Raw genomic sequence first — 57,671 nt, 5'->3', positions numbered from 1 at the left:
ACAAATTTTAGACCTGATAAAAGAATTAAAGGATGGAAGCCAAGCTGGAATTATATTAATTACGCATGATTTAGGTGTTGTAGCTGAGATGGCCGATCGAGTAGCGGTTATGTATGCTGGGCAAATTGTAGAAATTGCGGATGTGCATACATTATTTGATCACCCATTACACCCATATACAAGATCATTGCTTAACTCCATTCCCAATGCGGAACGAGAAGGAGAAAAGCTTCATGTTATTCAAGGCATTGTTCCTGCCTTGCAAAAGCTACCTCGCAAAGGCTGTCGCTTTAGTGCAAGAATTCCATGGATTGATGCATCGGAGCATGAGGAAAACCCTGAGCTGCATGAAGTAGCTCCAGGACATTTTGTACGTTGTACATGCTATAAAAATTTTCATTTTCCTGATGAGAGCAAGGAGGCAGCGCATCATGGCATTTCTTGAAGTGGAGGATTTAAAGGTTCACTTTCCAATTAAGGGGGGAATCTTTGGTAGAACAGTTGGACATGTAAAAGCAGTTGATGGGGTTACATTCTCCTTGGAAAAAGGGAAAACGTACGGATTGGTTGGTGAATCAGGCTCTGGAAAAACGACCACAGGAAGAGCCATTATTGGATTAAACAATATAACAGCAGGGAAAATAAAATTTCAAGATAAAGAAATTACGAATCTTCATAAGTCAAAGTCGGAATTTCGTAAAGATGTCCAAATGATTTTTCAAGATCCATATTCGTCTTTAAATCCAAAGAAACGGGTGCGAGATATTGTAGCCGAGCCACTACGAAATTTCGAATCTCTATCAAAAAGCGAAGAAAAAAAGCGCGTACAGGAGCTATTGGAATTAGTCGGCTTAAGTCCAGAAAGTATTTTAAAATATCCACATGAGTTTTCAGGTGGACAACGGCAACGAATCGGAATTGCAAGAGCAATTGCATTAAAGCCGAAGCTGATTATTGCCGATGAACCGGTCTCTGCCCTTGATGTATCGGTACAAGCACAGGTGTTAAATTTTATGCAAGACATTCAAAAAGAGTTAGATCTAACCTATATGTTTATCGGACACGACCTTGGTGTAATCCGTCATATGTGTGATCAAATTGGAATTATGTATAAAGGGCGTTTTGTAGAAGAAGGCACAACAGATGAGATTTTTACGAATCCACAGCATATCTATACAAAGCGACTTGTAGCAGCAATTCCTGATATCGATCCAAAGAAGCGGGACGAGCTTGTGAAATTCCGTGAAGAAGTAAGAATGGAATACGAGCAATCATATAATGATTACTTTGATAAGGATGGCTTAGCCTATCAATTACAGCCAGTGTCTGATACGCATTTGGTAGCTTTGCCTGAGAAAGGTTGATATAACATGTGGAAGTTTTCAGTTCGGAGAATACTAATTATGATTCCGCAAATTATTTTATTGAGTGTCTTAATTTTTATCATGGCGAAGATGATGCCTGGTGATGCATTATCTGGATTGATTGATCCAAACATTGATCCAGCCACCATCGAGGCAAAACGAGAACAAATGGGATTAAATGATCCGTGGTATCAGCAATATGGAAGATGGGTAGATGATTTGCTTCATGGAGATCTTGGACAATCGTTTCGATATAAAATGCCTGTTACAGAATTAATTTCGCAGCGTCTTATGAATACGCTCTGGTTATCATTAGCAACTTTAATTTTTACATATATTATCGCAATTCCACTTGGGATTATAAGTGGAAGATATAATGATTCATTAGCTGACCAAGCTATTACTGGTTATACGTATTTAGGATTTGCAACGCCACTATTTATTTTTGCGCTTGTTATGCTTTGGTTGTTTGGATTTCATTTCGGTTGGTTTCCGACAGGAGGAAGTGTCGCTCCAGGGATGGAACCGGGAAGCTTTGCTTATGTGCTGAGTAAAATTAACCACTTGTTATTACCGGCAATTTCCATGTCTTTAATCGCAACAGTGGGAACGGTTCAATATTTAAGAAATGAAATTATTGATACAAAGCAAAAGGACTTTATTCATACTGCACGTGCAAAGGGTGCGCCAGAAACAAGAGTTTATAACAAACACATTTTTAGAAACTCCTTATTACCGATTGCGGCATTTTTTGGCTATGAAATTACGATGTTAATTGGTGGTACAGTCTTTGTTGAAACCATTTTCAGCTTTCCGGGAATGGGACAGCTATTTTTGGAATCAATCACGATGCGTGACTACAGTGTGGTAACATCACTAGTCTTACTGTTTGGAATTGCCTCCATTTTAGGCGCATTGCTATCAGATATTATTTTAAGCTTGGTTGATCCGCGCATTCGAATTAAATAAGTGAGGTGATAATAATGGGAAAAGACGTTGGTGTTATGACAGACAAAGAGGAACTACAGCATGTAACGAAAAGTCCCTCAGGGTTCTCTATCGTTTGGCGTGAAATTGTTCGTGATAAGCTCGCGTTAGTATCGTTAATTTTTCTAATATCCATTACAGCTTTTGTATTCGGTACATCCTATGTATTAGATCAGGATGAGATTGTATCGGTTGATTTATTCTCTATCCATCAACCGCCATCAGAAGAATTTTGGCTCGGAACGGATTATGGTGGCAGAGATGTATTCGGGCAGCTTATTATAGGCACGCGAAACTCATTATCGATTGGTATACTCGTTACATTAATGACAGGACTTATTGGAATTATTTTCGGTCTCGTTTCTGGCTATTTTGGTGGACATATCGATAACGTATTAATGCGGATACTCGATTTCTTTATGATCTTGCCATTTCTAATGATTATTATCGTTTTTGTAGCAATGGTACCGAAATATAGTATCGTCTCGTTTTCATTGATTATGACCGCCTTTCTATGGATGGGTATTGCCAGGCTAATTCGTTCAAAGGCATTGCAGGAAAGAGAACTTGATTATGTACAGGCCTCTAAAACACTAGGTTCTTCCAATTTGAAAATAATGTTTACACAAGTACTGCCTAATCTGACGTCCATTATTATTGTAAATATGACGTTAAATCTAGCGGCTAATATTGGATTAGAATCAGGACTTTCCTTTTTAGGCTTTGGGTTTCCGGAAAGTACTCCTAGTCTTGGGACATTATTAAGCTATGCAACAAATCCGCAAACACTTGAATTTCGTTGGTGGATTTGGATGCCAGCAGCTGCACTTATTTTATTACTCATGTTAAGTGTGCGCAACGTTGGAGAAGCATTAAAACGAGCTACAGATGCACGTCAGCGAAGAGGATAGATGTAAAAGATATGATGTACGCGCATCATATCTCTTTCACCATAAATATTCAAAATATTAGATTAAACATAAAATTTGTGAAATTTAGTTAAGGGGATCAATTAATATAAGAAGTTCTAGTTTTATAGTAAATTTAGATCCGTTTTAAAAAGATAGTAGTGAACAAAATGATGAAATAGACTCAAAAAATAAAAAAGCTTCTTTATTTTAATAATGCTTATATAAATGTAAGAAGACAAAAAAACAAGTTAAGGGGGTGAGGCGGGAGGAGCGAATCATTACAAGTAACAGGACTACTAATTGATTTGTTTTCTCACCACCTCAATCGAGCGAGAGGTGAGGTACAAATAAAAGTGTAAGGAATAAAAAGGGAGGGTACATGAATGAAAAAGACAAGGGTAGGAAAGCTGCTATTTGCAATAATGCTCGTTTTAATGCTGGCGCTTGTTGCTTGTAGCAATGACTCTGGAGGCGATGCTAAAGGAGACGGGAAGGAAGGAAAGCAGGAAGAGAAAAAAGGCGAAAAAGAAGATAACCTATATTCTATCGATGATTTCAAAACAGCTACTTCAAATACTGGAGAAGCGATTGAAGGTGGAGAGGCTACTTTTGGGCTTGTTACCTCTGATCCATTTAAAGGAACTTTAAACTGGAACTTTTATGATGGAGCGCCAGATGCAGAAGTTATTGCTTGGTTTGATGAGTCATTATTAGATGTTGATGAAAATTATAATTATACCAAGGATGGAGCAGCGACCTATGAGGTAGAAGATGGACGTATTTTTACATTTAAGATTAAAGATAATGTGAATTGGCATGATGGTGAGCCAGTGAAAGCAGAAGACTGGGCTTTTGCACATGAAGTAATTGCTAACCCAGATTATCCAGGTGTGCGTTATGATTCCTCATTTAGAAACATTGAAGGAATGGAAGAATTCCATAATGGGGAAGCAGATAGCATCTCTGGTATTGAAGTAATTGACGAGAAGACGTTAAAGATTACGTACATCAAGTCAACGCCATCCTTACTTACAGGTGGAATTTGGCCATATGCTTTACCAAAGCATATTTTCAAGGATATTCCAGTGGAAAAAATGCCGGAATCAGATGCAGTTCGTAAAAACCCAATCGGATTTGGTCCATACAAGGTGGAAACAATTGTGCCAGGTGAATCCGTTGTTTATTCGAAGTATGAAGACTATTGGAGAGGGGAACCAAATCTTGACAAGCTCACGCTAAAGGTTGTATCTCCTTCAACAGTCGTACAGGAATTAGAAAAAGGGACAGTCGACTTTGTTGATAGCTTCCCAGTGGATCAATTCCCTGACAATGCGAATATGTCGAATGTAGAGTTCTTAGGTCAAGTTGATCTAGCATATACGTATATTGGTTTTAAGCTTGGAACATGGGATAAAAAAGAGAAAAAAGTAAAACCGAATCCAGATGCAAAAATGGGTGATGTGAATCTACGAAAAGCAATGTGGTATGCAGTAGATAATGATGCTGTTGGTAAAAAGTTTTATAATGGATTGCGCTGGGCTGCAAATACGTTAATTCCACCATCCCACCCTGCATATCATGCAGATGATGTGGAAGCACCAACCTTTGATCCTGAAAAAGCAAAGGAAATTTTAGAAGAAGCAGGATACAAGGATACAAATGATGACGGCTTCCGTGAAACACCAGATGGGGAAGAACTAGTTATCAATTTTGCCTCTATGTCTGGTGGTGACACTGCAGAGCCGTTAGCAAAATATTACATTCAAGCTTGGGAAAATGTAGGTTTAAAGGTAGAGTTATTAGATGGACGTTTACAGGAATTTGAAACCTTCTATGACCGCGTAGGAAATGGTGGAAATGACGACCCTAAGGTTGATGTTTATCAAGGTGCATGGGGCGTTGGATACGATGTTGATCCATCTGGATTGTATGGACAGGAAGCAATGTTTAACTTCTCACGCTTTGCTAGTGAAGAAAATGATCGCCTGTTAGAAGAAGGCTTATCTGAAAAAGCATTTGATGTAGAGTATCGTCAAAATGTTTATAAAGAATGGCAGGAGTTAATGGTAGAAGAAATTCCTGTATTCCCAACACTTTATCGCTCTGTGTTAGTTCCAGTAAATAACAGAATTACAAACTGGGATATCGCTGTTGAAAAAGTAAAAGAAGCAAGATATCAGGTTGGGGTAACAGAAGAAAAGCCAGCTGTAGCAGAGTAATAGATTTGATAATTGATAAAATGCTCGCATATTATGCGGGCATTTTATTTTGGTCATGGTATTTATTGTAAAACACGTTTGCCTACGAGCGTGTTACTAGGAATAGTATGACGAAATGGTGTAATAGATCCTAATATCTGTCATCATCTAGTAATATTGTCACAAATCTATTATTTTTGTAATAAATATTCGTTTTTTAGGTAATCCTTGTAATGGACTTTTAAAAGTCTTGTAAATTCGTTGTCTATCTTTCTATGGTACGATAGGCAATGTCAGAATTTAAGGAGGGACTACCTATGAAGAAAATGGTAGCGACAATAGCTACAGGTGTCATTATTGCTGGCGCAGCTGTAACGAATGTTTCAGCGGAAGAATATAATGTACAAAAAGGAGATACGCTCTGGGCAATAGCAGAGGCGTATAATACTACCGTAGATGAGTTAGTTAAAATAAATGAGTTAGATACTACAGTTATACAACCAAATCAAAAACTATTTATTAATGAGACTTATGTGGTAGTAAGAGGAGATACATTGACTGCAATTGGTAAGCAATTTGATGTATCTGTTAAGGATTTAAAAAAGTGGAACAACTTAAAATCCGATTTGATCGTTATTGGTCAGGAACTTGAAATTAAAGGAGTAAATGTTCCAGAGCAGGACAAGTCAGCAACAGAAATTGAAAAAGCAAGTAAGTCAACCGCTGCTAAAGAGGTTAACGAACAAGCTAAACAAAAAACAAGTAATGCAAGCGAGGCACCAGAAGGAAAAACAATTTCTGTTACCGCAACTGCATACACCGCAAAATGTGATGGATGTTCAGGGATTACGTCTACTGGAATTGATTTAAATGCAAATCCAAATGCGAAGGTAATCGCTGTTGATCCAAATGTCATTCCGTTAGGATCAGAAGTGTATGTAGAAGGTTATGGTTATGCAACTGCAGCAGATATCGGTGGCGCTATTAAAGGGCATAAAATCGATATTCACGTTCCAACAAAAAAAGAAGCATATAATTGGGGCGTTAAAAAAGTAAATGTAACGATTGTTAAGTAAATAATTCGCGTCAGCAATAAAGGGAAAGGGTCATTGATGATCCTTTCCCTTTTCTATAGCATGTAATGATTTTAAGATTGAACGGAAATGGTTGGCGTGTTTGGTGATTTAATTTGTAACTTTGTTGACGTTTGTGTAAATCCGATAATACTAAAGCCAATAATGAACAGAATGAAAAATGCCAATAACCATCTTTTCATTGATTTATCCTCCTCATAAGCACTAAGAAAATTATAATAAAGGTTGCATGCATTCTCCATTATTTTTTGAGTGAATTAAAGTGGTAAATATTCCAAATCATAACGAAACCAACCACTTCTACCAGCTGTCGGGAATTTTTGTAGCTCTGGGCTTTAAATGGGCTTTTTTACGTATGAACTGCTTCTCGGCATCCATACTAACATCGAATACTTGTCTTATGAAACGTGTTCTTTTGCAATAAACATTATTCATGTAATATGATAGAATATAAATAAAATAAACGCTTGCTATTCTACATTGTACACATGAGAAGGACAAGTGTATATGAAGCGCTTACATTATAAGAGGAGGTAGTAGGAAATGACAAGTAAGACATTAGATTCTTTTTTAAATGAAAATATTGCCGATCTAAAACAACGTGGGTTATATAATGAAATTGATCCGGTCCAAGGAGCAAATGGGCCACAAATTACAATTGCCGGAAAAAAACTTATTAATTTATCGTCAAACAATTATTTAGGTTTAGCAACAGATGCTCGGTTAAAGGAAGTAGCAAAGGCAGCGGTAGACTCTCATGGTGTAGGAGCAGGAGCTGTGCGTACCATTAATGGTACATTAGACCTTCATATCGCACTCGAGAAGAAAATTGCTCAGTTTAAAGGAACAGAAGCAGCAATCGCTTATCAATCCGGATTTAATTGTAATATGGCAGCAATATCTGCAGTTATGGATAAGCATGACGCGATATTGTCAGATGAATTAAATCATGCATCGATTATTGATGGCTGCCGATTATCGAAGGCGAAGATTATTCGTTTTAATCATTCGGACATGGCTGATCTGCGTGAAAAAGCAAAAGCAGCTGTAGAGTCTGGACAATATAACAAAATAATGGTCATTACGGATGGTGTCTTTTCGATGGATGGAGACATTGCAAAACTACCGGAAATTGTGGAAATTGCCGAAGAGTTTGACCTCATAACATATGTGGATGATGCACATGGGTCTGGTGTTACTGGAAAAGGTGCTGGGACAGTGAAGCATTTTGGTCTTCAAGATAAAGTAGATTTTCAAATGGGTACATTATCTAAAGCGATTGGCGTTATTGGAGGATATGTAGCTGGAAAGTCTAACTTAATTGATTGGCTAAAGGTTCGTTCTCGTCCGTTCCTTTTTTCTACTGCTGTTTCGCCTGCAGATGCAGCTGCAAGTAGAAAAGCAATTGAATTATTGATGGAAAGCACAGAATTACATGATAAGCTTTGGGAAAATGGCCGCTATTTAAAAGAAGGACTCAAAAAGCTTGGGTTTGATATTGGTGAAAGCGAAACACCGATTACCCCATGTATTATTGGCGAAGAAAAAGCTGCACAGGAATTTAGTAAACGGTTGTTTGAGGAAGGGGTCTATGCAAAATCTATTGTTTTCCCAACCGTTCCACAAGGGACTGGAAGAGTTCGAAATATGCCGACTGCTGCTCATACGAAGGAAATGCTTGATGAAGCAATTGCTATTTATGAAAAAGTAGGGAAAGAAATGGGCATAATTTAACAACCTGCTTTCCATTTGGATTGATTTGTAGCTTCTTTTTTCTAAAGTAAGCTTGCTTTTTAATAAGCTTCCGATTTTATATAGAGCGGAATAGATAGAAAACATTTTATATATCGAGAGAGGTTTTTACATGAAAAAAATACTAATTACTGGTGCACTAGGTCAAATCGGTTCAGAGCTTATGACACACCTACGTAGTATATATGGTACAGATAATGTAATTGGTACAGATATCCGCAAAGGAGAGCAGGACGGCCCGTTTGAAATTGTTGATGTAACCGATGCGAAGCGTCTGCATGAGGTTGCAAAAGCATATAACGTAGACACTATCATGCATTTAGCGGCCCTTTTGTCTGCGAAAGCAGAGGAAATGCCTCAAAAAGCATGGGATATTAATATGGGCGGTTTAATGAATGCCTTGGAAGTAGCTAGAGAGTTAGAATTACAATTTTTTACGCCTAGCTCAATCGGTGCTTTTGGCCCATCAACGCCAAAAAACAACACACCACAGGATACATTACAGCGCCCAACGACCATGTATGGTGTTAACAAAGTAGCTGGTGAATTGCTTTGTGATTATTATTATGACCGTTTTGGAGTAGACACGCGTGGTGTCCGCTTCCCAGGGCTTATATCGTATGTTGCACCACCAGGCGGAGGAACAACAGATTATGCGGTGGAAATTTACTATGAAGCGATAAAAAATAAGGCGTATACATCCTTTATCGGAGAAGGCACTTACATGGATATGATGTATATGCCAGACGCGTTACATGCAATCGTACAGCTTATGGAGGCAGATGCATCCAAGCTTCAGCATCGAAATGCATTTAATATAGCTGCGATTTCAGCTGCGCCAGAAGATTTTGCTGCTGCGATTAAAAAGTATATTCCTGAATTTCAAATGGATTACCAAGTAGATCCAGTAAGACAAAAAATTGCCGAAAGCTGGCCGAACAGTATTGATGCCTCAGCTGCACAAAAGGAGTGGGGCTTTAAGGCGGAATATAATCTAGATGCAATGACAAAGGATATGCTAGATAAATTAGCGGTAAAACTAGGTTAAAGAGTTCATTCTACAATTGTTTAATGAGCAATTGCAAGAGAGGATGGAGCAGTGTCCGCGGAAAGGAAGCTCCTGCAGTAGAAGTGAATATCAGTGATTGGCAAGAAAAGAAACGATTATCCTATTCATAACAAAAAGTCAGATCATCCATCACTAGATGAACGATCTGACTTTTTTTATTTTAGGGATTTGGCCTGGCTTCTTTTTATTATTGGTACATGCTTGTTATTTTTTTCTGTAGCTCACGATCGCTAACATACTCATCATAGCTCATCTCTTTATCGATTAATCCATTTGGTGTAATTTCAATCAAGCGATTTGCAATACTATTGATAAACTGATGATCATGAGAGGTAAATAAAATAGAGCCTTTGAATTTCATTAACCCATTATTTAATGCTGTAATTGATTCTAAATCAAGGTGGTTCGTAGGCTCGTCTAATAGAAGCACATTTGCATTAGAAAGCATCATCTTAGAAAGCATGCAACGTACCTTTTCTCCACCGGAAAGTACATTTGCTTTTTTGAGTGCTTCCTCTCCGGAAAATAACATACGACCGAGAAAGCCTCGTAGAAACGATTCGGTTTCATCTTGTGGAGAAAATTGGCGTAGCCAGTCAACAAGAGATAAATCGCTTCTTTCGAAAAACGCACTATTATCCTTCGGGAAATAGGATTGTGAGGTTGTTACTCCCCATTTAAACGTTCCAGCATCAGGCTCCATCTCACCCATTAAAATTTTGAATAAGGTTGTTTTAGCGATATCATCTTTTCCAACGAACGCAACCTTGTCATCTTTATTTAACGTAAAGCTAACATTATGGAGAACTTGTTTGCCGCCAATTGTTTTGCTTAATCCGTCAACTAAGAGTAAATCATTTCCGATTTCTCGTTCTGGTGTAAAGGCGATATATGGATAGCGTCGTGAGGATGGCTTAATATCATCCAATGTAATATTCTCAAGTAGCTTTTTACGAGATGTTGCTTGCTTTGACTTCGATGCATTTGCACTAAAACGCGCAATAAATGCTTGAAGCTCTTTTATTTTATCTTCTTTTTTCTTGTTTTGCTCCTGAGCCATTCTTGCTGCTAATTGACTTGATTCATACCAGAAGTCATAGTTTCCTATATAAATTTCGATCTTCCCAAAATCAACATCTGCAATATGTGTACATACCTTATTTAAAAAGTGTCGGTCGTGCGAAACGACAATAACGGTATTTTCAAAGTTAATAAGGAATTCCTCAAGCCATTGAATCGCTTGAATATCAAGCCCGTTTGTAGGCTCATCCAATAGCAAAATATCAGGATTTCCAAAAAGCGTTTGTGCAAGAAGCACCTTTACCTTTTGATCTCCACTTAAATCAGCCATTACTTTGGTATGGAGTTCTTCCCCAATGCCAAGCCCTTTCAAGAGAATAGCTGCATCCGATTCAGCTTCCCATCCATTCATTTCGGCAAATTCGCCTTCTAGCTCGGCTGCACGCATACCGTCTTCTTCAGAGAAATCAGCTTTCATATAAATAGCATCCTTCTCTTGTTTAACGGCATATAATTTTTCATGTCCCATTAATACAGTATCTAGCACCTGATGTTCCTCAAAAGCAAAGTGATCCTGCTTTAAAACGGCAAGTCGTTGTCCCGGAGAAATGGAAACATGACCAGATTGAGCATCTATTTCACCAGATAAAATCTTTAAGAATGTAGATTTCCCTGCCCCGTTTGCTCCAATAACACCATAGCAATTACCTGGGGTAAATTTTAAATTCACATCTTCAAATAGTTTTTTATCACCATATCGTAAACTCACATTAGAAACAGTTATCATTATGTTCGACTTTCCTCCATCAAAATAAATGTAATCAAAGCAAGCTTACGGGATAAACAACGTTTCGTCAATGCTAAAACAAACATATAATTGAAGAAACCCTATATTTTTATTGCTAATAGAAGTATAATGATGGAAAGAAGAGGTAGAAATATATGAATATTGCAATGAAGGAAAAAGAAAAATCGTCTATTCGTTGTAATATAGAAGTCTTTTAAATTGGGGAATGCTGGAGGAGTGTTATGGGAGAGAGGACGATTTATTTTCTTTTTACAGATACAGGTACCTACTTATCACGGACAATTAACTACTTCACGAATAAATCTTTAAATCATGTTTCAATCGGGTTTGATCCGGAATTAAAGGATGTATATAGTTTCGGACGGAAGCAACCAAGCAATCCATTTAGTGGTGGTTTTGTTAGAGAAGATATTCGGGGAGATTTTTTGAAGAAAGCTTCTTGCGCCATTTTTAAGTATCGGTTATCCGACAAAGATTATGAAAAAGTTATATCCAATATTAAGGCGATTGAAGCAGAGCAAAACAAATACAAATATAATTTTATAGGATTAATCGGGTTTTTATTAAATATTGAAATTAATCGGGAATATGCGCTTTTTTGCTCGCAATTTGTGGCTAGGGTTATGAAGGATAGTGAGACATTTCAAGTATCAAAGCCAAGCTGCTTTGTAACACCAGCAGATATTCGCGAGCAAGCTGGCATGGAATTGATTTATCAGGGCAAGCTAGAATTTTATTCTTATGGAACTGAAGTGAGCAGTCCATCTATTTTACGAAAGCAATCATTTATTTTTTTCTTATCAAACAAAGTAAAACAATTTGTAATGAAATAATCTGGAACCATTTTCCTAGCTAAATGGTTCTTTTTTTACAATGAATAATAAAGCGCTTACAAATGGTGGGGTGTGAATAGAATGGAACGCATGAATAGTTATCGGATGTTGAAGCTGCGAGAGCTCTTGTTTCATGAAACAGATGATGATAATGAACTTGGAATGCAGCAAATAAAGGACAAGCTTCAATATTATGCGCCAGAGGTACTTTGTGATAATCGTACGATAAAAAAGGATCTTGAAGTTTTGGATACGCTTAATTTTGAAATTGTTGAAAACAAGGGGAAGTATGGAAAGAAGCTATATAGTCATCAAGCAAGGCTGTTTGAAACCTACCAGCTACGCTTAATTATTGATGCCATTTTATCTGCTCGTTTTATTACACCGAAGGAGAAAAAGCATTTGATTGAAAAGGTGAAAAAGCTAACGAGTAAGCATATTGCAAAAACGTTGCCAGAGCCATTTTTGTTTCATTTATCTAGTAACCAGGATTATGAAATGGTCAAGCTGAACATCGATCATATTCATCGAGCGATTGCTAGTTCACATGTATTAGCATATCAATATGGTAGATTTAATGTGAATAAGGAATTTGTATTTGGACGAGATGGGGCGCTTTATTTTGTAGAACCATATGCACTCATCTGGCAAAATGACTATTATTATTTAATTGGAAGGTTCCAAGAAAATGATGAATTGCGTCATTATCGTCTTGACCGTATTCGAAATATCCAAATAACAGACGAAACGTTCACCAAGAAGGAATTTCACCTGCAGGAATATGTGGACCAAAGCTTTCATATGTTCGCTGGTGAGGAAATCCGAATTAAAATCCAATTTCATATCGATCTAGTTCATGTTGTATTAGATCGTTTTGGTTTAGATGCTTCAATTAAGCAAGTAGATGAAGCACATTTTGTTTTATCCACAAAGGCAAAGCTATCCGAAGGTTTGATCAATTGGATCCTAACGTGGGGAAGTCAAGCAAAAGTGTTGGCTCCAGATCATTTGGTGCAAACAGTAAAGGGAAAAATAATCGAGATGGGGAAGGTATACGAATAATCAAATCATGTGCAATGAATTAAAAGCGCTCATGGCTTTTCATTAAGTCATGAGCGCTAGTGTCGTTATTCCTCCAAAGTAGGGCTATCAATTCCGAGTGTTTGATAAGGCACCTTTATTTTAAGCGCAAGATTGTTTGCTTCTAAATCAATATGTTCTACACTCACATGGAAATTACTTTTAATGTCCATTTTTGTAACAGCTACATAAATTTCTTCTTTCTTTGGATTGACAGTTACCCATTCCGGCATTGGTAAGTATTTTTTCATATATTCCATAATTTTTTTGTTCGGTAGCTGTAACAATCCGATTGAGATGGAGCGTTGCTTTAAAATAACATCACCATTTTTTTGTACAAATGGTTCTAGATGAACAGAAAGTGGCACAGTACTTGAGAATACAGGTAATTCACCTTGCAAATGGACATCGTCCTCTAATGTAATTCGATAACGATGCTTTGTGCCTTGGAGTAATTCATCCAAATAAGCGTTAACAAGCTCATTTAAATTTTCTTTTGTCGTTCGAATAAAAAATTCTGAGTTTGGTTGTTTATTCTCATCGATATCCTGTGGGATTGTCACTTCTTCGACTGGCCACAATATCAAAGTGGTTAATAAAACGACAATCGAACTATTTACAGTGAGCAAAATGTAAAAGCGTTTCTTCCAATTGGCTCTTTTTTTCTCCTTTGGCATTCGGCTCACCTTTCTTCACGATTTGTTATATATTCAAGAACACGTTGCGCCATTCGTTGATAGCCCTGTTGGTTCGGGTGGAAATGATCCGCAGCGAAAAGTGTTTTCTCTTTGCTGTTAAATAAATCCTTTGTCGGAATATAGGTTGTATGATTGTATTGCTCAGTTACTTTTTTACTCGTTTTATTCCACTCATTAACGATCATGCTGAGTTCTTTAATTTCTTGAAAATATCGTTCGAATGGATTATAAAATCCGAGTAAATATACTTCTGCATGGTTATTGTTTGCTTGAATTAGACTAAAAATAGCGTGGAGNTTTCTTGAAAATATCGTTCGAATGGATTATAAAATCCGAGTAAATATACTTCTGCATGGTTATTGTTTGCTTGAATTAGACTAAAAATAGCGTGGAGTCGCTTTTCATAGTTTGTGCGTTCTTTTTCAAAGGCTTCATAAGTTATATTTGTTATATTTTCTTTTAACACTTGCATAATGTCATTGGCGCCAATGGTAATTAATACAATATCTGCTTCCTTTAAAGAAGTAGCAATCTTTGGGTCTTCCATTCGTTTTAACAACTGATCCGTTCGATCGCCCCGTTTACCAAAGTTCGTGACATGTGCCTTTTTATTTGTTTCATTAATCGATTGCTCGATTAAACCGACATAGCCGCCTTGTTCAGATGAATCACCTATTCCTTGAGTAAGGGAATCTCCAAGTGCAACAATGTTAACCTCTTGATTGGTGAAGAAATCGACCGTTTTTTTTACAGCTTCTGTTATTGTATTTGTAAGTTTGTTTTCATTTTCTTCGGCTGTTTCATTTTCTGCCTGTTTATTCGTTTCGTTTGTTTGCTCTTTTTTTGTTGTCTCATTGTTTTCGTTTGCATGTAATTGCTCACTAAGCTCTGATAATTTTTTTTCAGTCGCTTGTTCATGTTGAATGTACATGAATAATACAACCCCGATCAACACAACGCCAACCGAAAGGGATATAATAAGCAAATTCTTTTTCATCATAACCACACCAATACTTAAAGTATTCTTTCTTTATCTTATGTTTATAGGATTGAATTATCTACCTATCCCATTATATAATTCCCCAAATATCCTGTCTTTTAACATCAAGTTATAGTTACCCGTTATGAAGATAAATCGACGATTAAAAACGGGCAGTATTTAAAAAGAAAAACATGCCGGTGAGCTCTAGACTCTCCCTCTGATACGACGCTTTGTTGGCCGCCGATATACGGAGCCAAGATAGAGAATGAGTGCTAACCATATGAGAGCGAAAGAAATTAAATGTGCTTGTGAGAAGGTTTCATCGTACACAAATACACCTAAAATTAGCATCAGCGTTGGTGCAATGTATTGCAGAAAACCTGCTAAGGCCAATGGGATGCGTTTGGCACCACTTGCAAAAAGTAAAAGCGGAATGGCAGTAACAATTCCGGCTCCCATTAACAGGACCGTTGGCATGGATGGGAATGTCTCACTAAACGTATTGCTCGGTAAACGGAAGAGATAGATGATGGCTATTGGGGTTACAAGCATCGTCTCTAAAGTTAGTCCGTACATTGCTGATATGTCTACCGTTTTTTTCAATAAGCCATAAAGCCCAAAGGTAAGTGCAAGTAATAAGGAAATCCAAGGAAAGACGCCATAGCTAAAGGTTAAATAGATTACTCCGACGGTAGCTAAAAGAACCGACAGCAATTGCCTTCTTGTTAATCGCTCTTTTAAGAAAAGGATGCCTAATAAAACGCTCACTAAAGGATTAATATAATAGCCAAGACTTGCTTGAATCACGTGATTATTATTTACTGCCCATATGTACGCGAGCCAATTTAAGCTAATAAAGATAGAGGCGAACAGGATACCGACTAATTTTTTTCTATCTTGCATAATGAGGAGACATTCTTTTATAAATGCACGTCCTTTTTTCAAGCTAACTAAAATGATGAGCATAAATAGAAAAGACCAAATAATCCGATGTGCGAGAATTTCTCCAGCAGGAACCTCGTCAAGTAACTTCCAGTAAATCGGTAAGAACCCCCAAATCAAATAAGCAAGCGCTGCATAAATGATTCCTGCTTTTTCTTTATGATGGTCCATCTTTAATCCCCCTCATATATTATGTTTTGGCACTATTTTTTCGCCTATTGTTTTAAACCCGTTACTTTGCACGATAGGTAGACGCTTTTAGCGAACATGGCTTGAGCCTCCTCGGAAGTCTCAAGTCTTATGCTTTTCCCACAGGAGCCACTGCCTTTCGTTTTAAGTAACTAAATATGTGTTCAAATCCTGTGGACGCTCCGTGATATTCCTAGATAATGGTCCAGTTTTGTGTTGTCTTATTAAGTTCATTGTATCTTGGAAAATAATTATCTTCTAATTTTTTTCATTTTAGTTCATGTAAATAAATCTCATTTTAGAGGGAATCGCAAAAAAAATCAAAAAGAGAATCTTTTCTTAAAAAAGAAAACGCTTTCAAAATAGAGATAATTCGAATAAGATGAGAGTAGAGATTTATTTTTGACAAGGGGGAATTTTCGATGAATCGGAAATATAAGCACTTGGAGACAGCGGTTATTCATGAAGGCTATACTGCAAAGGAGATGCTTGGCAGTCTCACTACACCAATTTTTCAAACATCGACTTATACGTTTGATTCAGCAGAGCAAGGAGAACGCCGCTTTGCAGGGGAGGAATCAGGCTATATATACTCTAGGTTAGGAAATCCGACAGTTACGGTGCTTGAAGAAAGGATAGCCGCATTAGAAGGCGGGGAACGCGGGTTAGCATTTTCTTCCGGAATGGCAGCAGTTTCGGCAGTGCTCATTGCGTTGACGAAAGCAAATGACCATGTACTATGCTCGGCAGGCTTATATGGCTGTACATTTGGCTTGCTCACCATGCTCCAAGAAAAGTATGGTATCGAACATGATTTTTCTTCTATGCAAACAAAAGAAGAAATCCGAAAAAGCATTCGACCTGAAACCGTATGTATTTATGTAGAAACACCAATTAATCCGACAATGCAACTAATCGATCTGCAATTGGTGGTAGAGGTTGCAAGGGAATATGGTATTCCGGTAGTGGTGGATAATACCTTTGCATCACCATATTTACAGCGCCCAATTGAATTAGGCTGTGATGTTGTTATTCATAGTGCAACGAAATATATTAGTGGGCACGGAGATGTAATTGCTGGCTTAGTTGTTGGGAAAAAGGAATTTTTAGATTCAGTAGCGATGACCACACAGAAGGATATAGGAGGCGTTCTTTCCCCATTTGATGCATGGCTACTGCTTCGAGGATTAAAGACGTTACCAATTCGAATGGATCGTCATTGTGATAATGCTATGCAAATTTTTAACCAGCTGCAACAGCATCCGACCATTGCTGCTGTTTATTATCCAGACGATAAAAATCATGCTCAATATGCGATTCGAGAAAAACAAATGACACGTGGAGGTGGCGTGCTATCCTTTGAAATAAAAGGAACGAAAAAAGCGGCACAACAATTGCTTAATGCACTTTCTTTCGTGAAAATTGCCGTTAGTCTTGGTGATGCCGAAACGCTAATCGAACATCCAGCAACAATGACACATGCGGTTGTTCCAGAAGCATCACGTCTTGATATGGGAATAACGGATCAGCTCATTCGACTTTCTGTTGGATTGGAAGCGTGGGAAGATATTTGGGCGGATTTAGAACAAGCGTTACGTCTGATTTCCACACAAGAGCCAGTATCTGCTGGATTCAACGAAAAATAAATAATTTTTAAAAACACAGCCCATGACGAGCACCAGTTGTTCGCTTCATGGGCGTTTATTCCAAGGCTGAAGTGTTCCTACAATCGTTTCTGAGGCATCCGTCCGAATCGCTTTCATAACTCCTTCTGATATCTCATCATGCGTTAACCAGCGTGATTGCTCATTTTCAACAATGAATCCCAAATATACCCGTCTATACGTGCAATTTTCAGGCACTGTGAGACGCTCTTTTACAAAATAAGAAGAACTACCTTGGACATGAAATAATTTCCAAGGTAGTGAATCATTCGCACGTTCACGAATAATAGTGGGCAATGCATAAGGGGCAGAAGAATGTATCCAGCTAATGATTAGCTCTGGAGCACCATGTATGGAAAATGCTTTCTTGACACCCGCTTCAAGTGCTCGATAATTATGATAATCCACACGAATGCTATACAACTGATCAGGAGCTGGACTAGATGCTTTCATCGCTTCAAAATTACGTGTGTTGCGATTGATTACAGATAAGAAGTAGTTTTGCGCTACAAGCCAATGTGACACATTTTGTAACATGCCTGTTCCGCCAATAATTAAAGCATGTTTCCGATGCATTCGCTTCACCCGCTCTCCATTCATTCATACCAGTTATTATACCTTATATCCATCGTAGTAACGAAGAAATTCATTTTGTGCTATATTAAGAATATGAGTTTTGTTGAAAGGAGACGGAAGTATGGATATCATGCCCTATCTATTAGGTTCTATTATTGTATTCAACATTGCTTTAGGAATGTCGATTATCTTTTTAGAAAGAAAAGATGCGAGTTCCACATGGGCATGGTTGATGGTATTGCTTTTTATTCCCATTGCGGGTTTTTTTCTTTACTTAATTTTTGGGAAACCAATTAGTAGAAGACGTATTTTTACATGGGATACGAAAAGCAGACTAGGTGTTAAAAAAGCGGTTCAATCACAGCTTCGGGCAATTGAAGAAGATACGTTTGCGTTTAAACATAAGGAATTAGTTGCTTATAAAGATTTGTATTATTTACATTTAAGAAATGACGATGCGATTTTCACTCAAGATAATCAGGTTGATATTTTTACAGATGGTAAAGAGAAGTTTGAATCACTGCTACAGGATTTACAAAAAGCAAAGGATCACATTCATCTGCTTTACTATATTATCCGCCATGATCAGCTAGGACAACGAATTGCAGAAGTTTTGATTAAAAAAGCGAATGAAGGGGTAGAGGTACGTGTGCTTTACGATGATATGGGGTCACGTATGCTTAGACCGAAGTATATTCGTCGACTACGAAAAGCGGGCATTCTTGTCGAAGCATTTTTCCCACCTAAAATTCCGAAAATCAATTTTAAAATAAACTATCGAAACCATCGTAAGCTGGCCATTATTGATGGGAAAATAGGTTATATTGGTGGATTTAATATTGGAGACGAATATTTAGGGAAGAATAAAAAATTTGGCTACTGGCGTGATACCCATTTGAGAATTCGTGGTGATGCGGTTCATAATATGCAAACACGTTTTATTCTTGACTGGAATCAAGCGTCGCGTAACGATATCCTATATGAGGATCGATACTATGCTGCTGAGCCTCGAGGAGATGTTGGTATTCAAATTGTTTCCTCCGGTCCAGATTCAGATTGGGAACAAATTAAAAACGGATACATTAAAATGATTTTATCTGCAAAAGAATATGTCTACATCCAAACTCCATATTTTATTCCAGATGAAAGTCTCCGAGATGCACTTCGAATCGCTGCACTGTCAGGGGTAGACGTTAAAATTATGATTCCTAACAAACCAGATCATCCGTTTGTTTATTGGGCAACACTTTCCTATATTGGTGACTTATTATCCGCTGGAGCAGACGTTTATGTGTATCAAAAGGGATTTCTGCACGCAAAAACAATTGTGGTAGACGGAAAGATTGCCTCAGTTGGTACTGCAAACATTGATGTCCGAAGCTTTCGATTAAACTTTGAAGTAAATGCTTTCTTGTATGATGTTGGACTAGCGCAACGCCTAGTTGCTGCATTTGAAGCTGACATCGAAGATTCTACACAAATGACGAAAAAGCTATATGATAAACGATCGCTTGGAATTCGCCTCAAGGAGTCTATTTCACGGCTGTTATCTCCAGTATTATAGTAGAAATTTCAACATGATATCTTGCAGAAGGAGGAGTTTTTATGGAGGGTAAGCCCATTTCTAATTCTTTAGCGGTAAAAACATCCCATGTACTACCGCCGGATACAAATTCTCATGGAACTTTATTTGGTGGAAAGCTAATGGCACATATTGATGATGTTGCAGCAATAGCAGCAGTTCGCCATGCCCGACAGCTTGTTGTAACGGCATCAACAGATTCTGTTGATTTCCTTCAGCCTGTCAAAGAAGGTGACTCAATTTGTATTGAAGCTTTCGTAACATGGACACACAATACTTCGATGGAAGTGTTCGTCAAAGCAGTAAATGAAGACCTATTAAGTGGAAAGCGGAAGGTATGTGCGACAGCATTTATGACGTTTGTTGCTGTAGATGAACATGGGAAACCAATTCCCGTTCCTCCGATTTACCCAGAAACAGAGCTAGAAAAACATCTACACGATGGCGCGCCATTAAGAGCGGAGCGACGTCGAGAGCGAAGAAGCCAGTCAAAAGAATATGCGACCATGTTTGGCACAGATTTCCCATGGAAAAGTAATAAATAAATTTGGTATGTAATGATAAAAGTATACTGCGGTGCTTCCTAGAAGTATTTATTGTTCTGGGAAGCTTTTGTTTTTGAATGAATGAGGTAACACTACATATAATGTAGTACATGTACCATATCTTGGTTGATTAATCATCCTGCAAATAGGGTAAATAGGATGTTAAGTCTTAGCATGGATTATATAAAGGATGAAAGGGGATTACGCATTTGGATTTTTTAGAGAATTTGATTAGCGATGTAAATACGATCTTGTGGACATATGTGTTAATCGCAGTATTAATTGGGCTTGGACTTTGGTTTACCGTACAAACAAAGTTTGTGCAATTCCGGTACTTTCCGGAAATGTTTCGTGTGTTATTCGATAAACGAACAATCGATGCTTCCGGTAAAAAAGGCACCTCATCATTTCAAGCATTTGCCATAAGTGCTGCATCGAGAGTAGGAACAGGGAATCTGGCTGGTGTCGCCTCAGCAATTTCCATTGGTGGGCCTGGTGCGTTATTTTGGATGTGGGTGCTTGCTCTAGTCGGAGCAGCATCAGGATTCGTAGAAAGCACACTCGCACAGATTTATAAAGTACCTGAAAAAGATCAATATCGTGGTGGACCTGCATATTATATAGAAAAGGGCTTAAATAAGCGCTGGCTTGGTATTGTTTTCGCCATTATTATTACATTAACATATGGTCTTGTTTTCAATTCTGTTCAATCCAATACAATTAGTCTTGCGTTTGCAGGTGAATTTGCTGTAGATAAGCGTGTTATTGCAGGAATACTCGTTGTATTAACAGCAGTTGTTATTTTTGGTGGTTTAAAAAGCATAGCGAATGTAACGCAATTTATTGTACCTATTTTAGCGATTATTTATATTTTCATTGCACTTTATGTGCTTGTTGTAAATATAACGGCGATTCCAGACATGGTTTCCTTTATTTTTGCGAATGCTTTTGGGATTCGTGAAGTTGCTGGAGGCGGATTTGGAGCGGCAATTATGTATGGAATAAAACGCGGGCTATTCTCCAATGAAGCAGGGATGGGGAGTGCTCCAAACGCAGCAGCGACTGCTGAAGTGACACATCCCGTAAAACAGGGACTTATCCAAGCATTAGGTGTGTTTTTTGATACGATCCTTATTTGTAGTGCAACAGGATTAATCATCATGACAGCAGGTGGATTTGAAGGAAGTAAGCTGGATGGTATTCAGCTAACGCAGAATGCTTTTTCCCATCATATTGGTGATTGGGCGGGAATATTTATTGCAGTCGCCATTTTCTTGTTTGCATATAGCTCGATCTTAGGTAACTATTATTATGGGGAAAACAATATTGGCTATATAAAAGATACAAAAATAGGCTTATTTATATACCGTATAGCGGTTCTACTCATGGTTGTGTTCGGTTCCGTGGCAACCTTTGATCTTGTATGGGCACTTGCGGATGTAACGATGGGCATTATGGCACTCATTAATTTATATGCCATTACGAAATTGTTTAAAGTTGCTAAACGAGCTTTGCAGGATTATCAAGAACAACGGAAAGCTGGGAAAGATCCTGTATTTTATCGAGATACATTAGAGGATCAAACTGGAATCGAATTTTGGGGAAGAGATCAAACTGGAGATAAATAATAGCGGTATGTAAGAAAAGGCTTTGATCATTGATTTTTGGTGATCGAGCCTTTTTTGTTCCAGTTATTTGATTTGCTTCCATTAGATACAGCTTACCCTTAGCTTTCCATTCTTTTTCACTGAACAAGAGTTTAGTAAATAAATGAAACTTTCTAAAAATTACTTGCAATTCAAAAAGGAAACGCTTACAATGAAGGGAGAGTTGGAGAGGGGTCTAATGATGAAGATCCAAACGGAGAATCGATATTTTTTAAAAATAGGAGGCATGGTTCTGATACCATCGCCTCCTTTATTTATGGACTTTAACATGGTAAAGCGTTACAACGGAGGTGCGCCATGATTTATCTTACTGGAAATAATCTAACGATGGATACTGTCGAGCGCGTTGTATTTCAAAAAGAGAAAGTCGCGCTTGAAGGAGCAGCAAGATTAGCGATTCAAAAAAACCGCAGCACAGTGGAAGCGCTAATAGCTAGCAGAGATACAATGTATGGCATTAACACTGGTTTTGGAAAGTTTAGTGATGTGATCATTGATGAGGCTGATTTAGATACATTACAGCTTAACCTACTATATTCGCATGCTTGTGGTGTTGGTTCTCCTTTCTCCGAATCCATTTCGAGAGTAATGCTGCTTTTACGGGCGAATACACTGGCAAAAGGACATTCAGGAGTTCGCATAGAACTAGTAGAGCAATTAATCGCTTTCCTCAATGCTGAAATCCATCCAGTTATTCCACAGCAAGGCTCGCTTGGAGCGAGTGGTGATTTAGCACCTTTGTCTCACCTTGCGCTAACACTGTTAGGAGAAGGAAGCGTTTATTACGCTGGAAAACAACAGGATGCTAACGTAGCTATCCGAAAAGCAGGACTATCTCCAATTCGATTAAAAGCGAAGGAGGGGCTAGCGTTAATAAATGGTACGCAGGCAATGACAGCGGTTGGTGTAATTGCATATATAGAATTTCACCGCCTTCTAATACAAAGTGAACACATTTCCGCTATGACATTTGAGGCGCTTCGTGGAATTATTGATGCATTTGATTCAGCACTTCACGCTGCTCGTGGGCATAAGGAGCAAGAGATGGTAGCTGCACGAATGCGTACAATTTTAGCAGATAGTAAGCTGATTACCAAGCAAGGGGAGCTCCGTGTGCAGGATGCATATTCATTACGCTGTATCCCTCAAGTATTAGGCGCATCATGGCAGACGTTGTTGTATGCGAAGGAAAAACTAGAAGTAGAAATGAATGCGGTAACCGATAATCCGCTCATTTTTTCTGAAATAGAAAAAGTAATCTCTGGTGGGAATTTTCATGGACAGCCGATTGCATTCGCAATGGATTTCTTAAAGCTTGGCATCGCCGAAACAGCCAATATAGCGGAACGAAGAATTGAACGACTTGTAAATCCGCAACTAAACGATTTGCCTCCATTTCTTAGTCCTAATCCAGGATTAGAATCAGGCGCAATGATTATGCAATATACAGCTGCCTCGCTTGTTTCTGAAAATAAAACACTTGCCCATCCAGCAAGCGTGGATTCCATCCCATCCTCTGCTAATCAAGAGGATCATGTAAGTATGGGGACAATCGGTGCCAGACATGCATTCCAAATGCTACAAAATACAAGAAGAGTCATTGCGATTGAATTAATTTGTGCGATGCAGGCCGTCGAATATCGTGGAATTGATCGTATGTCGCTTTCTACAAGGAAGTTATATAAGGCTGCACGTTTACAAGTTCCGAGCATTACGCAGGATCGCATTTTTTCTAAGGATATAGAAACACTTGCTAATTGGCTAAAGCACAGCTGGCACAAAATTGATGAACAACAGCCTGTACAACAGAAATGGTAGCTTCGTGTTGCATATTTTGTATGGAGATAAAAGAGGATAAAAATTGCGGAAAGGTGGTTTTATCAAGTGAAACATACGATGGTAAGGGCGAAGAAAGGACTTACACTTGAATGTAAAGGGTGGGAGCAGGAAGCGGCACTACGTATGCTTTACAACAATTTAGATCCAGAGGTTGCTGAAAAACCAGATGAACTCGTAGTGTACGGTGGAATTGGAAAGGCGGCTCGAAGCTGGGAAGCTTTTGATGCGATTGTATCGACATTACGGACGCTGGAAAATGACGAAACCATGCTCATTCAATCGGGAAAACCAGTTGGAGTGTTTAAAACACATCCTCGGGCGCCCCGGGTATTGTTATCCAATTCAGTACTCGTTCCGCAATGGGCGAACTGGGAGCATTTTCATGAACTCGATCAAAAAGGATTGATGATGTATGGACAAATGACAGCAGGAAGCTGGATATATATTGGGACACAAGGCATTTTGCAAGGAACATATGAAACATTCGCAGCAATTGCAAGAAAGCATTTTGATGGATCACTTCAGGGGACGATTACACTTACCGCTGGCTTAGGTGGCATGGGAGGCGCGCAGCCGCTTGCTGTAACGATGAATGGTGGCGTAGTCATCGCTGTAGAAGTAGATGAGACAAGAATTAACAAGCGTATCCAAACAAAGTATTGTGATGTAGAAACGAACAGTGTGCAAAAAGCAATCCAGCTTGCAAAGGAAGCAAAGAAAGCAGGAAAGGCACTTTCGATTGCATTACTTGGAAACGCAGCTGAGGTACACCAGCAAATGTTACAGGAAAATATAAAAATCGATATTGTTACCGATCAAACCTCTGCTCATGATCCGTTAAATGGATACGTTCCGATTGGGTACACGGTGGAAGAAGCCGCAAGCTTACGAATAAAGGATCCGCAAACCTATATTGAGCTTGCTAAGAAAAGCATGGCACGGCATGTAGAAACAATGCTTGCCTTTCAAAATCGCGATTCGATTGTCTTTGATTATGGAAATAACATTCGACAAGTTGCAAAGGATCAAGGGGTGGAGGATGCATTTCAATTTCCTGGCTTTGTACCAGCTTATATTCGTCCATTGTTTTGTGAAGGGAAAGGACCTTTTCGGTGGGCTGCGTTATCCGGCGATCCAACAGATATTTATCGGACCGATGCACTGATTCGGGAATTATTTCCAAAAAATAAAGCATTACTTCGTTGGATTGACATGGCACAGGAAAAGGTGGAATTTCAAGGGTTACCTTCACGTATTTGCTGGCTCGGTTACGGAGAGCGTGTGAAAATGGGGCTAGCGATTAATGAACTTGTTCGGAATGGGGAGTTAAAAGCACCAATTGTCATTGGAAGAGATCATTTAGATTGTGGTTCGGTTGCCTCTCCGAATCGAGAAACAGAAGGAATGAAAGATGGAAGTGATGCAGTGGCAGACTGGGCAGTGCTGAATGCGTTAATAAATACGGCTGCAGGTGGTTCCTGGATTTCCTTTCATCATGGTGGAGGAGTAGGGATGGGTTATTCGTTGCATGCCGGGATGGTTGTTGTAGCAGATGGCACGGATTTGGCACGAGAACGATTAGAAAGGGTGCTAACAACCGATCCAGGAATGGGAATTATCCGTCATGCGGATGCAGGATATGAATCTGCGATGGAGTTTGCGAAGCAACACCATGTTCAAGTTCCGATGGCGAGAAATGAAGAATAACCGATTTGTTAAGAGGGAGGTATGAGTGGATTGGAACACTATGATATTTTAATCACAAATATACGGGAACTACTCCCAATGGATCAGGGAGGACCTGTTAAAGGGGCTGCGATGAACAAGCTTACGATATTACAGGATGCTGCCCTTGCTATTCGAGATCGACGTGTCGCGTGGATAGGTACAACAAAAGAAGCGAAGACACTTTCGGCTGCAACAACGATTGATGCAACGGGAAAACTAGTTACTCCTGGTCTAGTTGATCCACATACACATCTTGTATTTGGTGGATCGCGTGAAGAAGAAATGGCGTTAAAACAGCAAGGGGTACCATATCTAGAAATCCTGAAGCAAGGAGGAGGCATTTTAGCTACAGTCGAAGCGACACGTGCAGCAAGCTATGAGGAACTTTTACAAAAAGCGTGCTTTCATTTGGACCGGATGGCGATGCACGGGATAACGACAGTAGAAGCAAAAAGTGGCTATGGCTTAGATAAGGAAACAGAGTTAAAACAACTTCGTGTTGCCAAGCAAGCAAATATCGAGCATCCAATCGATGTGGTGTCTACCTTTTTAGGCGCACATGCGATTCCAACCAACTTTAAAGATGACCCCGATGCGTTTCTTCAAGAGATGGCCAGCTTGTTTAATCTGATTCGTACAGAAGGTCTTGCGGAATTCATAGACATTTTCACAGAAACGGGAGTGTTTACCGTTGACCAATCACGTCGTTACCTTCAGCTTGCAAAGGATCATGGCTTTCAGCTTAAACTACATGCAGATGAAATTGATCCATTAGGAGGAACGGAGCTTGCTGTCGAATTAGGGGCAATAAGTGGTGACCACTTAGCGGTTGCAACAGATCTTGGCATTGAGAAATTAGCCAACTCGGATACAATTGGAGTTATTTTACCTGGAACAAGCTTTTATTTAGGGAAAGATAGCTTTGCACCAGCTAGAAAAATGATTGATAAAGGGGCGGCAATTGCGCTTTCCACCGATTTTAATCCGGGAAGCTGTGTGACAGAAAATCTACAGCTCATCATGGCAATGGCAGCATTAAAACTAAAGCTGACGCCAGCAGAAATTTGGCATGCTGTCACGATAAATGCGGCACATGCTATTGGGAAAGGAAAGGAAGCGGGAACAATTGCCATTGATAGAAAGGCAGATGTAGTCATTTGGGATGTTCCTAACTACATGTATATTCCATATCATTATGGAGTGAATCATGCGAACACCGTCATAAAAAATGGGGAAGTGATTTTTGAAAGGCAGGAGATAAGATGCAGCAAATACGCCACTTGAAGCCTGCAGGGAAAGCGATTTTTAAGGATCGTTATACAAAAAAGGCAAACGAACTACTTATCCCTTGGCCAGAATCTAGAAAAGCTCCTTATGCGCTTGTAGGATTACCGCTTTCAAAGTCCTCCATTAGTCATTCTGGTGCATCGTTTGCTCCTGGAGTTATTCGGGCAGCATTAGCAAGCTATACGACGTATTCTGGTGAGTTTGATAAGGACCTTGTGGAAAATATAATTGATTTTGGGGACTTATATATGGATCCGACAGCTATTTCTCGAAACCAGGAATGGCTTTATGAAGGAATGCTAGATATTTATCATACGGAAGCGGCGCAAAATTGGTTTTTACTAGGAGGTGATCATTCAATCAGTTATGCGTCCATTCGTGCATTTGCAGAACAAAGAGGAAAAGTTGGTATCATTCAATTTGATGCACATCATGATTTACGTAATGTAGATGATGGTGGACCAACGAATGGAACACCTTTTCGTAGATTGCTAGAAGAGCAAGTTATCGATGGAAGTAACCTTGTCCAAATCGGCATTCGTGATTTTATGAACGCAAAAGCATATCATACCTATGCTGATGAACATGGCGTTCAGTTGTATTCGATGGCGGATATTGAGACTAGGACGATTCATGCTATTCTGCAAGAAGAAATAGAGCGACTTTCTAAGCGGGTAGATAGTATTTATTTATCTGTAGATATGGATGTGCTCGATCAAGCCTTTGCGCCAGGCTGTCCAGCCATTGGACCTGGTGGAATGGATAGTAGAACTTTAGTAGATGCGATATTTATAGCAGCCCAAACTGACAAAGTGCAGGCGATGGATATTGTGGAGATTGATCCGACGATTGATTTTCGGAATATGACGAGCAAGGTTGCAGCGTATTTATTATTAACCTATATGAAGGGAATGAAATGTAGAAATGGATAGAAAGGGAATGCGACCCTTTAAAGGGAGTTCTAAACAGCAAGTGGGGTTGAAATAAAAAAAAGAAGCAAAGCTGCTTCTCTTTCATGTTTTATTTCGAATTAGTATGTTCGCTCGCTGTTAACGTTTCCCATTTATCCGCCCAGCATTGAATTTCTTGAATAACAGGTTTTAATGCTTTTCCTTTTTCAGTTAACGAATATTCTATTCTAACAGGAAACTCGGAATAAACCTTACGCTCAACAATGTTTTCTTTTTCAAGCATTTTTAAGCGATCAGAGAGTAGTCTACCACTAATAGGCAAGTCTGCTTCCATTTTTGAAAAACGCTTGCTTCCTTTTAGCAATTCTGAAAGTATTAGGCCAACCCAGCGTTTGCTAAGCAGTTGCATGGCCTTTTCAAAACGTGGACACAATTCTCCCAACAGGATCACCCCAGTCTAGTTTCTGCATTCAATGATTTTAAAAAACTACTTACCAAAAGTAATTAAAATAATCATAGCATAACATAGACGTACTGTAAAACAATCAGGGAAAAGGAATAGCGTGGAGGAAGGAGAAAAGATAGTTGGTAATTTAGCCGATTTGTGGAATAATAACGTTATACAAAAAACGAAATAATATTATTGGAGGTTTCATAATGGTTGATGTAAGAACGCAAGAGAAATATGCTGAATTGGCGCTCCGAACCGGAGTGAATTTGCAAAAAGGGCAGGCATTAATGATTAATGCACCTATAGAAGGAGCCGATTTCACGAAAATTGTTGTTAGAAAAGCATGGGAGCTTGGTGCAAAGGATGTACATATTAACTGGGTAGACGATGAACTCACGTTATTAAAGTATGAAAATGCGCCAGACGAAGTAATTGCGGATTATCCAGAGTGGAAGGTGTTACTACACGATACGTTTGCAGAGGATGGAGCGGCAGTGTTAAACATTCGTTCTACAAACCCAGATTTGTTAAAGGATATTGATCCAACAAAAGTAGCGATGGCTAATAAAGCAGCAGCTTTAGCAATGGTTAACTTTCGAAAGTATACGATGAATGATCGTATTACATGGTCTATTATTTCGATTCCAACCGGCGACTGGGCACAAAAGATTTTTCCAGATAAGTCTCGTGAGGATGCAATTGAAAGTTTATGGGACGCAATTGTTAAGATCGTTCGTGTCGATCAAGAAGATCCGATTGCGGCATGGGATAAGCATAATCAAACCCTCGCAACAGCACGCGAAATTTTAAACGAAAAGAATTACAAGAAATTAGTCTTTCGAGCACCTGGTACCGACCTTGAAATGGAGCTTCCAGAAGGTCATATATGGAAAGGTGGATCAGCAGAATCAGAGAAAGGAATTATTTTCAATCCGAACATTCCGACGGAAGAAGTATTCTCCTTACCACATAAATATGGCGTAAATGGAACTGTAGCAAGCACGAAGCCATTAAATTATGGAGGCAGCTTAATCGACAACTTTAGTTTAACATTCAAGGATGGGAAAGTAGTCGACTTTAAAGCAGAGCAAGGGGAAGGTACATTAAAGCACTTATTAGAAACAGATGAAGGTGCTACCCGATTGGGTGAAATTGCACTTGTGCCACATGAGTCACCGGTATCACAGTCTGGTTTGATTTTCTATAATACATTGTTTGATGAAAATGCATCCTGTCATATTGCATTAGGAAAGGCATATCCTACGAATTTAGAAGGAGGCTCTTCCATGAATGAAGAAGAGCTTGATAAGCATGGTGTCAATGACAGTCTGACACATGTTGATTTTATGATCGGTTCTGAAAAGCTCGATATTGACGGTGTAAAAGCAGATGGTACAACAGAAGCTGTATTTCGAAATGGTACATGGGCATTAAATATAAAAGAAAAAAATTAAGCTGAAAAGGGCTTCCTAAAATTAGGAAGCCCTTTTGTAATAGACGCTTAACAACAATTTATGTTAGCTATTCTATCCAGCCATTTTTAACCAATACTGCTTTTATTTTCGTATAGTCATATTGATCGGGAAGTTTTTCGCGTAACGATTTTAAACTCGGTTCATCCAACTCTTTGCGCGCTTTTAATATCGTTTGCTCTTCTTCAGAGGTGAAAAAAATGTCCCAAGCAATTGGAAACCCCTCACGGAAGGCTTTAAATAGATGTCCTTCAATTGTCTGTTCGTTCATCTCTCGAATCATAGCAATTTCCTTAATAGATTTTCCGGATTGAAATAATTGATAGGAAACGAGGTGACTTGGTCGGTCATCAGCTGTGATAGTACGTTTTCGGACAGGTGCATTAATTTGAATGCTTGGCTTAACCGCTGGATTGTCACGACGCCAGTTTTGGATGACAGATAGGAAAGCAGCACCGTATTGCTCAAGTTTTTTCTCGCCGACTCCTTTAATATAAAGCATGTTCTCTGTTGTCTCAGGAATATAGCGGCTTAGTTCTTTTAAAGTTGCATCAGAAAAGAGTACATAGGGTGGTATCCCTTTTTGATCAGCAACTTCTTTGCGCAGCTTTCGAAGCGCCTCAAACAGGTCTGGGTAATAATCCTTTGCTTCTGTAGATGGAATAGGAGAAGTGAACATTGTTACAGATCGTTTTCCTTTTAGAACATCAACAGAATGCTTGTTTAATTTTAATGTAGGATATTTCCCATCCTCTGTAGCTAGGATATTTTCTGCAATAAGAAATTGAATCCGTTCGGTGAGCTCCTTTTCCGTATAAGCAGATAAAATACCATATGTAGTTAAGGAGTCTAACCGAAACTCTTTTAGTTTTTTATCTTTAGACCCCTTTAATACTTTTGCAGTCATCCCTACACCAAACCGTTCTCCCATCCGTTTTACACAGGAAAGAATCATTTGCGCTTCTTCTGTAATATCTGCTTTTTCCTGCCGTCCAACACAATTACTACATTTCCCACACGTTGTTTGTTCGGCATTCGTATCCTGAAAATAGTCGAGCACATAGTTTGTTAAGCATCCATGTGTATGACAATAATTAACCATTGCCTGTAACTTACGGTATTCATTTTGTTTTGCATGATCGTCCATCATTGATTGGTCAATTAAGAACTTTTGTAGCTGCACATCCTGGGAGGAGAAAAGAAGCAAACAATCACTTGCTTCCCCATCTCTTCCAGCCCGTCCCGCCTCTTGGTAATACGATTCAATATTCATTGGCATTGCATAATGAATGACATAACGTACATTCGACTTGTCGATTCCCATGCCAAAAGCATTCGTGGCAATCATTATTGTTTTTTCATCATGGAGAAAAGCACCTTGTGCTTGTTTTTTATCAGGATCCGTCATCCCGGCATGATATTTTACAACAGCATGCTTTCGTTTACTTAATTGATCATGTAGATGATCTGCCTGTTTCCGAGTTGCGGTATAAATAATTCCAGATTCATTTGGATGTTCTTCGATAAAGGAACGAATGTAAGATAGCTTATCCTTTCCTTTAATAATATGAAATGCCAGGTTTTCACGTTTGAACCCAGTATTAATAACGTGCTTATCCTCAATTGTTAGTAAAGCTTGAATATCAGAAATAACCTCTTTTGTTGCTGTAGCGGTTAATGCCATATATACAGGTATATTTCGCAGCTTCTGTAATATCGGTACAATAGAACGATAGCTCGGGCGAAAGTCATGTCCCCATTGTGAAATACAGTGTGCCTCATCAAATGCAACTAATGAAATTTGAATCTTTTTTAGGATGGAAAGAAATCGAGAAGATTCAAATCGTTCTGGTGCTGCATAGACGAATTTATATTTTCCAGCAGCGATGTCTTGCATCCGAGCTTGCTGCTCTTCATTAGTTAACGAGCTATTAATATATGTAGCTGCAATTCCGAGTGCGTGTAAGCTGTCTACTTGATCCTTCATGAGTGATATTAAAGGAGAAATTATGATTGCAGTACCTTGTAAAATGAGTCCTGGTACTTGGTAACAGATAGACTTTCCGCCACCCGTTGGCATGACAGCCATTGTATTACGCTGCCCCATTACAAAGGAGATTACATCCTGCTGTCCTGGACGGAAGGATTCATAGCCAAAATAAGTTTGTAATATTTGTTCTTGTTGGCGTTTCATTTAGACGCTCCCTTTCTTCTTCCAATATCCTATCATATTTTGACAGGAACAACAGCAGGAGGGCAAAAGGAATTATAAAAATTTGCTAGCAAAGATATAATTACTTATTTTTAATAGAAAAGGATATAATGTGTAAAGGAAAGAAGTGTTTAAAATAACCGAAATATATGAGAAGGGAATGGGTATGGGTTGCCTAGCATCCTATTTTTTATCTTTGTTATTTTATATGGAATCGGTATCCACTTTTATATACGCAAAGATTACGACGAAAAGAAACAACTTACAAATAAGGGGTATGCTAAACTATTTAAAGCATTCGGACTTTTGCTTGTTCTTATTGCCATCTTTGTTTTTGTAATGGAATCTTTATAAAAACGAATCTATAATGCACGATAATGTAATATTGGATTTTTATTTTTCTCCTATTCTAGCCTAAACGAAGCTAGAGGGAGTCCTTTTTTGGGAAAAAATAGGCTGTTGGAAGATAAATGTAGCCGATTATGAAAAAAATATTTTTGTAAGAGAAACTAATGACGGATATAGGTTTCTAGCAAAATCGTTTCAACGGAAAAAACAATTTCAGTTAATAACTGTTTACAATCTTATTTTTCCCATTTAAAATGTCTTTATATTTAAATGGAGGAGCTATTAACAAAATATGGATATGAAGGGAGCATGAGATGGTTCCATCACTTTTATTTGAAATTATGCTTATCGGCCTCTTAGGGATAGGGTCTCAATGGTTAGCCTGGCGTTACCGGTTACCAGCAATTGTAGTCATGTCAATTACCGGTTTATTAATCGGGCCAATATTAGGCTTTATTAATCCTGAAGAGGACTTCGGTAGTTTATATAGTCCAATTATTTCAGTAGCAGTAGCGATTATTCTTTTTGAAGGAAGCTTGAATCTGAATTTTAAAGAGCTTCGTGGACTAGGACGTCCAGTTTTCCGTATTTCAACGGTAGGAGCTTTTATTGCTTGGATTCTAGGATCATTGACTGCGCATTATATTGCTGGCCTATCGTGGGCTGTAGCGTTTATTATCGGGGGATTGTTCATTGTAACCGGTCCAACTGTAATTATGCCACTTTTACGACAATCAAAGCTTAAGCCTCGACCAGCAAAGATTTTAAAATGGGAAGGTATTATTGTTGATCCAATTGGAGCGCTTTTAGCTGTCTTTGCATTTGAGATTATTGCCTTTTTAACGGCAAATGATCCAGATGGTACGAAGTTAATAATGTTCTTTATTGCTTCAATCTTTGCGGCGATCTTTGGTTGGCTTTGTGGTCGTGGGATTGGTTGGATGTTCGAAACAGGACATATTCCAGAATTCTTAAAGTCACCAAGTGTATTTATCGTTGTGATTTTATGTTTTACGATTCCAGATACGATTGTCCATGAGACAGGACTTTTATCAGTAACCGCAATGGGAATGACACTTGCAAACATGGGGATTAGCTCTGTTGCCGACATGCGGCACTTTAAGGAGAATATCACCGTTCTTTTAATCTCCGCTATTTTTATTATGCTTACCGCTTCTTTACAAGTGGAAACCTTGTTGCAAATTTTTAGTCCGAGAATTATCGGGTATGTATTATTAATGATGCTAGCCGTACGTCCTTTATCGATATTCCTATCAACAATTGGTACGAATTTGACAACAAATGAAAAACTTCTTGTTGGCTGGATTGCTCCACGAGGAATCGTAGCTTTAACTGTGTCCAGTTATTTTGCTGGAATTCTATTAGATGCGGGTTATGAGGATGCCTCCATTTTAACAACCTTAACCTTTGGACTCGTATTCTTTACTGTATTGGCACATGGTTTCTCTATTCGATGGATGGCGAAAAAACTACATCTATCAATGGAAGGTAGACCAGGTACATTAATTGTTGGTAGTAATCGTTTTACAGTGGAATTAGCCAAATCACTTACAAAGTCAAATGCGCCAGTTATTATAGTCGACTCTTCATGGGAGCGACTACGTTGTGCGCGTGAAGGCGGTGTTCCTTTCTATCATGGAGAAATGCTTTCAGAGCAAACGGAATATCATTTAGATACAATTCCATATGAATATATGATTGCTGCAACAGATGACCATGCATATAATGCATTAATTTGTACCACGTTCATGCCAGAGTATGGTCGAACAAATGTCTTTAAAATTAGCCCTTACGATCAGATGAACGGGGGCGATGAAATGGTTTCAAAGGTGGCTGGCCGCTTGCTCTTTAGGCAAGATGTGACGATTGAAGATTTAAATGCCATGCTTGAAGCAGGATTTGTGTTTCGCCGTACGACATTAACAAGTCAATTTACGTATGCGCAATACAAAAAAGAAAAAGACGAGGCAACGGTTTTCCTTTATTTGATTAAACCTTCAGGTCAAATTAAGTTTTATTCTGAAGCTATGCGAACGGTTCCAGATTCGGGAGATGTCATCGTAAGTATTACACCACCAAGTAAGGAAATAGCCAAAATAAAAGCGAAGCTGGAAAATCAGCGCAATGGGAATGGAAACGAGTAAGGCAATTCGCCTTACTCGTTTTATAATGACTTAATCAAATGCCTCTAATTGTTTATATATATGAGCGATTTCCTTTTCTAGTCGAATAAGCTGATCTTCGGCAGATGAAACTCTCCCACGCACATATTCTAACTTATCCATATCACTTTGAATGCGCACATAATCTGCTTTTAAATTATCTAGTTCATCCTGCAGCGCTGCTTTTGATTTTCCCATCTTTACTCACTCCCTTTAAATAAAGTGTAGCAACATGTTAGATCTTGTTCAACTTCTCATCCAAAAAGTATTTACAATGATTAAAAGATTGGTATAATCATGGAAACGTAAGGGGAGAAAATAATGGAAATTTCATGGGAGCAGTCTGTTCTTACTTTTGCAGAGCAAGTGGAGGGATTATTGTTACAAAAAGAGTCGTGTAATAATCTCATGCTTGGAATAATTGAAAGGCTGAAAGCGGAAAAAGAGTCTATTTGTGCCTGTTTTGGGGTTGTCGAGGAAAAAGGGCGAGTTATCTATGCGTTTATGCGAACTCCACCGAACCAATGGATAATAGCCGATGTAGCAGATGCTTCAGATGATATGATAGATAAAATTGTGCACTTTTTTTGGTCTCAAAAGCAGGATGTACCAGGAGTCATCGGTCCTGTCTCTTTAGCAACCCGTTTTGCCCAAACATGGGGGCGCCTTACCCGGCAAAAGGCAATCATACAGATGGAACAATTCATTTATCAGCTTGATAAGCTAGAAACTCCAGCTTTAGTGGAGGGAAGACTCGTGCTTGCTAAGGAGTGTGACCTGCCTTTAATCGCTAATTGGCTCTTTCAATTTGGAAAGGAAACCGGTATTCACACTACAAGAGAACAAGCACATACAACCGCACGGTATTTCATCGCAAAACAGTCTGCTTTCTTGTGGAAGGTAAATAATGACCCTGTTTGTATGGTAAACAATGCACGTACTACCCGAAATGGTGCGACGATTAATGCGGTATTTACACCAGACAAATTTAAGCGAAATGGCTATGCATCGAGTGCAGTTGCAGCCTTATCTGAACCCCTGTTGAAGTGCGGAAAACAGTTTTGTAATTTATACACGGATTTAGCAAATCCCACATCAAATGGAATCTATCAAAAAATCGGCTACAAACAAGTTGGTGCATCGATTGTATTTCAGTTTCAAAGATCATCGTAGCTTATATAATAATGTCTACCTACAGCTTCCCATGAAAAAGCACGGATGGGAGCAACTTATTTTGCTTCTTCATCCGTGCTTTATTGTTAAATGAGACCATCCTTCTCGTTTTCCCTCGAGTTTAGATACGTATTATAAAAGTGAACAATAATCACCTTAACAACAGCGTAAAATGGTACCGCAAATAAAATACCTAGGAATCCTGCAATGCTTCCAGCAGCAAGGATGACCGTAATAATGGTTAAAGGATGGACACTTAACGCACGTCCCATCACATTTGGCGAAATGAAATTACTCTCAATTTGCTGTGCAATGAGCATAATTAAGGATACCCATACAATCATAAGCGGGTCTTGAAAAGCACCAACAATGAGCGCTGGGGCAACGGCAATAAATGGTCCTAAAAAAGGAATTACATTCATGACCATAGCAAACAAGGTGAGTGTTAAAGAATATTGCAAATTAATTATTTGATACCCAACGAACAAAAGAAGGCCGATACAAAAGCTAACAATCAGCTGACCTTGGATATAAGCTGTTAACGTATCATCAATCTTTCCAAGTAATTGACGAATATTCTCTGCTTTCTTTTTACTGAAAATTTGCGTAACAAAAGGAACGAGTTTTTCGCCATCTTTTAGCATGAAGAAAAGGAAAAACGGAATAAGCACTAATGCTGCGACAATGCTAATTAACTGCCCGATAAATCCAAAAATATAGTTTAGCACTGCTTCAATATGGGATTGTAAATTATTCATAAAATCATTTATTGCTTGGTTTACTTCATCCGGAATAATCGTTTGATTTGTTTGCCAGTAAAAAATCAACTCCTGTGCCCAATCGACCATTTTCGGGATATTATCAACGAGATTTGCAAATTGGACTTGTGTAATTGGCACAATATACATAGAAACAAGTGTACCGAGTAAAATCAAAACGACAAATACAAGTAAAATGGAAAACGGACGCTTTATTTTAAATCGTTCAAAAAAATACATTAAAGGCTTTGTTAAGTAATATAAAATTCCTGCACCAACGAAAGGAATCGCTACTGCACCAATGTATTTAAAAATAGGATCAAATATAAAATTCGTTGCTGAAATAAGCAAGATTAGTAGAAAGACAAGTATAAAGAATACCAGCGTTTGAAACCAGCGTTTATGAACCAAAGTTTTCCCTACTTTCCTAGTGTAATCTAATATTTATAGTTTAACGGTTGTAAGTCTAAAGTGGAAGGACGTTTTGAATATTTATTTTATCATTGTTTCCGGCAATCGTTCATTTAAAACCCTTTTAGAATCCCCTGTTAGAATAATTTAGCGAATTATGCTAGAATTTGAGCATATATAAACATTTTGGAGGACACATAGGATGAGGAATTGGGAATTAGCGTTGGAGAAGTGGGAAGCATTCAAACAGCTTGATCCAGCCTTACGAACACAATTAGATAATCTAGCTGGTAATCGGGAAGCTTTAGAAGAGGCTTTTTATAAAGAACTTACGTTTGGAACAGGTGGAATGCGCGGTGTGCTTGGTCCGGGAACGAATCGTATGAATATTTATACGGTGAGAAAAGCAGTAGATGGGCTTGCTCGATTTTTACTTTTTGAATGTGTAAATGTCAAGGATCGAGGTGTAGTCGTTGCCTACGATTCTCGCTATATGTCTCAGGAGTTTGCTGTTGAAACAGCAAAAGTACTTGGAGCTTATGGGATTAAAGCATATGTTTTTGAGTCGTTACGTCCGACACCATTATTGTCATATGCTGTCCGTTATTTCGGAGCAGTAGCTGGGGTTATGATTACTGCTAGTCACAACCCACCTGAATATAATGGTTTTAAGGTCTATAATGAAACTGGTGGACAAATGGTGCCACAGGAAGCAGATAAGGTTATCGTAAAAATCCAGGAAGTAGAAAATGAATTATTGATTCCGGTAGTAGAAGCGGAAACGTTGGAAGCCGAAGGGCTGCTATATTGGATTGGTGATGAGGTAGATAATGCTTATTTAGATCAGCTAGCACTAATCTCAAAAATGAAGCGGACTGAGATGGAGGAGTCGAAGGATCTTGGCATTGTTTTTACGCCACTTCATGGAACAGGACATCACCTCGTTATGCGTGGTTTGGAGCAATTGCATTTTGAAAATGTTAACGTTGTAGCGGAACAAGCGGTACCTGATCCTGAGTTTTCAACGGTCGATTCCCCTAATCCTGAGGAACATCAAGCGTTTGCAATGGCTATGAAACAAGGGATAGAGCTTCAGGCAGATATTCTTCTTGGGACGGACCCCGATGCAGACCGTTTAGGGGTAGCAGTAAAAGATCAGACGGGATCCTATAAGGTGCTTACCGGAAACCAGCTCGGTTCCTTGTTAATTGATTATATTCTTTCACATACGGAACCGGTCTTATTAAAGAATGGACGCGTGCTTAAAACGATTGTAACAACGCAATTCGGTCAAGCAATCGCTAAATCCTATGGGGTAGAAACGATGGATACGTTGACAGGTTTTAAGTATATTGCCGAAAAAATCCGTCATTTCGATGAGACTGGTGAAACCTTCATGTTTGGCTTTGAGGAAAGCTATGGCTATTTAATTAGTAGCTTTGTACGTGATAAGGATGCGGTTCAAGCAGCAGTTATGGCTTGTGAAATGGCTCATTATTGGAAAAAGAAAGGAAAGACATTATTAGAAGCACTTGATTTATTAAAAGAAAAACATGGGTATTTCTTAGAAGGTATGTCTTCGCTTACGCTAAAAGGAATTGAAGGCTCGCGTCAGATCGCACATATCATGGAAGCTTTTCGCAAGGAAAAGATAACCAATATTGCTGGCCTTACAATTGAGAATGTTGAGGATTACCTTGCAGGCGAACGCAATAATTTGATAACAGGTAGCATAGAAGAAATTGAGCTTCCAAAGGAAAATGTGTTGAAATTTAATTTGGAAAACAATAGCTGGGTTTGTTTACGCCCCTCAGGAACTGAACCGAAAATAAAGTGCTATTATGGTGTTTGCTCGACGAGTAATGAAGAAAGTGAAGCATCACTAGCTAAATTAAAAAAAGAAATGGATGAGCGGATTCAAGCGCTTATTAATGCATAAAATTGATTGTTCCGGACAAATTAAAGGAAATTGGATATGGTAAAGGTTAAAAAAGATTTGACAAGTTTCCTGTGAAAATGGTTTAATAAGATTATTATATTCCTAAAGGGGAGTAGCTGGACAGTTTAAGTCGTCATTACGAGAGAAATCTCCGGCTTATTCTGGCAACGGACGTTGTTAGCGAGACCTTTACCATGGATGGTAAAGGTCTTTTTTGATGGTCTTTACCTATCGGTGGAGACCATTTTTTATTGGTTTAATATGCACTTGTTACGGGGATTTGTTGGATAGATGGCTGGTATTAGTAGGAATTGTGGGATTCATATTAATTATTAACCTCACTATCACTTTAATCAACTGTATTAGTGTCGTGCTTAAGCCATAATGACGAAGGAGAGAAAGATAACATGGATGTACAATTACTTGTAGAGTATTTATGGGTACTGGTCGTATTAATCGGTCTTGAAGGTCTCTTGGCTGCTGATAATGCATTAGTGCTAGCAATTATGGTAAAGCACCTGCCAGGTGAACAACGGAAAAAAGCGTTATTTTACGGGTTGTTAGGAGCCTTTATTCTGCGCTTTGGATCGTTATTTATCATTTCGTTCCTTGTAGACGTTTGGTGGGTACAAGCATTAGGTGCTGCCTATCTTTTATTTATGGCTATTAAGCATTTATATGACAAGCTTTGGAAAAAGGAAAAAGAAAAAAGTACAAAAGAAGCTGCTGGCAGTGGTTTTTGGATGACAGTAGCAAAGGTAGAATTTGCGGACCTTGCTTTTGCTGTTGATTCTATTTTGGCTGCAGTTGCTTTAGCTGTTGCGTTGCCAGCAACAGGGCTTGGTCAAGTTGGAAGCTTAGATACAGGACAATTTCTCGTTGTTTTAGCAGGAGGAATGATCGGGCTAATCATTATGCGTTTTGCGGCAAACGTGTTTGTAGAATTACTTAACAAGCGTCCTGGCTTGGAAATTGCTGCGTTTGTTATTGTCGGTTGGGTCGGGGTTAAGCTAGCATTAATCGTATTTGCTCACCCAGACATTGCTTTGATTCCATATGGTTTCCCACATTCGACAACATGGAAGTTGATTTTCTATACAGTACTTGTTGGAATCGCAGTTGTTGGTTGGTTTCTTTCTGGAAGAGACAGCAAGAAAAAAGTACAACAACAAGATTTATAAATTCCAAGCGAATTACTAATGTATGGACCATTTATGGTAGGACTGGACAAGTTCTAGATGAAAGCAAGAGGCTAGGATATAAAAAAATCATCCGAATAATCGAACGAAATATGGAAGAAAATAAATTAAATTATTATCGAGCAGTTGAAATGGGTGAGACTCCTTCGGGAACAGCACCAGGGGAACGCAGACTAAAACCGCTACGTCCTGTGGCAACGTCTGCGCTAGTACGTCCTGTACGTCGAAAAACCCACTCGGAAAAGCGTACTTTCTTTTCCGAGTTAGTTGAGGCCGTGCCCGAGGAAAGCGAACCCATTTTCTAATTACACTAAAAAAATTAGGGTTTTAAGCTAAATACGCTAGTTTTGATCCAGCCTTTTATTGCCCATTATTCGTAGATGATAAAACAACTGCACTCGTTATTGCCGTTGTCATAGCAATTTGCTGTGCTTGTAGTACAGACTCTAATGTTGTATAAATACTTGTTTCTGCTAAATGAATGTGGGTTAATTTATCCTTTGCAAAAAAAGCGATAGCAAGAAAAACATTCATGTCCTTTTGCCATTTGAAATCCTTTTTCTGATTAAAGGATTCATAAAGCTGAACAATTGCTTCCATATTCACTTCTTCAGGAGGAAGTAAGGCAAGTATCCCGATAGCAGGGTAATACATTGCTTTTCGCTTTAACCCATAATTACGAAACGCGTCATATAATTGGACTGTTCGGTCGACTAACCGAGCTGGATCATCCTCTGAACCTAGCGCAAGAATATGGCTTAAAGATTGCAAATCATTTCCTTTACGAAATCCGCTTTCGCTTAATGCCTGGTAATAGGTTTCCGTCTGAGCAACAATACTATCCTTCGTCTCGAACCCTAGCAAAATTGCTAATGGATAATCTTCCTTCGAGGTTAAAAAGATATGTTCGTCTTTCATTCCATCATATATCTTTTTAGCTTTTGAGATGACCTGCCGTGGTTCAACTTCTTCTGTCACTGCTTTTGTAAGTAAAACGGTTGCAGCAAGATACGTGAATATCCCTCTACTAAAGCCTTCATCAAGAAGTGCTTCATATAATTCAAATAACGCAGGCACCTGCTTCTCACCTGTCTCAAAATGAACGTCGAGCATTGCAGCAGTAGTAAACCTAGACTCGGATCGTAACGAGGAAAATATTCCTGCATGCTGCTTTATGGCGTTTTCCAGGCTCTTAAACTGTTCCAGATTAAAAGGTTTGTCATGTAATACATACATAGAAGCAATTGTCATTAAAATTTTGTTGTCAGATACCTTCCAACGGAAAGCATCTTTTAGTTCTTCATAAATCAATGTACACGCATTTAATTGTTCTTGTAGTTTCATTATTTATTCTCCTTTCAATGGTTCGTTAATACTGCTTTGTTTTTTCGAATAAAGGAAATGAGTAAAGAAGTTGCAATCAGTAACATCATTAAGTTAGGAAGCATGGTAGCATGTACTTCTTCAATGGTACGATAATCTACAAAGGCTGGAATTGGTGGATCAATCAACGCTAAGACAGTAATAAATCCGTTATTTAAAATATGTACCATAATGGGCAGTAATAAGTTCCCGGTCTTTTGATAGATAAGAGATAAGACAAAGCCAAACATAAAAGCTCCGATAATATCTGTATGTAAAATACCGAACAGAACATTTGCGACAATAATTCCAACAATTAAATTGTATTTGGCGCTTAGTCGTTTAAAAAGAATGCCCCTAAAAATAAATTCCTCTGCGATTGGACCAAGAATGCTAATATAAAGCGCAGTGAGAACAAATGGAACCGTTTCATTTGGAAATATATCTATTTCTTGTAAGAAATAATCCACAACACTAGGAAAAATAAAGGATAATCCATAATTCATTAACCAAAAAGCACCTAATGAAAAGAAAAACAGTACAATCGTTATATAGATGAGCATTGGAAAAACGTCTTTCATTGAATGAAAGGTCATGATGTCCGTGAACCGTTTTTGTTGTTTTTTTAATTGCATGCCAACCCATATAATTGGAAAAAATCCAAGAATCGAATAAGAGAAAAGGAGAAGAAAGGTCGTTTCACTAGTAAAAAGTGCGAGTATACTTAGTGCAAAGGTTAATAGCACACCCGCAATTAAAAAGGTGTGAATCTTCATTTCTTCAAACATGGGCATCCTCCTAAAAAGCTTTTCTTTTTTTACTACGAATTAATCGGGTGAATCGTTTCGTTAAATTGTAAAAAGTTCGTAAATTCGCTGAATGACAGATTGGATTATGTTATTTTAATATAGAATATGTTCTTTAGGAGGATCTAATGAAAGCAACACACTCTATTTTAGAAATATTACGTGTTTCGTTGAAGCTAGGATGCACTTCGTTCGGTGGTCCTGTTGCCCATCTTGGATTTTTTAAAAATGAATACATTGACAAACGAAAGTGGATTGATGAAAAAACATACGCTGATATTATTGCTCTATGTCAGTTTTTGCCTGGTCCAGCGAGTAGTCAGGTAGGGATAGCGATTGGTATGGTTCGAGGGGGATTAATTGGAGGTATTGTATCTTGGTTCGGATTTACGATACCATCTGTTATTGTTCTCATGCTGTTTGCAATGCTTTTTCAAGCAACGACGGTTGGGGAGCCCACCTGGATTACGAGTCTAAAAATAGTTGCCGTTGCAGTAGTTGCTCATGCTGTACTCGGTTTAGGAAAGAAGCTGACGCCAGATAAACCACGAATTGCGATTGCTATTGGAGCAGCAGCTGTCATGCTTCTATACGCATCAACAATCGTTCAAATTGGAGTCATTATAGCTGCGGGGCTTTTAGGTGCGCTATTGTTTAGAAGCGAAGTAGAGGCAAGACTTGTTCCGTTTACCGTGTCCATCTCTAAAAAGCTGAGTGTTGCTGCTTTAGGTGTTTTTGTGCTGTTGCTTGTTGTTTTACCGATTGTTGCCCAGTACGTTTCAAACAGTAATATTCAATTGTTTGATATGTTTTTTCGAGTTGGCTCACTTGTATTTGGTGGTGGGCATGTAGTCCTTCCATTATTAGAACAAGAAATTGTTCCGACAGGTTTGTTAACAGGAGATCAATTTTTAGCAGGCTATGGAATGGTGCAGGCTGTACCTGGTCCATTATTTACCTTTGCTAGCTATTTAGGAATGATGCTTGAAGGAGTTACTGGAGCGGTTATTGCCACTGTGGCCATTTTCTTACCGTCATTTTTACTCATAATTGGAACATTGCCGTTTTTAAGTACATTACGCACGAAAAAGCGTGTCCAAGGAATGCTTATGGGTGTGAATGCTAGTGTTGTTGGTATTTTACTTGCAGCTTTCTTCAATCCCGTATTCACAAGCGCAATTACAGGGGGAGCTCAATTCGCATTAGCAATCCTTTTATTTGCATTGCTTCAGTTTTGGCGAGTTCCAGCCTGGCTCGTTGTAGTCATTGGTGTTAGCATTGGACAATTTCTTCCATACCTATGAGATATATCACTTTAACCTAATGGGGGCGAAATATATGGCAGAGCACGTATTTCATTTACAAACAACCTGGCCTGGTGGAAGAAACAGTGATGGCTATATTGAAGCTCAAAATTTAAGAACAAAAATTTCTATTCCACCTGAAATGGATGGACCAGGTATTGGAACAAATCCGGATGAAATGCTTCTTGGAGCAGCTGCAACATGTTACATCATCACGTTGGCCGCGATGATTGAAAGAGCTAAGCTTCCATTGGACAAAATGCAAATGCAATCAGAAGGAATCGTTGATGTGACAGCAGGAGTTTTTACGTATAAGAAGCTGATTCATCGTCCAACCGTATCCTTACTTCAACATGCAACGAAGGCTGATTACAAGCAACTAGAAAAATTAATCTATAAGGCAGAGGAAGCCTGTATGATATCGAAGGCTTTACGAGGGAATGTGGAAATTGAGTTACAGCCTTCTATACAATAAGGTGAGCTACTGCTATTCCATCATTACATACCATGAAAAGTAGTTAGGGGGTGGGGAAGAACACCTCCGTCCTTTATACAGAAAGGTGGAGAGCTTGTTTGAAGTAATAACGTTTTTAGTAGCACTGCTCCGTTTCACTGGTTTATATACACCCAAAAGATTAAACAACCTTCATCTAAAAATACAATGCAAACTTTTCCGTTGACAATCCCTTTGATGCTTAGTAACATATAATTCATACTATTTTTATAGGAATTATATGATTTGTATTGGCACAAGCAAGTATGAATTGCATATTATGAAGAAAAATAAGTGTCACAATAGGAGGGTTCAATGATGAATAGCATGTTAATAACCGTTAATATTCTCGCTTTACTAGCTATTATCGGTATCATTATTTGGATGCAAAGAAAGCATCTTTCATTTACAAAGCGGGTTTTCACGGGCCTTGGAGCAGGTATACTATTAGGTGCTGCGCTACAAGCAATTTATGGAACTGGCTCGGACATTCTAACGCAAACAACGGATTGGTATAACATTGTTGGAAGAGGCTATGTCAGTTTATTGATGATGATTGTTGTTCCATTAGTAATGGTGTCGATTATTCAATCGATCATTAACTTAGAAAAATCATCTGAGCTAGGTAAAATTTCTGCGTGGATTATAGGAATTTTAGTCTCAACAGCAATGGTTGCAGCTTTAATTGGAATTGGTGCTGCAGCATTATTTGATTTAAATGCTGAGCAAATTGAAGCAGGTCATGCAGAAACAGATCGAGGCCTTTTGCTAGAGGAAAAGCTCGGTGAGGTTGAAAACTTATCCACTCCGCAAAAAATTGTCAGTTTTATTCCATCTAATATCTTTTTAGATATGACTGGCCAGCGCTCTACATCCGTTATCGCTGTCGTTATCTTTTCAATGATTGTTGGAATTGCAGTACTTGGCCTGCGGAGAAAAAATCCGGAGCAGGCGGAGATGTTTACGAAAATCGTCAATGCATTCTATGCGGTTGTCATGCGAATTGTAACATTAGTTCTGCGTTTAACACCATTTGGTATTTTAGCTTTAATGGCTAACACTGTTGCGAATACAGATGTTGCTGGAATCATGGAATTAGGGAAATTTGTTCTTGCATCCTATGTTGCGTTACTTGTAATTTTTGTTTTCCATCTATTATTAATTGCTGGATTTGGTTTAAATCCGTTAACTTACCTTCGTAAGGTTATACCAGTGCTCGGATTTGCCTTTACATCCCGATCTAGTGCTGGAACAATTCCACTGAATATTCAAGCCCAAAAGAATTCATTAGGTGTAGATTCTGGTATAGCGAATATGGCTGCTTCGTTTGGTGCAACTATTGGTCAAAATGGGTGTGCTGGTATGTACCCGGCGATGCTTGCAGTCATGATCGCGCCAACGGTTGGTATTGATCCATTTACCCCGGAATTTCTTATTAAACTTGTCTTGATAATCGGGATAAGCTCATTTGGGGTTGCCGGTGTAGGTGGAGGAGCTACCTTTGCTGCGTTAATCGTGCTTTCATCTATGGGACTTCCGGTTGCCCTTGCCGGCTTACTCATTTCTATTGAAGCATTGATTGATATGGGTAGAACCGCTGTTAACGTTAACGATAGCATGGTAGCAGGAACATTAACTGCGCGGATTTTAGGAAAGCTTAATATAAAGACTTTTCAAGATAAGAATGCAATTGAAGAAAATGTTTCATTATAGAAGAAGGCCGCTCCATCATGGGGCGGTTTTCTCTTTGCATAAAATTAACACTGAATGAGCTGTAAAAGCTTATCCATTTTTTGATGCCTTTGTGCCTCCTGGTAGTTTGCAAAAGGACAGCCATACTCATGAACGCGGGAAACAACCGTGTTAATGGTGAATTGCTCTGGTCGGAGATTCTTATTGATTTCTTCCCAGAACAACGGAGTTGCGACTGTTGCTTCCGCCGTCTTTCGAGGAGAGTATGGCGCGATGAGCGTTTTATCTTTTCCATGCTGTACATAATCAATATAAAGGCGTCCGTTTCGATTACGTTTCATCCGTTCCGTTGTGAACATCGCAGGGTTTGCTTGTACGATCGTTTGGGCGATTGCTTGTATGAAAACAGCCGTCTCATCGTATGTTAAGCTTGCTTCAGGAATTGGAATATGAATTTGCAAGCCTTTATTTCCAGAGGTTTTAATAAAAGAATGTAATTCAAGACCATCAATCAAACGTTTGATTAAAAGGGCAGCTTCAATTGCCCAAGCAAAATTATCGCGACTAGGCGGATCCAAATCAAAAACGATTTCACATGGATAAAGAGAATCTATTCGCTGAAATGGGGTATGAAATTCAATTGCCCCATGATTCGCAAACCAAATTAAAGCCTCTAGCGAAGGGCATAAAATAACCTTTTCTTCGGTTCCTTCTTGCCTTTCGATAAAAGAAGGGGCATAGGAAGGTAAATGCTTCTGAAAGAAATACGCTGCTTCTACACCATCTGGACAACGAATTAAGGTAAGTGCTCGATCGGCGAGAAAGGGAAGCATGTAAGGCGCAATTTCCCGCATGTAAATAAGGAGCTCTGCTTTGGAATAACCTTTTTTTGGCCAGTACATTTTATCAGTATTATTAACTTGAATGGAGTCAGGAAGCATCACCATGTCAATTGCTAATTGCTCTTTTGTACATTTTGCTGCATCGGTATGCGGTTCTAATTGCGCAAATGCTGGTTCTCGTAGCTCCTGCTTATATAAATCGAGCGTATGAATAGATGCACATATTGCAGGAGGAAGATGATAAGTGCTTTGCTGCTTTGTTCCATTTTCAAAAAATAGCTGTTTCACCAGTTCTAACGATTTTTCATCGAGTCCATGCTTGCATTTCCCGATTTCTTCGGTTTTTTTTCCATTGACGATGGAGACGGAAAAGTACCCATTTGCTGGGTTATATTGTGTTAACGTTCCCAAAATCGTTCGCCAATTTTTTATTTTAAACCAATCTGTATGTGTTTTCCCTGCCTGGTAAGAACTGTTCTTTCGTTTTGCAATCATCCCTTCACTTTTGAAAGTAAAAATCAACCTCCATAGTGTATCTGGGTCTTCATATGGCATTACGGGTTGAAGCGGAGAAGCGGGCGCTCGTTCAGAATTAGGGAGCAGCTGAAACAGCAGTTTTTTACGCATATGTAATGGTTCTTTTTTAAGGCAAACTTTTTTGTGCTCCATCACATCAAATGCCATGAAGGTGGCAGGTCTTTTTAGGGCTTTTTCTAAAATAGTTTTTTCATTTTTGAGTCTGCCTCGTTGTTGAAGTAGTGAAAAATTAGCCTGAAAGGGATGATTTAATATCACAAGTTCGCCATCTAATGTAACGGGGAGTGAGGTAGTTTTTGTTAAAGCAAATTGCTGACATGCTTTAACAATCTCCGGAAAATTATTAGATAAGTCCTTCCCGTTTTTGCTCGTAAGTCGGATCTTATTTCCCTTGTCATCTATGGAAATGATACAGCGAAAACCGTCGTACTTCACCTCGTATAACCAATCAGAGCCTTTCGGAATGTCGGTGATAGTGATTGGCTTCATTATTTGCATGACGATTCCTCCTTTTTTATTATCGTGCCGTATCTTTTTAAAAATAACCATAACGGATAAAAGAAGTAGAATTTCGCAAACTAATGCAAAAAAGGAGGATCCACGATGCACACGATGTGGAAAGGTACAATAAGCTTCGGACTAGTAAATATTCCTGTGAAGATGCACGCGGCTACAGAAAACAAAGATGTCCAATTTAGACAGCTCCATAAAGAATGCCAAACACCGATTAAATATGAAAAGACATGTCCAGTCTGTAATCGAGAAGTAAAGAATGAGGAAATAGTGAAAGGGTTTGAGTATGCTAAAAATAAGTTTGTTATTTTAGATGAAGAAGACTTAGAGGCGTTACGCAAAGAGCAAACAGATAAAGCAGTTGAAATAATTGATTTTGTTAAGTTAGAGGAAATTGATCCAATTTACTTCGAAAAAAGCTATTATCTGTCACCAAACGAGGGAGGTACAAAGGCATATGGACTGCTGCGAACAGCGTTAAAGGATTCTGGAAAAATTGGTGTAGCAAAAATGATTATCCGAGCAAAGGAGCAGCTTGCGGTGATTCGTGTATACCAAAACACATTAGTTGCTGAAACGATCCACTACCCAGATGAAGTGCGCAACGTGCTAGATGTACCAAATGTTCCCGAAGAGGTGGAGACAGGAAAAAAAGAACTCGAGACTGCAAAAATGCTCATTGATCAGCTAACAACTGAATTTAATCCAGAAAATTATAAGGATGAATATCGAACAGCAGTACTAGATTTAATTGAAAATCGCAAAGGTAATGCGCAAACAGTAGTTGCGAACGAAAAAGCCCCAACACCAAATAATGTTACCGATCTCATGGAAGCATTACAGGCATCGTTAGAAAAGGCTAAGAAAGAAAAGCCGAAGCCGAGACAACCCAAACGAAAAACGAAACGAAAAACAGCAGAAGGATAAAAAGCAGAGTTTCCAATCATCATTGGAAGCTCTTTTACTGTAGTGTGGACAGCGACAACTCCGCTTATTGAGCGAGGAGCCCCCAACTCGATCAAGAATCACCCAACTTGAGCGAGAAAAGCCCCCAACTCGATCAAGAATCACCCTCCAAAACACATTGCCACTCTTTTACAAACATGCTTCAAATTTTCAATTAATTTACAAGAAAATAACATCCATATGAAGAATTGACGACAAGTGATTATCGCGATGCTAGAGGAGGTAAACTAGTATTAACATACGAATGTGCAAAAGAAAAGGATGAGTTCAATGGAAAGAAATGCATTCTTTGATAATGCAAAGGTTATATTAATCTTTTTAGTTGTTTTTGGGCATATCATTCAACCTTTTATTGCGGACTCGCAAGGGATGAATACGCTATATATGTGGATATACACATTTCATATGCCTGCTTTTATCTTTCTAGCGGGTTTTTTTGCAAAGGGCTCTGGAAATGGAAAATATATATTGAAATTAGCGAAGAAACTATTAATTCCATATTTGATTTTCCAGATTATATATACTGCTTACTATGTAGCTATTGGAAAATCAGGGTGGGAGGCCGATTTATTTTATCCACATTGGTCGCTATGGTTTTTATTTAGTTTATTTTGTTGGCATATATTGTTATTCTGGTTCAAAAAAATCCCGCCTTTATTAGGGATGGCAATAGCAATTCAAATCGGATTAATTGTCGGTTACTTTGGTCAAATTGGGCATGCATTTAGTTTGTCTCGAACATTTGTGTTTTTTCCATTCTTTTTACTTGGATTTTGGATGACAAAGGAGCATGTGCTTTGGTTAAAGCACCGGAGCGTAAAAGCAGTTTCCTTAGTACTACTGGCAACAGTAGCAGTTGGCGTTTATTTTGCTCCGGATTTTAATTCTGGCTGGTTGCTCGCATCTAAGTCTTACTTTGACTTAGGTATGCCTGAATATGGCGGCATAGCCCGGTTACTCGTTTACGCCACATCTGGAATAATGGTCTTTAGTATATTGGCATGGATTCCAACGAAACAAATGCGTATAACAAGCTTAGGAACGCGAACAATGTATGTTTATTTGCTCCATGGATTTTTCATTCAATACTTTCGTCAAGCAGATTTATTTAAAATCGGTTCGTTTATTGATGTGATTGGATTGGCGGTTATATCTGCTGCAATTGTTTTCCTTCTATCAAGCAAACCAGTACTCGGAATTTCTCAGCCGCTGATAGAAGGAAGTGCATCTCGAATAAAGCGATTCTTTCATAAAAAACGAGCAAATCAAGAAGTGTGGTAAAAAAAGCACCTCTTTAATGCACAGGCATGTTCCGACCGTAACTAGCAGTAAGACTTTTAATGATTCTTATCAAAAAGATCAACGGATTAGAGACAGCCACGTTACCCATTAATATTGCTATAACATTAACGTCGTTTCCTCTTCTTCCTAAGCATACTCTTATCAAAATTAATGAATCATTTTCACAAAAAATGCTTGAAAAATGGAAAGGGCATGCTATAATAGTGACATTCAAATAATGCATTCACTCATATAATAGCAGGGATATGGCCTGCAAGTTTCTACCGGTTTACCGTAAATAAACCGACTATGGGCGGCATGTAATGTAAAAATAAACCCGTTTAATCAATCTGGGTGAATTTTTGCATTTATTTCCTATCGAATTGAAAGCTCGAAGGAACTTGCTCCACTCATAGTATGGGTGGCTGCTCGTTTCTGAGAGCTTTTTTTGTTGTGCAATAAATAAGCATCTGTATACGACTGCTTTATCTCGCTATTCACAGCAGCTTGGAAATTACCACACACATTTTAGGAGAAGGAGCATGATGATGAAAGCATTAAAAAGCAAAATTGTGCAACAAGGAAAAGTTTTATCGGATACCGTATTAAAAGTAGATTCATTTCTAAATCATCAAATCGACGCCACGCTGATGAAGGAGATTGGAGAGGTGTTTGCGAGTAGATTCAAGAAGGATAATATTACGAAAATTGTTACCCTCGAGTCATCTGGCATCGCACCTGCAGTCATGACTGGGCTCGTCTTACATGTTCCAGTGGTGTTTGCTCGTAAGAAAAAGTCGTTAACCTTATCTGAGAACCTATTAACTGCTAATGTTTACTCTTACACAAAAGAAGAAACGAATACAATCTCGGTTTCTCGTGATTTTATCAAGCCAGAAGATAATGTGTTGATTATGGATGATTTTTTAGCAAATGGTCAAGCATTGCTTGGATTACTTGAGATTGTTGAACGTGCAGGAGCTAGCATCGCAGGAGCAGGCATAGTCATTGAAAAAGGCTTTCAATCAGGAGGAGAGCTTGTGCGATCCCGAGGAATTAGAGTAGAATCACTTGCTACTATCGCTTCATTACAAAATGGAACGGTTACCTTTAAGGAGGATGACAAATGAAAAACGGATTAAAAGCGACAACCTTAGGAATACAGCATTTATTAGCGATGTATGCAGGAGCAATTATCGTTCCATTAATTATCGGAAGCTCGCTAGGCTTAACGAGTGAGCAGCTCACATATTTAGTTTCCATTGACATTTTGATGTGTGGGATTGCCACGCTTTTGCAGATTATGCATAACCGTTTTATTGGTATCGGTCTTCCTGTAGTATTGGGCTGTACGTTTACAGCAGTTGGTCCAATTATTGCTATTGGAAGTCAATACGGTATCACAGCAATTTACGGTTCAATTATTATGTCAGGACTTATTATTGTTTTTATAAGTGGATTTTTTGGCAAGCTCGTGAAATTTTTCCCACCAGTTGTTACTGGTTCAGTGGTTACAATAATCGGAATTACGCTTATCCCTGTTGCAATTACGAATATGGGTGGCGGACAAGGTGCAAGTGACTTTGGTTCGTTTACAAATATCGCTTTAGCATTTGGTACCTTGGCAGTAATTCTGCTCATCTATCGGTTGTTTACTGGTTTTATCCGTTCTATCTCCATTTTACTCGGGATCGTTTTTGGAACAGTCGTAGCAATGATTCTTGGGAAGGTTGATTTCACACCGGTAACAGATGCAGCAGTATTGCATCTCGTGCAACCATTTTATTTTGGCGTGCCAACTTTTGAATGGTCGGCAATTTTAACGATGACGTTAGTTGCGATGGTTTCTCTTGTTGAATCTACAGGCGTTTATTTCGCATTAAGTGATATTTGTGAAAAAGAACTGTCAAAAGAAGATTTAGCACAAGGCTATCGTGCAGAAGGGTTAGCTTCTGTTATTGGTGGAATTTTCAATGCGTTTCCTTATACGACATTCTCACAAAATGTTGGTTTGATTCAAATGTCTGGTGTTCGCTCGCGAAAAATTATTCTCATTACTGGGTTAATGCTTATCGGGCTAGGGTTCTTGCCGAAAGTAGCAGCAGTTACGACAATTATTCCTACATCAGTACTTGGTGGAGCGATGGTAGCAATGTTTGGAATGGTTGTATCACAAGGCATCAAAATGCTAAGCGGCACGATCTCACAGTCACAGGAAAATTCCATGATTGTCGCATGCTCTGTAGGGATCGGTCTTGGGGTTTCTGTTGTTCCTGATTTATTTTCCCACCTGCCAGAGAGTGTCCAAATTCTTACGAGTAACGGCATTGTTGCAGGAAGCCTGACAGCGATCGTTTTAAATATCCTTTTTAACATGCTTCCTGCTCGCAAGAAGAACAATAAAACTGTGCTACTAAAACAAGAAGCGTAATACGCTAAGCCGATAAAAATAGCGGTCAACTGCACATTTTCTTCCTACATGTAAGATCCCCCTGCCCATTATATCGGGGCAGGGGGATCTTACATTTTATGCAGAAGCGCGCTGGCTGCTTTATTAAAAAAGCATATGTGCAATCGCAACAATCACTGGTAAGGTAATGAGTGTCCGTAGTAAAAAGACAATAAACAAATCTTTAAAGGAGACAGGTACCTTTGAACCTAGTAACAGGCCCCCCACCTCTGACATGTAAATGAGCTGTGTAACGGATAACGCCGCAATAATAAATCTAGTTATCTCTGCATCAATGGAAGAACCGATAATTGCAGGAAGAAACATGTCGGCAAATCCAATTAAAATTGTTTCGGAAGCTTCCGCAGCAAATGGCACTTGCATGAGCTCTAGTAAAGGAATAAAAGGCATTCCTAACCAAGAAAACAAAGGTGTTGTTTCAGCGATCACAAGAGCAATAAGTCCAAAGGTCATGACGACAGGTGCTACTCCCATCCACATGTCAAGCACATTTTGTACACCTTGTTTAATAAACTGTAAAACACTTGTTTCCTGTTTTGCACGTGCTAACGCTTTAGCATAGCCGTGGCTGAAGGCTGTTGCCCCTGCTGGCAGGCTTTCATCAACAGGTTCTGTCGTATTTGTTACATACGTATCTGCTTTTTTTGATAATGGTGGGATGCGTGGCATTATTAAAGCGGCAACGAATCCAGCAGCTAGCACGGTAAGGTAAAAAGGAATAAACATATGTTCTAGATCAACTTCTTTAATGACTACGAGCGTAAATGTAATCGATACAATGGAGAACGTTGTACCGATGACTGCCGCTTCTCGTTTCGTATAATAGCCTTCCTCATATTGCTTGCTCGTCATTAAGACACCAATTGTGCCATCTCCTATCCAAGATGCAAGTGCATCAATGGAAGAACGGCCGGGGAGTTTAAATAATGGTCGCATAATCTTTGTCATCAATGTACCGAATAATTCCATCAATCCGAAATTCATTAGTAATGGGAGAAATAATCCAGCAAAAAGAAATACAGAGAATAAGACGTGTAATAAGCTTCCTAGCAGCATTGCCCCAGTGTTTTCGCTCCAAATTGCTTCTGGTCCAATCTGATAATAGACGAGCACAGCAAAAATAGCTGCAAGTACACGAACAATCGTCCAAAACCAGGTTGTATAAAGTAATGTTTGAAAGAATGGAGTCTTTTCTAAGCTGTGCTTTCCAGCTACTTTGGCAAGCAAAGTAAAGATAGCAGTAATAACAATGATGATCATCATAATAAGTGACAGCTGATCTGCCAGTTTTTCTTGTACCCAGTTTGCTAGAATAGCAATAGGGATTGTAAATCCACTCTCTATTTTGATAGGTGACATAAATAAAATCACACCGATTAGTGAAGGGATAATAAATTTCAGATGATCAATGATGTGATATTGCTTTCTCTTCATAAAAAGACCTCCAGTAAAATATTTCCTTTATTATAATTGAAATCATTAATTTGTCCAAAAAACATAACGAATGAGCCTGTATAAATATACAACTATTTGAATTAAATTTCAATGGTGTTTTCGATTTTTCTCTCATTTCCTGATAAACGAAGAAGGCCTATGTTTATCGGTCCGCTCAATTGGGAAGGGATTATTACACTTATTTTACAAAGGACTTTTGTCATAGGGGATTATTATTTGAAGTAAATCTTTATATTCCAAAGAACGAAAAGGACGTGTTTTTATGGAAGGAAATATAATGATTGGATTAATATTGTTCCTTATTTTAATTATCCTGATTCCTTTATTATTCTTGCTTCGAATTTATATCCATGATCAACGGCAAGAAAAACATGCTATCTTGCGTAACTATCCACTATTAGGGAAAATGCGCTATATCTTAGAGAAAATGGGACCGGAGTTACGGCAATATTTTTTTAATAATAATCTAGAAGGCAAACCATTTAATCGCATACAATTTGAATTTGTTTATAAAGCTGCAAAATATAATTCTAGAATGATAGGCTTTGGATCAGAACGTGACTTTACAGAAGAAGGATATTATATGGTAAACGATATGTTTCCGAAGCAACGAGAAGAAATGAGAGTCGAGCAATATCCACTCATTCATTCAAAGCGCTATGTTTTGGATAATGAATCATTATTTAGTCGAAAGGAACACCGTGTAGAGGAAGATTTTGAACCATTTCTACTTCCAGATGAGGACGCAATTATCCTTGGTGAGCATACTGTGAACTATCCGTTTAGGGTAAAGGGACTTATTGGGCAATCAGCGATGAGCTATGGTGCATTAGGTGATCACGCAATCACTGCGCTGGCAGAAGGCTTAGCACTGGCAGGTGGAACGTGGATGAATACGGGTGAAGGCAGTGTGTCCCCATATCATTTAAAAGGGAATGTTAATCTAATTATGCAAATAAGCTCCGGTTTATTTGGTGTGCGTACGGAAGATGGCGCATTTTCATGGGAACGTTTTAAAGAAAAAAGCGATATGGAACAAATAAGGCATTTGAACTAAAACTTGCTCAAGGCGCGAAACAGCGTGGCGGACATGTTGATGGAAGTAAGGTGACAGAAGAAATTGCGGAAATCCGTAGTGTAAGGCCTTGGACAGAGATAAATAGTCCAAATCGATTTGAACAGTTTTCAGGAGCAAAAGAAATGCTAGATTTTTTAGCACAAATGCGTCGTATCAGTGAAAAGCCAGTGGGGACAAAAATAGTGGCTGGTAATGAAGCGCAGTTGGAAAGCTATGTACAGGCTATGCACCAAACTGGAATTGTACCAGATTTTATCACGGTAGATGGTAGTGAAGGGGGTTCTGGTGCGACGTATTATGAATTGGCTGCATCTGTAGGCCTGCCAACTTTTACGGTGATCCCAATGCTTGATGATTTATTAAGAAAGTACGGAATACGTAATCAAACTTATATTATCGCTTCAGGAAAATTACTGACGCCAGACAAGATTGCTATGGCATTAGCTCTAGGTGCTGATTTGATTAATATTGCTCGCGGTTTTATGATGAGTGTCGGATGTATTATGGCAGAGGTGTGCCATACGAATCGCTGTCCAGTAGGTGTTGCTACAACAGATCCTAAACTACAAAAAGCTTTAAGTATTGATGAGAAAAAATATCGTGTATGTAATTATTTGCTTTCGTTGCGCGAAGGTCTATTTGAAATGGCTGCAGTTATGGGAATTGATTCACCGACAAAATTTTCTCGAAAGCATATTGAGTGGAATGGACGATTCAAGGAAGCGATGCATCAACATGTGTAAATATTCTTACGTTAATGAATTCTGGACAATCCAAAGCGTATGTCTAAATACGTCATATTGTCTGTAAATTATTTATTTTACAAACCCTTGAACCATTTCCCAAAAAACGTTACAATATAGGAAATAAAGATTGGTTTTCTACTTTGGGGGGATTTCAGCATATGGTAAGCTTCAATCAATTTTGTGAAGATACAGAAGTCGAGTTAGGTAGGGAACTTTTGATGGATGAGCTTGTTTTTTTAAGGTGGTTGCATGAACAGTACGTCAATGAACAAAAAAAAGTAAATGTTTAATGTATGCTTCGTAATCTAGTTTTGGCGTTTTAACGGAGAATGAACGAATAACGTAAGTAAGTATATATACATAAACGCAAGCTTTATTTTACTGATGGAACTATAAGGACAATATATGCGTCCGATAGTTCTTTTTTAATGTGCTTTATATACGGACAAGCGAAAAAAACGTGTTATACTTGGTAGCGGGAAGGAGTGAACGCGAATGGCAGTAACGAACCAGATCATCCTTAAAAAGATGATAGAGGAATTGGAGAAAGCCAATGTCCATGCTGACGATCGTCCAAAAATGCTACCACATATAAATAGTATTCGACTATTGTGTGATATACTCCTAGCTGAGGAAGGCGAAGGAGCTTCTGCATCTTCGAATAGATTAAAGGAAAAGATAACGTTAGAAGAAAAAAAGGCTATGTTTGGTGATGATATCTCTCTAGATGAGCCTGAATCTAACGACGGGGCAAATGGGAAATCTATCTTTGATTTTTAATAGAAAGTAGGGGTAAATATGAAATTGTTTTTACTTTTAGGAGTTGTAAATGGCTTTTTAGCAGTAGCGCTTGGTGCATTTGGAGCACATGGATTAGAAGGAAAAATTTCTGAAAAAGCGCTTGGCACATGGGAAAAAGCTGTGAATTATCAGATGTTTCACACGATGGCATTACTTGTAACGGGATTGCTGTACGCAAAGTTTCAAAGCAGTAGCCTTATTGGAGCAGGCTGGCTGTTTTTTGTTGGTGTTATTCTATTTTCAGGCAGCCTTTACATATACTCCACATCAGGCATTAAGTTATTTGCAATGATCACCCCATTCGGTGGTGTCGCATTTTTAATCGGTTGGGTACTTTTAGGATACGCGGTCGTAAAATATGTGTCATAAGTATGGGTTACAGCGTTAATAGAATGTAAACAGCAAATAATAAAAGTAAGACTGCACGTACTATTTGTTTTATCGCATTTAACGTATGATACGTATGCCAAAGGCTTAGTCCATCACATAGAAGACTTATTGTAATAAGAACTATGGAAAGAAAGATGAGTATAATCGAGCTTTGTACAAGTGCAATGATTCCAATTAAGATGGCAAGCGCAAGGCAAATAATTTCTCCACGAATAAATTTTTCGTAAGGGTGCCTCATGGAATCGCCTCATCTATAAAAAAGTATAAAAAGGATAGCACAAAAAGGAGAGGTGAACATCATCCTACGTGCTATCCTTTTAACGTTATCTTGGTGAATACGTAGCGTATTGACCGGTACCATCATATGGGTAGGAATAATTAATTTCTTCATCAAATGTAATATAGTCTAGGTAGACTGTCAGTAATAAGTAACGTTTTCCTGTTTGCGGATCACTTAGAATTAAGTGATCTCTTCCTGCTGCTTCAATTACCCCTTTGAAAATCTTAGCATTCCACTCTTTGTTATTTTCAAAGGTCATATACACGGTTGCTGGTTTTCCACGATTTAAGCGTAGAATGTTTTCTACATAGGATTGCTCAATTGGAAGCATTCCTGGAATTGCAGGTGCTTGTGTTGTTTGAGTCTGTGGGTATTGAAATTGTCGATAGTTATATGATGGGTAATATGCTGGAGATTGTGCTGGTTGATAAAAGTATGGGTAGGATTGGTATTGACCAGAATACTGGGTGCCTTGATTTTCTTTGTTTTCACTCATGAAAATCCCTCCTAATGTCTTTTCGTTGATGATGCTAGTCACCAACAGGATGTTAATCAAAATCTGCTTTCCTTTAGCTATTAGGCAAAGGAGACTGCTCAAGTGGGCTAGCTATTCACTTCCACATACACTAGGTCAAGTTTTTACGGGAAATCAATATACATTTGGACAATCTGTAGCAGTTGGAGAATAAAAACAATGCGATTTGTAGCGGCCACTGTTCCATTGATCGTACCATTGGGCAGGACAGCTTCCAGCTGGCTTAAAGAACCAAAGTGAATTTGTAG

50 protein-coding genes, 1 pseudogene and 1 riboswitch (2 of these 52 cut by a window edge) are annotated in these 57,671 nt (G+C 38.6%); of the genes and pseudogenes, 33 read left to right on the top strand and 18 right to left on the bottom strand.

Annotated features, from left to right (window positions below; all coding sequences use genetic code 11):
* The 6 genes from QBK89_RS06465 to QBK89_RS06440 form a co-directional block, all read left to right on the top strand.
* Positions 1 to 445: the 3' end of an ABC transporter ATP-binding protein gene (locus tag QBK89_RS06465; RefSeq protein WP_284140210.1), read on the top strand. It extends 572 nt beyond the left edge of the window; 445 of the gene's 1,017 nt are visible here — the last part of the coding sequence; its start codon lies beyond the left edge, outside the window; it ends in the stop codon at positions 443 to 445.
* Entirely contained in the window at positions 432 to 1,364 is a 933-nt protein-coding gene (locus QBK89_RS06460; RefSeq protein WP_284140209.1) for an ABC transporter ATP-binding protein, read from the top strand. Before QBK89_RS06465 ends, QBK89_RS06460 begins: the two co-directional genes overlap by 14 nt.
* 6 nt (positions 1,365 to 1,370) lie before the next feature.
* The gene (gene opp4B, locus QBK89_RS06455) at positions 1,371 to 2,333 is read left to right on the top strand and encodes an oligopeptide ABC transporter permease (protein ID WP_284140208.1); all 963 of its coding nucleotides are present in this window, start codon (positions 1,371 to 1,373) and stop codon (positions 2,331 to 2,333) included.
* Positions 2,334 to 2,347: 14 nt separating this feature from the next.
* Positions 2,348 to 3,262: an ABC transporter permease gene (locus tag QBK89_RS06450; protein ID WP_284140207.1), complete on the top strand. Its 915-nt coding sequence runs from the start codon at positions 2,348 to 2,350 to the stop codon at positions 3,260 to 3,262.
* 383 nt (positions 3,263 to 3,645) lie between these two features.
* Positions 3,646 to 5,481: an oligopeptide ABC transporter substrate-binding protein gene (gene opp4A / locus QBK89_RS06445; RefSeq protein WP_284140206.1), complete on the top strand. Its 1,836-nt coding sequence runs from the start codon at positions 3,646 to 3,648 to the stop codon at positions 5,479 to 5,481.
* A gap of 296 nt (positions 5,482 to 5,777) precedes the next feature.
* On the top strand, positions 5,778 to 6,536 hold the full coding sequence (locus QBK89_RS06440) for a 3D domain-containing protein (RefSeq protein ID WP_284140205.1): 759 nt from the start codon (positions 5,778 to 5,780) through the stop codon (positions 6,534 to 6,536).
* A gap of 71 nt (positions 6,537 to 6,607) precedes the next feature.
* Here QBK89_RS06440 and QBK89_RS06435 read toward each other — a convergent pair whose 3' ends face one another.
* Positions 6,608 to 6,736, bottom strand: coding sequence for a hypothetical protein (locus tag QBK89_RS06435; RefSeq protein ID WP_284140204.1), 129 nt, complete (start codon positions 6,734 to 6,736; stop codon positions 6,608 to 6,610).
* Positions 6,737 to 7,097: 361 nt separating this feature from the next.
* Between QBK89_RS06435 and QBK89_RS06430 the strand changes: the two genes are divergently transcribed.
* Entirely contained in the window at positions 7,098 to 8,288 is a 1,191-nt protein-coding gene (locus QBK89_RS06430; protein ID WP_284140203.1) for a glycine C-acetyltransferase, read from the top strand.
* A 130-nt stretch (positions 8,289 to 8,418) separates the two neighbouring features.
* Entirely contained in the window at positions 8,419 to 9,354 is a 936-nt protein-coding gene (locus tag QBK89_RS06425; RefSeq protein ID WP_284140202.1) for an L-threonine 3-dehydrogenase, read from the top strand.
* 208 nt (positions 9,355 to 9,562) lie between these two features.
* Here QBK89_RS06425 and QBK89_RS06420 read toward each other — a convergent pair whose 3' ends face one another.
* Positions 9,563 to 11,182, bottom strand: coding sequence for an ABC-F family ATP-binding cassette domain-containing protein (locus QBK89_RS06420; protein WP_284140201.1), 1,620 nt, complete (start codon positions 11,180 to 11,182; stop codon positions 9,563 to 9,565).
* 242 nt (positions 11,183 to 11,424) lie between these two features.
* Here QBK89_RS06420 and QBK89_RS06415 point away from each other — a divergent pair, with 242 nt between their 5' ends.
* Positions 11,425 to 12,036, top strand: coding sequence for a hypothetical protein (locus QBK89_RS06415; protein WP_284140200.1), 612 nt, complete (start codon positions 11,425 to 11,427; stop codon positions 12,034 to 12,036).
* A gap of 81 nt (positions 12,037 to 12,117) precedes the next feature.
* Entirely contained in the window at positions 12,118 to 13,098 is a 981-nt protein-coding gene (locus tag QBK89_RS06410) for a helix-turn-helix transcriptional regulator (protein ID WP_284140199.1), read from the top strand.
* A gap of 65 nt (positions 13,099 to 13,163) precedes the next feature.
* Here QBK89_RS06410 and QBK89_RS06405 read toward each other — a convergent pair whose 3' ends face one another.
* From QBK89_RS06405 to rarD, 4 genes are all read right to left on the bottom strand, one after another.
* Positions 13,164 to 13,793, bottom strand: a complete 630-nt coding sequence (locus tag QBK89_RS06405; protein WP_284140198.1) for a YpmS family protein — start codon at positions 13,791 to 13,793, stop codon at positions 13,164 to 13,166.
* A 5-nt stretch (positions 13,794 to 13,798) separates the two neighbouring features.
* A complete protein-coding gene (locus QBK89_RS06400; protein ID WP_284140308.1) occupies positions 13,799 to 14,089 on the bottom strand; it encodes a GDSL-type esterase/lipase family protein in 291 nt (96 codons plus the stop codon).
* Positions 14,089 to 14,745: a GDSL-type esterase/lipase family protein gene (locus QBK89_RS06395; protein WP_481937824.1), complete on the bottom strand. Its 657-nt coding sequence runs from the start codon at positions 14,743 to 14,745 to the stop codon at positions 14,089 to 14,091. The genes QBK89_RS06400 and QBK89_RS06395 overlap by 1 nt, the downstream gene beginning before the upstream one ends.
* Positions 14,746 to 15,000: 255 nt before the next feature.
* Positions 15,001 to 15,909, bottom strand: coding sequence for an EamA family transporter RarD (rarD, locus tag QBK89_RS06390; RefSeq protein WP_284140196.1), 909 nt, complete (start codon positions 15,907 to 15,909; stop codon positions 15,001 to 15,003).
* A 440-nt stretch (positions 15,910 to 16,349) separates the two neighbouring features.
* On the opposite strand from rarD, the gene megL reads away from it, so the two are divergent.
* Positions 16,350 to 17,573, top strand: coding sequence for a methionine gamma-lyase (gene megL / locus QBK89_RS06385; RefSeq protein ID WP_284140195.1), 1,224 nt, complete (start codon positions 16,350 to 16,352; stop codon positions 17,571 to 17,573).
* 45 nt (positions 17,574 to 17,618) lie between these two features.
* Here megL and QBK89_RS06380 read toward each other — a convergent pair whose 3' ends face one another.
* Positions 17,619 to 18,167 carry a Rossmann-fold NAD(P)-binding domain-containing protein gene (locus QBK89_RS06380; RefSeq protein WP_284140194.1) on the bottom strand — a complete coding sequence of 183 codons (549 nt, stop codon included), beginning with the start codon at positions 18,165 to 18,167 and terminating at the stop codon, positions 17,619 to 17,621.
* A 121-nt stretch (positions 18,168 to 18,288) separates the two neighbouring features.
* On the opposite strand from QBK89_RS06380, the gene cls reads away from it, so the two are divergent.
* The 7 genes from cls (at position 18,289) to hutG (ending at position 27,747) form a co-directional block, all read left to right on the top strand.
* Positions 18,289 to 19,731, top strand: coding sequence for a cardiolipin synthase (cls, locus tag QBK89_RS06375; RefSeq protein WP_284140193.1), 1,443 nt, complete (start codon positions 18,289 to 18,291; stop codon positions 19,729 to 19,731).
* A gap of 41 nt (positions 19,732 to 19,772) precedes the next feature.
* Positions 19,773 to 20,294: an acyl-CoA thioesterase gene (locus QBK89_RS06370; protein WP_284140192.1), complete on the top strand. Its 522-nt coding sequence runs from the start codon at positions 19,773 to 19,775 to the stop codon at positions 20,292 to 20,294.
* A 209-nt stretch (positions 20,295 to 20,503) separates the two neighbouring features.
* On the top strand, positions 20,504 to 21,922 hold the full coding sequence (locus tag QBK89_RS06365) for an alanine/glycine:cation symporter family protein (RefSeq protein WP_284140191.1): 1,419 nt from the start codon (positions 20,504 to 20,506) through the stop codon (positions 21,920 to 21,922).
* Positions 21,923 to 22,258: 336 nt separating this feature from the next.
* Positions 22,259 to 23,779, top strand: a complete 1,521-nt coding sequence (hutH, locus tag QBK89_RS06360) for a histidine ammonia-lyase (RefSeq protein ID WP_284140190.1) — start codon at positions 22,259 to 22,261, stop codon at positions 23,777 to 23,779.
* A gap of 78 nt (positions 23,780 to 23,857) precedes the next feature.
* Positions 23,858 to 25,507: a urocanate hydratase gene (gene hutU / locus QBK89_RS06355; protein WP_284140307.1), complete on the top strand. Its 1,650-nt coding sequence runs from the start codon at positions 23,858 to 23,860 to the stop codon at positions 25,505 to 25,507.
* A 21-nt stretch (positions 25,508 to 25,528) separates the two neighbouring features.
* On the top strand, positions 25,529 to 26,812 hold the full coding sequence (gene hutI / locus QBK89_RS06350; RefSeq protein ID WP_284140189.1) for an imidazolonepropionase: 1,284 nt from the start codon (positions 25,529 to 25,531) through the stop codon (positions 26,810 to 26,812).
* Complete coding sequence (gene hutG / locus QBK89_RS06345; RefSeq protein ID WP_284140188.1) at positions 26,791 to 27,747, top strand: formimidoylglutamase; 957 nt, start codon at positions 26,791 to 26,793, stop codon at positions 27,745 to 27,747. Before hutI ends, hutG begins: the two co-directional genes overlap by 22 nt.
* Positions 27,748 to 27,835: 88 nt before the next feature.
* On the opposite strand, the gene QBK89_RS06340 is transcribed toward hutG, so the two are convergent.
* The gene (locus QBK89_RS06340) at positions 27,836 to 28,135 is read right to left on the bottom strand and encodes a winged helix-turn-helix transcriptional regulator (RefSeq protein WP_284140306.1); all 300 of its coding nucleotides are present in this window, start codon (positions 28,133 to 28,135) and stop codon (positions 27,836 to 27,838) included.
* Between the two features lie 248 nt (positions 28,136 to 28,383).
* Between QBK89_RS06340 and QBK89_RS06335 the strand changes: the two genes are divergently transcribed.
* The gene (locus QBK89_RS06335; RefSeq protein WP_284140187.1) at positions 28,384 to 29,631 is read left to right on the top strand and encodes an aminopeptidase; all 1,248 of its coding nucleotides are present in this window, start codon (positions 28,384 to 28,386) and stop codon (positions 29,629 to 29,631) included.
* 67 nt (positions 29,632 to 29,698) lie between these two features.
* On the opposite strand, the gene recQ is transcribed toward QBK89_RS06335, so the two are convergent.
* Positions 29,699 to 31,843, bottom strand: a complete 2,145-nt coding sequence (gene recQ, locus QBK89_RS06330) for a DNA helicase RecQ (RefSeq protein WP_284140186.1) — start codon at positions 31,841 to 31,843, stop codon at positions 29,699 to 29,701.
* Positions 31,844 to 32,523: 680 nt separating this feature from the next.
* Between recQ and QBK89_RS06325 the strand changes: the two genes are divergently transcribed.
* A complete protein-coding gene (locus tag QBK89_RS06325; RefSeq protein ID WP_284140185.1) occupies positions 32,524 to 34,374 on the top strand; it encodes a cation:proton antiporter in 1,851 nt (616 codons plus the stop codon).
* Positions 34,375 to 34,404: 30 nt separating this feature from the next.
* Here QBK89_RS06325 and QBK89_RS06320 read toward each other — a convergent pair whose 3' ends face one another.
* The gene (locus tag QBK89_RS06320; RefSeq protein WP_284140184.1) at positions 34,405 to 34,590 is read right to left on the bottom strand and encodes an SE1832 family protein; all 186 of its coding nucleotides are present in this window, start codon (positions 34,588 to 34,590) and stop codon (positions 34,405 to 34,407) included.
* Positions 34,591 to 34,713: 123 nt separating this feature from the next.
* Here QBK89_RS06320 and QBK89_RS06315 point away from each other — a divergent pair, with 123 nt between their 5' ends.
* Positions 34,714 to 35,565, top strand: coding sequence for a GNAT family N-acetyltransferase (locus tag QBK89_RS06315; RefSeq protein ID WP_284140183.1), 852 nt, complete (start codon positions 34,714 to 34,716; stop codon positions 35,563 to 35,565).
* Between the two features lie 86 nt (positions 35,566 to 35,651).
* Here the strand turns inward: QBK89_RS06315 and QBK89_RS06310 are convergent, their stop codons facing one another.
* Positions 35,652 to 36,734 (bottom strand): AI-2E family transporter, encoded by a 1,083-nt coding sequence (locus QBK89_RS06310; RefSeq protein ID WP_284140182.1) that lies wholly within the window; start codon positions 36,732 to 36,734, stop codon positions 35,652 to 35,654.
* Between the two features lie 202 nt (positions 36,735 to 36,936).
* Between QBK89_RS06310 and QBK89_RS06305 the strand changes: the two genes are divergently transcribed.
* Both QBK89_RS06305 and QBK89_RS06300 read left to right on the top strand, forming a co-directional pair.
* On the top strand, positions 36,937 to 38,673 hold the full coding sequence (locus QBK89_RS06305) for a phospho-sugar mutase (RefSeq protein ID WP_284140181.1): 1,737 nt from the start codon (positions 36,937 to 36,939) through the stop codon (positions 38,671 to 38,673).
* Between the two features lie 407 nt (positions 38,674 to 39,080).
* Complete coding sequence (locus tag QBK89_RS06300) at positions 39,081 to 39,854, top strand: TerC family protein (RefSeq protein ID WP_284140180.1); 774 nt, start codon at positions 39,081 to 39,083, stop codon at positions 39,852 to 39,854.
* 378 nt (positions 39,855 to 40,232) lie between these two features.
* Here the strand turns inward: QBK89_RS06300 and QBK89_RS06295 are convergent, their stop codons facing one another.
* The gene (locus tag QBK89_RS06295; protein ID WP_284140179.1) at positions 40,233 to 41,216 is read right to left on the bottom strand and encodes a DUF4003 family protein; all 984 of its coding nucleotides are present in this window, start codon (positions 41,214 to 41,216) and stop codon (positions 40,233 to 40,235) included.
* A gap of 14 nt (positions 41,217 to 41,230) precedes the next feature.
* A complete protein-coding gene (locus QBK89_RS06290) occupies positions 41,231 to 42,022 on the bottom strand; it encodes a CPBP family intramembrane glutamic endopeptidase (protein WP_284140178.1) in 792 nt (263 codons plus the stop codon).
* A 146-nt stretch (positions 42,023 to 42,168) separates the two neighbouring features.
* Between QBK89_RS06290 and chrA the strand changes: the two genes are divergently transcribed.
* The 3 genes from chrA (at position 42,169) to QBK89_RS06275 (ending at position 45,550) form a co-directional block, all read left to right on the top strand.
* Positions 42,169 to 43,344: a chromate efflux transporter gene (gene chrA, locus QBK89_RS06285; protein ID WP_284140177.1), complete on the top strand. Its 1,176-nt coding sequence runs from the start codon at positions 42,169 to 42,171 to the stop codon at positions 43,342 to 43,344.
* Between the two features lie 34 nt (positions 43,345 to 43,378).
* The gene (locus QBK89_RS06280; protein ID WP_284140176.1) at positions 43,379 to 43,819 is read left to right on the top strand and encodes an OsmC family protein; all 441 of its coding nucleotides are present in this window, start codon (positions 43,379 to 43,381) and stop codon (positions 43,817 to 43,819) included.
* Between the two features lie 336 nt (positions 43,820 to 44,155).
* Positions 44,156 to 45,550, top strand: coding sequence for an L-cystine transporter (locus QBK89_RS06275; protein ID WP_284140305.1), 1,395 nt, complete (start codon positions 44,156 to 44,158; stop codon positions 45,548 to 45,550).
* Positions 45,551 to 45,594: 44 nt separating this feature from the next.
* Here QBK89_RS06275 and ligD read toward each other — a convergent pair whose 3' ends face one another.
* Complete coding sequence (gene ligD, locus QBK89_RS06270) at positions 45,595 to 47,406, bottom strand: DNA ligase D (protein WP_284140175.1); 1,812 nt, start codon at positions 47,404 to 47,406, stop codon at positions 45,595 to 45,597.
* Positions 47,407 to 47,511: 105 nt separating this feature from the next.
* Here ligD and ku point away from each other — a divergent pair, with 105 nt between their 5' ends.
* The 4 genes from ku (at position 47,512) to QBK89_RS06250 (ending at position 52,099) form a co-directional block, all read left to right on the top strand.
* Entirely contained in the window at positions 47,512 to 48,348 is an 837-nt protein-coding gene (ku, locus tag QBK89_RS06265) for a non-homologous end joining protein Ku (RefSeq protein WP_284140174.1), read from the top strand.
* Between the two features lie 309 nt (positions 48,349 to 48,657).
* Positions 48,658 to 49,668 (top strand): acyltransferase family protein, encoded by a 1,011-nt coding sequence (locus tag QBK89_RS06260; protein WP_284140173.1) that lies wholly within the window; start codon positions 48,658 to 48,660, stop codon positions 49,666 to 49,668.
* Between the two features lie 228 nt (positions 49,669 to 49,896).
* Positions 49,897 to 49,998: riboswitch (purine riboswitch) on the top strand.
* Positions 49,999 to 50,216: 218 nt separating this feature from the next.
* A complete protein-coding gene (locus QBK89_RS06255; RefSeq protein WP_284140304.1) occupies positions 50,217 to 50,798 on the top strand; it encodes a xanthine phosphoribosyltransferase in 582 nt (193 codons plus the stop codon).
* Positions 50,795 to 52,099: a nucleobase:cation symporter-2 family protein gene (locus tag QBK89_RS06250; RefSeq protein ID WP_284140172.1), complete on the top strand. Its 1,305-nt coding sequence runs from the start codon at positions 50,795 to 50,797 to the stop codon at positions 52,097 to 52,099. Before QBK89_RS06255 ends, QBK89_RS06250 begins: the two co-directional genes overlap by 4 nt.
* A 123-nt stretch (positions 52,100 to 52,222) precedes the next feature.
* Here the strand turns inward: QBK89_RS06250 and QBK89_RS06245 are convergent, their stop codons facing one another.
* On the bottom strand, positions 52,223 to 53,572 hold the full coding sequence (locus tag QBK89_RS06245) for a YjiH family protein (RefSeq protein ID WP_284140171.1): 1,350 nt from the start codon (positions 53,570 to 53,572) through the stop codon (positions 52,223 to 52,225).
* A gap of 283 nt (positions 53,573 to 53,855) precedes the next feature.
* Between QBK89_RS06245 and QBK89_RS06240 the strand changes: the two are divergent.
* From QBK89_RS06240 to QBK89_RS06230, 3 genes and pseudogenes are all read left to right on the top strand, one after another.
* Positions 53,856 to 55,414, top strand: a pseudogene (locus tag QBK89_RS06240) (FMN-binding glutamate synthase family protein).
* 498 nt (positions 55,415 to 55,912) lie between these two features.
* Complete coding sequence (locus QBK89_RS06235; RefSeq protein ID WP_284140170.1) at positions 55,913 to 56,197, top strand: YwdI family protein; 285 nt, start codon at positions 55,913 to 55,915, stop codon at positions 56,195 to 56,197.
* 18 nt (positions 56,198 to 56,215) lie between these two features.
* Positions 56,216 to 56,587: a DUF423 domain-containing protein gene (locus QBK89_RS06230; RefSeq protein WP_284140169.1), complete on the top strand. Its 372-nt coding sequence runs from the start codon at positions 56,216 to 56,218 to the stop codon at positions 56,585 to 56,587.
* Between the two features lie 7 nt (positions 56,588 to 56,594).
* Here QBK89_RS06230 and QBK89_RS06225 read toward each other — a convergent pair whose 3' ends face one another.
* From QBK89_RS06225 to QBK89_RS06215, 3 genes are all read right to left on the bottom strand, one after another.
* Complete coding sequence (locus QBK89_RS06225) at positions 56,595 to 56,846, bottom strand: hypothetical protein (protein ID WP_284140168.1); 252 nt, start codon at positions 56,844 to 56,846, stop codon at positions 56,595 to 56,597.
* An 85-nt stretch (positions 56,847 to 56,931) separates the two neighbouring features.
* A complete protein-coding gene (gene gerQ, locus QBK89_RS06220; RefSeq protein ID WP_284140167.1) occupies positions 56,932 to 57,384 on the bottom strand; it encodes a spore coat protein GerQ in 453 nt (150 codons plus the stop codon).
* Positions 57,385 to 57,537: 153 nt separating this feature from the next.
* Positions 57,538 to 57,671, bottom strand: the final stretch of a protein-coding gene (locus QBK89_RS06215) for a cell wall hydrolase (protein WP_284140166.1). The gene runs 289 nt beyond the window's last position; the window shows 134 of its 423 coding nt (coding positions 290-423); its start codon lies off the right edge, out of view — the gene reads right to left on this strand; its stop codon occupies positions 57,538 to 57,540.

Source organism: Virgibacillus sp. LDC-1, from assembly GCF_030137545.1.
In the GTDB taxonomy this organism is placed as follows: domain Bacteria; phylum Bacillota; class Bacilli; order Bacillales; family Amphibacillaceae; genus LDC-1.
The sequence above is the reverse complement of the archived record's forward strand: the minus strand, read 5'-3'. Positions and strand labels throughout refer to the sequence as shown.

Coding starts and splice junctions, on each gene's coding strand:
- megL (WP_284140195.1), top strand. CDS start 16,350: ATGAATCGGAAATATAAGCACTTGGAGACAGCGGTTATTCATGAAGGC.
- hutU (WP_284140307.1), top strand. CDS start 23,858: ATGGTAAGGGCGAAGAAAGGACTTACACTTGAATGTAAAGGGTGGGAG.
- chrA (WP_284140177.1), top strand. CDS start 42,169: ATGAAAGCAACACACTCTATTTTAGAAATATTACGTGTTTCGTTGAAG.
- QBK89_RS06370 (WP_284140192.1), top strand. CDS start 19,773: ATGGAGGGTAAGCCCATTTCTAATTCTTTAGCGGTAAAAACATCCCAT.
- recQ (WP_284140186.1), bottom strand. CDS start 31,843: ATGAAACGCCAACAAGAACAAATATTACAAACTTATTTTGGCTATGAA.
- QBK89_RS06235 (WP_284140170.1), top strand. CDS start 55,913: ATGGCAGTAACGAACCAGATCATCCTTAAAAAGATGATAGAGGAATTG.
- QBK89_RS06420 (WP_284140201.1), bottom strand. CDS start 11,182: ATGATAACTGTTTCTAATGTGAGTTTACGATATGGTGATAAAAAACTA.
- QBK89_RS06325 (WP_284140185.1), top strand. CDS start 32,524: ATGGTTCCATCACTTTTATTTGAAATTATGCTTATCGGCCTCTTAGGG.
- QBK89_RS06275 (WP_284140305.1), top strand. CDS start 44,156: ATGAATAGCATGTTAATAACCGTTAATATTCTCGCTTTACTAGCTATT.
- QBK89_RS06450 (WP_284140207.1), top strand. CDS start 2,348: ATGGGAAAAGACGTTGGTGTTATGACAGACAAAGAGGAACTACAGCAT.
- QBK89_RS06440 (WP_284140205.1), top strand. CDS start 5,778: ATGAAGAAAATGGTAGCGACAATAGCTACAGGTGTCATTATTGCTGGC.
- ligD (WP_284140175.1), bottom strand. CDS start 47,406: ATGCAAATAATGAAGCCAATCACTATCACCGACATTCCGAAAGGCTCT.
- gerQ (WP_284140167.1), bottom strand. CDS start 57,384: ATGAGTGAAAACAAAGAAAATCAAGGCACCCAGTATTCTGGTCAATAC.
- ku (WP_284140174.1), top strand. CDS start 47,512: ATGCACACGATGTGGAAAGGTACAATAAGCTTCGGACTAGTAAATATT.
- QBK89_RS06425 (WP_284140202.1), top strand. CDS start 8,419: ATGAAAAAAATACTAATTACTGGTGCACTAGGTCAAATCGGTTCAGAG.
- QBK89_RS06260 (WP_284140173.1), top strand. CDS start 48,658: ATGGAAAGAAATGCATTCTTTGATAATGCAAAGGTTATATTAATCTTT.
- QBK89_RS06295 (WP_284140179.1), bottom strand. CDS start 41,216: ATGAAACTACAAGAACAATTAAATGCGTGTACATTGATTTATGAAGAA.
- QBK89_RS06380 (WP_284140194.1), bottom strand. CDS start 18,167: ATGCATCGGAAACATGCTTTAATTATTGGCGGAACAGGCATGTTACAA.
- QBK89_RS06290 (WP_284140178.1), bottom strand. CDS start 42,022: ATGTTTGAAGAAATGAAGATTCACACCTTTTTAATTGCGGGTGTGCTA.
- QBK89_RS06410 (WP_284140199.1), top strand. CDS start 12,118: ATGGAACGCATGAATAGTTATCGGATGTTGAAGCTGCGAGAGCTCTTG.
- QBK89_RS06280 (WP_284140176.1), top strand. CDS start 43,379: ATGGCAGAGCACGTATTTCATTTACAAACAACCTGGCCTGGTGGAAGA.
- QBK89_RS06245 (WP_284140171.1), bottom strand. CDS start 53,572: ATGAAGAGAAAGCAATATCACATCATTGATCATCTGAAATTTATTATC.
- QBK89_RS06250 (WP_284140172.1), top strand. CDS start 50,795: ATGAAAAACGGATTAAAAGCGACAACCTTAGGAATACAGCATTTATTA.
- QBK89_RS06255 (WP_284140304.1), top strand. CDS start 50,217: ATGAAAGCATTAAAAAGCAAAATTGTGCAACAAGGAAAAGTTTTATCG.
- QBK89_RS06415 (WP_284140200.1), top strand. CDS start 11,425: ATGGGAGAGAGGACGATTTATTTTCTTTTTACAGATACAGGTACCTAC.
- QBK89_RS06335 (WP_284140187.1), top strand. CDS start 28,384: ATGGTTGATGTAAGAACGCAAGAGAAATATGCTGAATTGGCGCTCCGA.
- QBK89_RS06300 (WP_284140180.1), top strand. CDS start 39,081: ATGGATGTACAATTACTTGTAGAGTATTTATGGGTACTGGTCGTATTA.
- QBK89_RS06305 (WP_284140181.1), top strand. CDS start 36,937: ATGAGGAATTGGGAATTAGCGTTGGAGAAGTGGGAAGCATTCAAACAG.
- QBK89_RS06315 (WP_284140183.1), top strand. CDS start 34,714: ATGGAAATTTCATGGGAGCAGTCTGTTCTTACTTTTGCAGAGCAAGTG.
- QBK89_RS06230 (WP_284140169.1), top strand. CDS start 56,216: ATGAAATTGTTTTTACTTTTAGGAGTTGTAAATGGCTTTTTAGCAGTA.
- hutI (WP_284140189.1), top strand. CDS start 25,529: ATGAGTGGATTGGAACACTATGATATTTTAATCACAAATATACGGGAA.
- QBK89_RS06320 (WP_284140184.1), bottom strand. CDS start 34,590: ATGGGAAAATCAAAAGCAGCGCTGCAGGATGAACTAGATAATTTAAAA.
- QBK89_RS06340 (WP_284140306.1), bottom strand. CDS start 28,135: ATGCAACTGCTTAGCAAACGCTGGGTTGGCCTAATACTTTCAGAATTG.
- QBK89_RS06435 (WP_284140204.1), bottom strand. CDS start 6,736: ATGAAAAGATGGTTATTGGCATTTTTCATTCTGTTCATTATTGGCTTT.
- QBK89_RS06430 (WP_284140203.1), top strand. CDS start 7,098: ATGACAAGTAAGACATTAGATTCTTTTTTAAATGAAAATATTGCCGAT.
- QBK89_RS06460 (WP_284140209.1), top strand. CDS start 432: ATGGCATTTCTTGAAGTGGAGGATTTAAAGGTTCACTTTCCAATTAAG.
- rarD (WP_284140196.1), bottom strand. CDS start 15,909: ATGGACCATCATAAAGAAAAAGCAGGAATCATTTATGCAGCGCTTGCT.
- hutG (WP_284140188.1), top strand. CDS start 26,791: ATGCAGCAAATACGCCACTTGAAGCCTGCAGGGAAAGCGATTTTTAAG.
- hutH (WP_284140190.1), top strand. CDS start 22,259: ATGATTTATCTTACTGGAAATAATCTAACGATGGATACTGTCGAGCGC.
- cls (WP_284140193.1), top strand. CDS start 18,289: ATGGATATCATGCCCTATCTATTAGGTTCTATTATTGTATTCAACATT.
- opp4B (WP_284140208.1), top strand. CDS start 1,371: ATGTGGAAGTTTTCAGTTCGGAGAATACTAATTATGATTCCGCAAATT.
- QBK89_RS06225 (WP_284140168.1), bottom strand. CDS start 56,846: ATGAGGCACCCTTACGAAAAATTTATTCGTGGAGAAATTATTTGCCTT.
- QBK89_RS06405 (WP_284140198.1), bottom strand. CDS start 13,793: ATGCCAAAGGAGAAAAAAAGAGCCAATTGGAAGAAACGCTTTTACATT.
- opp4A (WP_284140206.1), top strand. CDS start 3,646: ATGAAAAAGACAAGGGTAGGAAAGCTGCTATTTGCAATAATGCTCGTT.